Annotated in this window: 57 protein-coding genes (2 of these 57 running past the window's edge); 34 read left to right on the plus strand and 23 right to left on the minus strand. The window is 61.4% G+C overall.

The genetic code is table 11. The annotated features are described in order from the left end of the window. The 3 genes from ACRWA7_RS02850 to ACRWA7_RS02860 form a co-directional block, all read left to right on the plus strand. Positions 1-580: the 3' end of a hypothetical protein gene (locus tag ACRWA7_RS02850; protein ID WP_438390960.1), read on the plus strand. It extends 1688 nt beyond the left edge of the window; 580 of the gene's 2268 nt are visible here — the last part of the coding sequence; its start codon lies off the left edge, out of view; it ends in the stop codon at positions 578-580. 97 nt (positions 581-677) lie between these two features. Beyond that, on the plus strand, positions 678-962 hold the full coding sequence (locus tag ACRWA7_RS02855) for a hypothetical protein (RefSeq protein WP_438390961.1): 285 nt from the start codon (positions 678-680) through the stop codon (positions 960-962). Between the two features lie 204 nt (positions 963-1166). Next, positions 1167-1940: a YkgJ family cysteine cluster protein gene (locus ACRWA7_RS02860; RefSeq protein WP_438390962.1), complete on the plus strand. Its 774-nt coding sequence runs from the start codon at positions 1167-1169 to the stop codon at positions 1938-1940. Positions 1941-1996: 56 nt separating this feature from the next. On the opposite strand, the gene ehuA is transcribed toward ACRWA7_RS02860, so the two are convergent. The 4 genes from ehuA to ehuB form a co-directional block, all read right to left on the minus strand. Beyond that, positions 1997-2821 carry an ectoine/hydroxyectoine ABC transporter ATP-binding protein EhuA gene (gene ehuA / locus ACRWA7_RS02865; RefSeq protein ID WP_438390963.1) on the minus strand — a complete coding sequence of 275 codons (825 nt, stop codon included), beginning with the start codon at positions 2819-2821 and terminating at the stop codon, positions 1997-1999. Between the two features lie 58 nt (positions 2822-2879). Further along, positions 2880-3539 carry an ectoine/hydroxyectoine ABC transporter permease subunit EhuD gene (ehuD, locus tag ACRWA7_RS02870; protein ID WP_438390964.1) on the minus strand — a complete coding sequence of 220 codons (660 nt, stop codon included), beginning with the start codon at positions 3537-3539 and terminating at the stop codon, positions 2880-2882. Continuing rightward, a complete protein-coding gene (ehuC, locus tag ACRWA7_RS02875) occupies positions 3536-4204 on the minus strand; it encodes an ectoine/hydroxyectoine ABC transporter permease subunit EhuC (protein ID WP_438390965.1) in 669 nt (222 codons plus the stop codon). The genes ehuD and ehuC overlap by 4 nt, the downstream gene beginning before the upstream one ends. A 106-nt stretch (positions 4205-4310) precedes the next feature. Continuing rightward, on the minus strand, positions 4311-5165 hold the full coding sequence (ehuB, locus tag ACRWA7_RS02880) for an ectoine/hydroxyectoine ABC transporter substrate-binding protein EhuB (protein ID WP_438390966.1): 855 nt from the start codon (positions 5163-5165) through the stop codon (positions 4311-4313). A gap of 194 nt (positions 5166-5359) precedes the next feature. On the opposite strand from ehuB, the gene ACRWA7_RS02885 reads away from it, so the two are divergent. From ACRWA7_RS02885 to ACRWA7_RS02915, 7 genes are all read left to right on the plus strand, one after another. After that, positions 5360-6757: a PLP-dependent aminotransferase family protein gene (locus ACRWA7_RS02885; protein WP_438390967.1), complete on the plus strand. Its 1398-nt coding sequence runs from the start codon at positions 5360-5362 to the stop codon at positions 6755-6757. A 95-nt stretch (positions 6758-6852) separates the two neighbouring features. Then, positions 6853-7818: a hydroxyectoine utilization dehydratase EutB gene (gene eutB / locus ACRWA7_RS02890; protein WP_438390968.1), complete on the plus strand. Its 966-nt coding sequence runs from the start codon at positions 6853-6855 to the stop codon at positions 7816-7818. Next, positions 7819-8811, plus strand: coding sequence for a cyclodeaminase (locus ACRWA7_RS02895; protein ID WP_438390969.1), 993 nt, complete (start codon positions 7819-7821; stop codon positions 8809-8811). Between the two features lie 14 nt (positions 8812-8825). Beyond that, positions 8826-10046 (plus strand): ectoine hydrolase DoeA, encoded by a 1221-nt coding sequence (doeA, locus tag ACRWA7_RS02900; RefSeq protein WP_438390970.1) that lies wholly within the window; start codon positions 8826-8828, stop codon positions 10044-10046. A gap of 2 nt (positions 10047-10048) precedes the next feature. Next, positions 10049-11071, plus strand: coding sequence for a N(2)-acetyl-L-2,4-diaminobutanoate deacetylase DoeB (gene doeB, locus ACRWA7_RS02905; RefSeq protein WP_438390971.1), 1023 nt, complete (start codon positions 10049-10051; stop codon positions 11069-11071). 153 nt (positions 11072-11224) lie between these two features. Next, positions 11225-12709 carry an NAD-dependent succinate-semialdehyde dehydrogenase gene (locus ACRWA7_RS02910; RefSeq protein WP_438391039.1) on the plus strand — a complete coding sequence of 495 codons (1485 nt, stop codon included), beginning with the start codon at positions 11225-11227 and terminating at the stop codon, positions 12707-12709. Positions 12710-12736: 27 nt separating this feature from the next. Next, positions 12737-14119 carry an aspartate aminotransferase family protein gene (locus ACRWA7_RS02915; RefSeq protein ID WP_438390972.1) on the plus strand — a complete coding sequence of 461 codons (1383 nt, stop codon included), beginning with the start codon at positions 12737-12739 and terminating at the stop codon, positions 14117-14119. Positions 14120-14160: 41 nt separating this feature from the next. Here the strand turns inward: ACRWA7_RS02915 and ACRWA7_RS02920 are convergent, their stop codons facing one another. After that, positions 14161-14448 (minus strand): DUF6723 family protein, encoded by a 288-nt coding sequence (locus ACRWA7_RS02920; RefSeq protein WP_060858108.1) that lies wholly within the window; start codon positions 14446-14448, stop codon positions 14161-14163. 293 nt (positions 14449-14741) lie between these two features. On the opposite strand from ACRWA7_RS02920, the gene ACRWA7_RS02925 reads away from it, so the two are divergent. Both ACRWA7_RS02925 and ACRWA7_RS02930 read left to right on the plus strand, forming a co-directional pair. After that, positions 14742-18011 carry a PAS domain S-box protein gene (locus ACRWA7_RS02925; protein WP_438390973.1) on the plus strand — a complete coding sequence of 1090 codons (3270 nt, stop codon included), beginning with the start codon at positions 14742-14744 and terminating at the stop codon, positions 18009-18011. A 240-nt stretch (positions 18012-18251) separates the two neighbouring features. After that, a complete protein-coding gene (locus ACRWA7_RS02930; protein WP_438390974.1) occupies positions 18252-19178 on the plus strand; it encodes a hypothetical protein in 927 nt (308 codons plus the stop codon). 11 nt (positions 19179-19189) lie between these two features. Here the strand turns inward: ACRWA7_RS02930 and ACRWA7_RS02935 are convergent, their stop codons facing one another. The 3 genes from ACRWA7_RS02935 to ACRWA7_RS02945 form a co-directional block, all read right to left on the minus strand. Further along, the gene (locus tag ACRWA7_RS02935; protein ID WP_438390975.1) at positions 19190-19672 is read right to left on the minus strand and encodes a low affinity iron permease family protein; all 483 of its coding nucleotides are present in this window, start codon (positions 19670-19672) and stop codon (positions 19190-19192) included. Positions 19673-19803: 131 nt separating this feature from the next. Further along, positions 19804-20112 (minus strand): type II toxin-antitoxin system RelE/ParE family toxin, encoded by a 309-nt coding sequence (locus ACRWA7_RS02940; protein ID WP_060858113.1) that lies wholly within the window; start codon positions 20110-20112, stop codon positions 19804-19806. Beyond that, entirely contained in the window at positions 20109-20387 is a 279-nt protein-coding gene (locus ACRWA7_RS02945) for a YlcI/YnfO family protein (protein WP_438390976.1), read from the minus strand. Before ACRWA7_RS02945 ends, ACRWA7_RS02940 begins: the two co-directional genes overlap by 4 nt. Before the next feature lie 229 nt (positions 20388-20616). On the opposite strand from ACRWA7_RS02945, the gene ACRWA7_RS02950 reads away from it, so the two are divergent. The 3 genes from ACRWA7_RS02950 (at position 20617) to ACRWA7_RS02960 (ending at position 23155) form a co-directional block, all read left to right on the plus strand. Next, a complete protein-coding gene (locus ACRWA7_RS02950) occupies positions 20617-21957 on the plus strand; it encodes a TAXI family TRAP transporter solute-binding subunit (protein ID WP_438390977.1) in 1341 nt (446 codons plus the stop codon). A gap of 119 nt (positions 21958-22076) precedes the next feature. Next, a complete protein-coding gene (locus ACRWA7_RS02955; RefSeq protein WP_438390978.1) occupies positions 22077-22559 on the plus strand; it encodes a GNAT family N-acetyltransferase in 483 nt (160 codons plus the stop codon). After that, complete coding sequence (locus ACRWA7_RS02960) at positions 22559-23155, plus strand: FMN-dependent NADH-azoreductase (protein ID WP_438390979.1); 597 nt, start codon at positions 22559-22561, stop codon at positions 23153-23155. Before ACRWA7_RS02955 ends, ACRWA7_RS02960 begins: the two co-directional genes overlap by 1 nt. A 14-nt stretch (positions 23156-23169) precedes the next feature. Here the strand turns inward: ACRWA7_RS02960 and ACRWA7_RS02965 are convergent, their stop codons facing one another. Further along, positions 23170-24618 carry a PLP-dependent aminotransferase family protein gene (locus ACRWA7_RS02965; RefSeq protein WP_438390980.1) on the minus strand — a complete coding sequence of 483 codons (1449 nt, stop codon included), beginning with the start codon at positions 24616-24618 and terminating at the stop codon, positions 23170-23172. Positions 24619-24733: 115 nt separating this feature from the next. Here ACRWA7_RS02965 and ACRWA7_RS02970 point away from each other — a divergent pair, with 115 nt between their 5' ends. Beyond that, positions 24734-25171: a carboxymuconolactone decarboxylase family protein gene (locus tag ACRWA7_RS02970; RefSeq protein ID WP_060858119.1), complete on the plus strand. Its 438-nt coding sequence runs from the start codon at positions 24734-24736 to the stop codon at positions 25169-25171. 36 nt (positions 25172-25207) lie between these two features. On the opposite strand, the gene ACRWA7_RS02975 is transcribed toward ACRWA7_RS02970, so the two are convergent. Further along, positions 25208-25783, minus strand: a complete 576-nt coding sequence (locus tag ACRWA7_RS02975) for a TetR/AcrR family transcriptional regulator (protein WP_060858120.1) — start codon at positions 25781-25783, stop codon at positions 25208-25210. Between the two features lie 141 nt (positions 25784-25924). On the opposite strand from ACRWA7_RS02975, the gene ACRWA7_RS02980 reads away from it, so the two are divergent. Further along, positions 25925-27136 carry an MFS transporter gene (locus ACRWA7_RS02980; RefSeq protein ID WP_438390981.1) on the plus strand — a complete coding sequence of 404 codons (1212 nt, stop codon included), beginning with the start codon at positions 25925-25927 and terminating at the stop codon, positions 27134-27136. Positions 27137-27154: 18 nt separating this feature from the next. Here the strand turns inward: ACRWA7_RS02980 and ACRWA7_RS02985 are convergent, their stop codons facing one another. After that, on the minus strand, positions 27155-28390 hold the full coding sequence (locus ACRWA7_RS02985; protein ID WP_438390982.1) for an MFS transporter: 1236 nt from the start codon (positions 28388-28390) through the stop codon (positions 27155-27157). 10 nt (positions 28391-28400) lie between these two features. Then, positions 28401-29300, minus strand: coding sequence for a helix-turn-helix domain-containing protein (locus tag ACRWA7_RS02990; RefSeq protein WP_438390984.1), 900 nt, complete (start codon positions 29298-29300; stop codon positions 28401-28403). 191 nt (positions 29301-29491) lie between these two features. Between ACRWA7_RS02990 and ACRWA7_RS02995 the strand changes: the two genes are divergently transcribed. Both ACRWA7_RS02995 and ACRWA7_RS03000 read left to right on the plus strand, forming a co-directional pair. After that, positions 29492-30382, plus strand: coding sequence for an NAD(P)H-binding protein (locus ACRWA7_RS02995; protein ID WP_438390985.1), 891 nt, complete (start codon positions 29492-29494; stop codon positions 30380-30382). Next, positions 30383-30517: a hypothetical protein gene (locus tag ACRWA7_RS03000; protein WP_438390986.1), complete on the plus strand. Its 135-nt coding sequence runs from the start codon at positions 30383-30385 to the stop codon at positions 30515-30517. It begins immediately after the preceding gene. A gap of 5 nt (positions 30518-30522) precedes the next feature. Here ACRWA7_RS03000 and ACRWA7_RS03005 read toward each other — a convergent pair whose 3' ends face one another. Beyond that, entirely contained in the window at positions 30523-31440 is a 918-nt protein-coding gene (locus ACRWA7_RS03005; protein WP_438390987.1) for a glycerophosphodiester phosphodiesterase family protein, read from the minus strand. A gap of 195 nt (positions 31441-31635) precedes the next feature. On the opposite strand from ACRWA7_RS03005, the gene ACRWA7_RS03010 reads away from it, so the two are divergent. Both ACRWA7_RS03010 and ACRWA7_RS03015 read left to right on the plus strand, forming a co-directional pair. Next, complete coding sequence (locus ACRWA7_RS03010) at positions 31636-32451, plus strand: TlpA family protein disulfide reductase (protein WP_438390988.1); 816 nt, start codon at positions 31636-31638, stop codon at positions 32449-32451. A 39-nt stretch (positions 32452-32490) separates the two neighbouring features. After that, the gene (locus ACRWA7_RS03015) at positions 32491-32964 is read left to right on the plus strand and encodes an MEKHLA domain-containing protein (RefSeq protein ID WP_438390989.1); all 474 of its coding nucleotides are present in this window, start codon (positions 32491-32493) and stop codon (positions 32962-32964) included. A gap of 17 nt (positions 32965-32981) precedes the next feature. On the opposite strand, the gene ACRWA7_RS03020 is transcribed toward ACRWA7_RS03015, so the two are convergent. After that, a complete protein-coding gene (locus ACRWA7_RS03020; RefSeq protein ID WP_438390990.1) occupies positions 32982-33926 on the minus strand; it encodes a 2-hydroxyacid dehydrogenase in 945 nt (314 codons plus the stop codon). Further along, entirely contained in the window at positions 33923-34336 is a 414-nt protein-coding gene (locus tag ACRWA7_RS03025; RefSeq protein ID WP_438390991.1) for a VOC family protein, read from the minus strand. The genes ACRWA7_RS03020 and ACRWA7_RS03025 overlap by 4 nt, the downstream gene beginning before the upstream one ends. 99 nt (positions 34337-34435) lie before the next feature. Between ACRWA7_RS03025 and ACRWA7_RS03030 the strand changes: the two genes are divergently transcribed. From ACRWA7_RS03030 to ACRWA7_RS03045, 4 genes are all read left to right on the plus strand, one after another. After that, entirely contained in the window at positions 34436-35305 is an 870-nt protein-coding gene (locus ACRWA7_RS03030) for a LysR substrate-binding domain-containing protein (RefSeq protein ID WP_438390992.1), read from the plus strand. Between the two features lie 210 nt (positions 35306-35515). Then, positions 35516-36337, plus strand: coding sequence for an ABC transporter substrate-binding protein (locus tag ACRWA7_RS03035; protein ID WP_438390993.1), 822 nt, complete (start codon positions 35516-35518; stop codon positions 36335-36337). A gap of 148 nt (positions 36338-36485) precedes the next feature. Next, on the plus strand, positions 36486-37640 hold the full coding sequence (locus tag ACRWA7_RS03040) for a porin (RefSeq protein WP_060858132.1): 1155 nt from the start codon (positions 36486-36488) through the stop codon (positions 37638-37640). Positions 37641-37673: 33 nt separating this feature from the next. Beyond that, positions 37674-38669, plus strand: a complete 996-nt coding sequence (locus ACRWA7_RS03045; protein WP_438390994.1) for a threonine ammonia-lyase — start codon at positions 37674-37676, stop codon at positions 38667-38669. Here the strand turns inward: ACRWA7_RS03045 and ACRWA7_RS03050 are convergent, their stop codons facing one another. The 7 genes from ACRWA7_RS03050 to ACRWA7_RS03080 all read right to left on the minus strand — a co-directional run bounded on the left by ACRWA7_RS03050 (position 38670) and on the right by ACRWA7_RS03080 (position 46190). Then, positions 38670-39860, minus strand: coding sequence for a glutamine amidotransferase-related protein (locus ACRWA7_RS03050; protein WP_438390995.1), 1191 nt, complete (start codon positions 39858-39860; stop codon positions 38670-38672). 43 nt (positions 39861-39903) lie between these two features. Then, positions 39904-41136, minus strand: a complete 1233-nt coding sequence (locus ACRWA7_RS03055; RefSeq protein WP_438390996.1) for a pyridoxal phosphate-dependent aminotransferase — start codon at positions 41134-41136, stop codon at positions 39904-39906. Between the two features lie 83 nt (positions 41137-41219). Beyond that, positions 41220-42395, minus strand: coding sequence for a M24 family metallopeptidase (locus ACRWA7_RS03060; protein WP_438390997.1), 1176 nt, complete (start codon positions 42393-42395; stop codon positions 41220-41222). A 27-nt stretch (positions 42396-42422) separates the two neighbouring features. Beyond that, positions 42423-43511 (minus strand): mandelate racemase/muconate lactonizing enzyme family protein, encoded by a 1089-nt coding sequence (locus ACRWA7_RS03065; RefSeq protein ID WP_438390998.1) that lies wholly within the window; start codon positions 43509-43511, stop codon positions 42423-42425. Between the two features lie 7 nt (positions 43512-43518). Continuing rightward, on the minus strand, positions 43519-44682 hold the full coding sequence (locus ACRWA7_RS03070; RefSeq protein WP_438390999.1) for a M20 family metallopeptidase: 1164 nt from the start codon (positions 44680-44682) through the stop codon (positions 43519-43521). A gap of 17 nt (positions 44683-44699) precedes the next feature. Next, positions 44700-45458: an amino acid ABC transporter ATP-binding protein gene (locus tag ACRWA7_RS03075; protein ID WP_438391000.1), complete on the minus strand. Its 759-nt coding sequence runs from the start codon at positions 45456-45458 to the stop codon at positions 44700-44702. 9 nt (positions 45459-45467) lie between these two features. After that, a complete protein-coding gene (locus ACRWA7_RS03080; protein WP_060858140.1) occupies positions 45468-46190 on the minus strand; it encodes an amino acid ABC transporter permease in 723 nt (240 codons plus the stop codon). 182 nt (positions 46191-46372) lie between these two features. On the opposite strand from ACRWA7_RS03080, the gene ACRWA7_RS03085 reads away from it, so the two are divergent. The 3 genes from ACRWA7_RS03085 to ACRWA7_RS03095 all read left to right on the plus strand — a co-directional run bounded on the left by ACRWA7_RS03085 (position 46373) and on the right by ACRWA7_RS03095 (position 49830). Then, complete coding sequence (locus tag ACRWA7_RS03085; protein ID WP_438391001.1) at positions 46373-47287, plus strand: GntR family transcriptional regulator; 915 nt, start codon at positions 46373-46375, stop codon at positions 47285-47287. Between the two features lie 258 nt (positions 47288-47545). Continuing rightward, positions 47546-48940 (plus strand): MFS transporter, encoded by a 1395-nt coding sequence (locus tag ACRWA7_RS03090; protein WP_438391002.1) that lies wholly within the window; start codon positions 47546-47548, stop codon positions 48938-48940. Continuing rightward, complete coding sequence (locus ACRWA7_RS03095) at positions 48937-49830, plus strand: SMP-30/gluconolactonase/LRE family protein (protein ID WP_438391003.1); 894 nt, start codon at positions 48937-48939, stop codon at positions 49828-49830. Before ACRWA7_RS03090 ends, ACRWA7_RS03095 begins: the two co-directional genes overlap by 4 nt. A gap of 14 nt (positions 49831-49844) precedes the next feature. Here the strand turns inward: ACRWA7_RS03095 and ACRWA7_RS03100 are convergent, their stop codons facing one another. Then, positions 49845-50906, minus strand: a complete 1062-nt coding sequence (locus ACRWA7_RS03100; protein WP_438391004.1) for an Ldh family oxidoreductase — start codon at positions 50904-50906, stop codon at positions 49845-49847. 241 nt (positions 50907-51147) lie between these two features. Between ACRWA7_RS03100 and ACRWA7_RS03105 the strand changes: the two genes are divergently transcribed. The 6 genes from ACRWA7_RS03105 to ACRWA7_RS03130 all read left to right on the plus strand — a co-directional run. Beyond that, positions 51148-51672, plus strand: coding sequence for an FAS1-like dehydratase domain-containing protein (locus tag ACRWA7_RS03105; RefSeq protein WP_060858145.1), 525 nt, complete (start codon positions 51148-51150; stop codon positions 51670-51672). A gap of 13 nt (positions 51673-51685) precedes the next feature. Continuing rightward, a complete protein-coding gene (locus tag ACRWA7_RS03110; RefSeq protein WP_438391005.1) occupies positions 51686-52171 on the plus strand; it encodes an acyl dehydratase in 486 nt (161 codons plus the stop codon). Further along, a complete protein-coding gene (locus ACRWA7_RS03115; protein ID WP_438391006.1) occupies positions 52168-53460 on the plus strand; it encodes a CaiB/BaiF CoA transferase family protein in 1293 nt (430 codons plus the stop codon). Before ACRWA7_RS03110 ends, ACRWA7_RS03115 begins: the two co-directional genes overlap by 4 nt. Further along, positions 53460-54629, plus strand: coding sequence for a CaiB/BaiF CoA transferase family protein (locus ACRWA7_RS03120; protein WP_438391007.1), 1170 nt, complete (start codon positions 53460-53462; stop codon positions 54627-54629). Before ACRWA7_RS03115 ends, ACRWA7_RS03120 begins: the two co-directional genes overlap by 1 nt. A 40-nt stretch (positions 54630-54669) precedes the next feature. Next, positions 54670-55590 (plus strand): hydroxymethylglutaryl-CoA lyase, encoded by a 921-nt coding sequence (locus ACRWA7_RS03125; protein ID WP_438391008.1) that lies wholly within the window; start codon positions 54670-54672, stop codon positions 55588-55590. An 82-nt stretch (positions 55591-55672) separates the two neighbouring features. Further along, positions 55673-55846, plus strand: the start of a protein-coding gene (locus ACRWA7_RS03130) for a citrate/2-methylcitrate synthase (RefSeq protein WP_438391009.1). It continues 1230 nt past the right edge of the window; only the first 174 of its 1404 coding nucleotides appear in the window; the start codon lies at positions 55673-55675; the stop codon falls past the right edge of the window.

The following is a 55846-nucleotide window of genomic DNA, read 5'->3' on the forward strand; positions in this document are numbered from 1 at the left end:
TCAGTTGTTCGCTCATGCCGCAGTCGGCGTGCGTGCTCACATCATCACGCTGGGCGGCGGGGCGCAGGTCACCACGCTGTTCTTCGGTCCCGACTATCCGGGCGAAGTGGGATACGGTTCGTTCTTCGACCTGAACAACGCACAGGGTTCATTTGGTGCAACGAACCTGTCGCCGAAGCCTGAAGCAATGGCATTCGCCGCGATGACGCGAGCACTGGACGGCACGAACACGCTAGGCCGCGTCAACGGCACGCCGTCGGGCACTTTTGCCTATGCGTTCCAGCAGCTTGGCAACGGCAAGATCGTGACCGCGGCGTGGGCGCATAGCAACGCGCAATGGCCGGCAAGCGGTGGCCAGTACAGCCAGACCTATTCGACGGGTTATTCGCTGCAAGTCGACAATGCGGGAACGTCGGGCAATGTGACCAAGATAGATGGCTACGGCAACGTGAGCACGGTTCCCTATACCGACGGCAAAGCGACGCTGACATTGACCGAGGTTCCGCAATACATCGTGTCCAGTAATGCGACGGTGGCCAAGGCTAACTCCACGGTGCCAGTGGGATATACGGGGCAATAGGAAGCAAAGCAGTTGTTAGCCGTGGAAGTTGCGCGCGAAAACTTTCGACGCGCCGCCAGCGAGAGTGGCAGCGCGTGAAAAAAGCCTCGAATGCCTCGTGGATAAAACACGAGGCATTTTTTATTTAACCAATGAAGGAACGGCTCGCCATGAAAAGGCCCTGGATCTCTTGGGCAGATCCAGGGCCGACCGCGAAGAGACAAGGAGAGGAGTGATCTCCACGGTAAAAGATGTGAAGGAGTTTGGCGCCACCCGCAGGCATCACCTTAATCAAAACATCGCTGGGGATAAATATGCCTGCCGCGATTTGATTCTTCTGATGCCACGAACAATCGGAGATCTGTTTTCCGAAGCGCCGTGTATGTCGTGTGTCACGCAATGACCGTGTATTCATGCGGCATTGTGCGTCATGAGTCCGTGGTCCGTGCAAACGCTCGCAAAAAGAATAGAATCTGCTCGCGCTGAAATTTCCGTTGCGTTGTAACCGCTTTCCTTGTGCGGCCGAATTAGCGGGAGCGCCCTTTAAATCGGAGACGGGCAGCCTGACATTCTATTTACAGATGCCTTGCGCGAGCGGAAATAAAACATGGATATAAACTTCGAATGCACGATGTGCGGCAAGTGCTGCCACGACCTCAAGCTGCCGCTGAGCGTGGATGAAGCGCTGGTCTGGCTTGAACGCGGAGGCGACGTTCAGTTCCTGTGCGAAGCAGTTCCATGGCCTGATGAACCTGCCGAAGACAATCTGCTCGCGCAACACAAACGCCGCAGGTCGTTTGCCGCATCCAGTGGTGAATTGCCGGCTCGCATTGTGGTTGTGCTCGCCGCTGCGTTTGAGGGAGCATGTCCTCATTTGCAGGCGAATCTGAGTTGCGGCGTGTATGACGAGCGCCCGACCGTCTGCCGTATTTATCCGGCTGAAATGAATCCGTTTATTGAATTGAATCCGCAACAGAAGGCGTGCCCGCCAGAAGCGTGGTCGCCGGACAAGCCGCTTCTGATGAGCGCGCATCGCATAGTGGATGTTCAGACCGCGGCGTTGATAGAGAAATCACGCGCGGCCGACGCAAATGATACCGGCGCGAAGGCGCTTGCCTGCAAGCATCTGGGAATCGATACAGCCGCACTCGCCAATGAAGGCCTCGCAATATATTCGCCGCCGCGCGAACAGTCGATTGCTGCGTTGAGACTGGCCCGTGAAGCGGGCGGCGCGAGTGACCGCGTACCCGAATGGAAGGTGGCGTCGAATCGCCGGGAGACGATCGACACGCTGGTGTCGATCGGGGCGCTTGGCGTGCTGTGCACCGCGCAGGAGACTTCGTCGTTTCAATATCTTGGTTTCTTTTCTGCGTCAGCTTGAGCGTAAGCGGGTGGCATTGAACCGCATGACACGCGTTGCATTCACGCGTCCCCGCGCTAGGTCGCCTCTCGGACCGCGCGCAAGAACTGCTGCGTGCGTTCGTGCTGCGGCGAGGCAAAAAACTGTTGCGGCGGCGCCTGCTCAATGATCTTTCCCTGCGAGAAAAAGCATACCCTGTCGGCGAATTCCTTGGCGAACCCCATCTGATGCGTCACCATCAGCATTGTCAGATCGTGTTCATGCCCAAGCCTGCGAATCACATTCAGCACTTCGCCGCATAACTCGGGATCGAGCGCCGAGGTCACTTCGTCGAACAGCATGACCTTCGGACGCATGGCCAGCGCGCGAGCGATCGCCACGCGCTGCTGCTGGCCGCCGGATAGTTGCGATGGGTAATGATTGCATTTGTCATCGAGGCCGACCATGGAGAGCAACTCCCGTCCGCGCTCGGTGGCATCCCGTCTGGACATGCCAAGCACACTCAACGGCGCTTCAATCGTGTTCTGCAAGGCAGTCATGTGTGGAAACAAATTAAAGCTCTGGAACACCATGCCAATCTTCCGGCGCACTTCACGCACGTGCCGCCCGGATGCGGGAACCAGTGCGCCGTTGCGGCGCATGTGGGTCAGCGGCTCGCCTTCCACTTCTATCAGGCCATCGGTCAGCGGATCGAGCGTCATCAAGACACGCAGCAGCGTGGACTTGCCGGAACCGCTCGGTCCTATGATCGCAACCTTCTCGTTGCGCGCCACCTCCAGGTCGAGCGCGTCCAGCACGGTAAGCGCGCCATAACGCTTCGTGACGCCGGCAAAGCGAACCATCGGCTGGGTGTCTTTTGCAACGGAGCCGGCGCTGAGCGCAGGGTCGAGATCCCGTTTCATCTGCTTCTCCTGAAGTTCCATCAGCGTGCTCCTGCGTGGTGATCGAGTGGCTGGCACGTCATGGCAGTCTCACCCGGCGTTCGAGATGACGCACGCCCGAGGCGAATGTCACGCTGATCAATAAAAAGAACAGGCCGGTCATGGTGATCGGTTCGAGATACCTTAACGTTTCCGAGCCGATGTTCTTCGCCTGCTGCATGAGTTCGACCACTGTGATGGCCGAGAGCACGGGCGTGTCCTTGAACATCGCGACCAGATAATTGCCCAGCGCGGGTATCACAGGACGAATGGCTTGCGGCAGGATCACGCCGCCATACGTGCGCCATGGCGACAACGATAACGCGCACGCCGCTTCCCACTGTCCGCGCGCGACGCCATTCAACCCCGCGCGATACACCTCGGACACATAGCACGCGTAGTGGATCGCTATGCCGATGGTGCCCGCGGTGAGCGCCGACATGGTGAAGCCGTAAAGCGGCGCGACATAGAAGAGGACGTAGACCTGGATCAGGAGCGGCGTGCTGCGAATGAACTCGACAATAAACCCGGTCACGCGCGAGACGGTTGCGACGGGACTGCGCCTCAGTATGGCAAGCACGAGCCCGAGCACCAGTGCAATGGCGAATCCCACGAGTGTGATGCCGATGGTGTACATCGACGCGCGCAGTAGTTCAGGCAGGATATGCAGCGCATAGTTGACGTCGAAGAATGAGTTCATTTCGCCGTCCTTGGCGCAATGCCATGACTGACCCGCCGTTCGAAATGCCGCATGATGGCTACGACCACTTGCGCCATGACGAAATAGATCACGAGCGTCAGCGCGAAGATTTCCGCGGTCTTGAAGGTGGCTTCATCGAGTTGCCGCGCGCGGAAGGTGAGGTCGGAAAGCGTGATCAGCGAAACCAGCGACGTGCCCTTCAACAGCTCGATCATCAGGTTGGTCGCGGGCGGCAGCGCATTGATCATGGCTTGTGGCAGGACAATGCGGCGCATCCGGGTGGCGGCCGTCATGTTCAATGCGATTGCCGCTTCGAATTGACCGCCGGGCACGGAGCGCAGGGCGCCGCGCAGGATCTCGGAGCCGTAGGCGCCGTAATGCAGTCCAAGTCCGACTATGGCCACGGTGAAGGGCGTCAACGCAAGATTGAACGGCGGCAGCGGCAATACGAAGAACAACCAGAAAAGCTGCACGAGCAAGGATGTGCCGCGAAACACTTCCACGTAGGCGTTTCCGCACCAGCGCAAGATCCGCCATGCCGATGTCCGGAAGATGGTGGCGACACCCGCCATCAGGATCGCCAGCAGGATGGCAAAGACGGCAATCCGGATGGTGACGAGCGTGCCTTTCATCAGCAGCGGCAGCAGTTCGTGCAAATCGCCCATGGTGTACCTCGCTAGGCTTGAAAGCGGTGCGAGCCGGCGCGTGCCGGCCCGTCGATCAGAAGCAAACAGTTTCAGTCAGAGGATCCATCCTGCATGGTTCAGGCAATCAGCCGCCGCACAACTGCGCGGTCGTCTTGTCCGGCAGGTTGCTCTTGTCGAAACCGAATGGCTCGACGGTTTTCAAATGATCGGGCGTACCGAGCCATGCGTGCAGCTGCTTGTTGACGGCGTCGCGCAGATCCGTATCGTCGGGGCGAAACGCGAGCGCGCCGTAACCCGTGTGCTTGGGGTCGTCGGTGAATTTGGGAATGGCCTCGACGCTGGGTCCCGCCTTCGCAGCAAGTCCCTTCATGGTCAACGCGGTGCCCGCTGCGGCGTCGGCACGGCCGGCGCGCACAGCCTGCAGTTGCGCGGTTGTGTCGGGTACCTGCAGCAACTGTGTGTCCTTTACGCCCGAGTCACGGGCATAACCGAGTTCCACCGATCCAGCCATCACGGCGAGTTTCGTATCAGGGTTCTTGCCGATGTCCGCATAACTTTGCAGCTTCTTGGGGTTTCCCTTCGTGGTCAGCAGCGTGTCCTGGATCTGATATTGCGGATCGGCGAACGCGACCTGCTTGCAGCGTTCGGGCGTGACGTACATGCCCGCTGCAATCACGTCGAAGCGTCCCGCGCGCAAGCCGGGAATGAGCGAACCCCACTCGGTCAGGACGGCATCGACTTTCTTCACGCCGAGCTTGGCGAAGATCTTCTTCGCGATCTCCGGCGATTCACCCGTGACCGTGCCGTCCGGCGTCGTATAGGCGAATGGTGTTTCGTTGGCATACCCAATGCGCACTTCGCCCGTGCGCTGAATGCGCTGCAACGTTGTTTCGGCGCTGGCGTTGGAGGCGTGCGCGGCCAGACCCGCCGCCACGAGGGACAGCGCTCCCAGCATTGCTGACATTCTTCTGAGTTTCATGTCGATGGTTTCCCGTTGTGCTCGCGTGGTTGAGAGGATGCTCCTAAACCCTTGGTCCCAAATGAAAGACCGGGTCTCGCCGCACCGCCATGAACGCAGCATACAAAGCCATATTTTTGTTCGAATTGCTCTAGGACAATAATTTTCGCGGCCGCTTTTGCGCCACCATGTAGTGCATTGGAGGAGGGCGAAACGTGAATGAGCGATGGCGTGACGCGGTGCGCACGGTGCATGGCGTCGAGTCGAAATACAAACGTCTGGTCAAGGCAATCGCGACGGATATAGAAAGCGCGGTGCTGGTTTCCGGTACGCGGCTGCCGCCGCAGCGAGAGGTGGCGGCGGATCTTGCCATCAGCGTGCAGACCGTGACGAACGCCTACAAGGAACTGGAGCGGCAAGGACTGATCCGCTGCGAGGTCGGACGGGGCAGCTTTGTGGCGGCGCGCGTGACCGAGACCATGTCGAACTACATGCTCGACACCGCCGAGCGCGAGGTGATCGATTTTTCCATCGCGCGGATCGTGCATACGCCCGAGCATGACGCCATGTGGCGCAAGGTATGCGCAACGCTCGCCACGGTCGAGGACCAGCCATGGATTCGCGCGTTCAGGCCGATTGCGGGCTTTGAGCATCACAGGCAGGCCGGTGCCGCGTGGCTCGCGTCGCTTGGCATGCCGGCGAATCCGGAGATACTCCTGGTCACCAATGGCGCCGCGCACGGTATCTTCCTCGCGCTTGCGTCGTTCGTGGGACCCGGCGACACTGTGCTCTGCGAGAGCTTGACGGATCACGGCGTGATCGGCTCGGCGAACGTGCTCGGCTTCACGCTGAAAGGGCTCGAAAACGATGAACACGGCATACGTCCCGAACATTTCGAAGAAATGTGCGACAGCGAGCGCGTGAGCGCGCTGGTCTGCACGCCCACATTGAACAATCCGACGGTCGCCATGATGCCCGACTCGCGGCGTCGCGCGATTGCGCGCATTGCCGAGCGCTACGGCGTGTACGTGATCGAGGACGATGTCTATGGCGCGCTGCCCGCGAAGACGCAGACGCCTATTTCCAGCCTGATTCCTGAGCTGTCGTTCTATTGCACGAGCATGACCAAGTCCGTGCTGACCGGCCTGCGTATCGGATATCTCACCATGCCGCGGCGGCTCGCGCTACGCGCGGAAAGCGTGCTGCGCGTGAGCAGCTGGATGGCGACGTCGCCCATGGCCGAAGTCGCCACGCGCTGGATCATGGACGGCACGGCGCAGCATCTGGTGGCCGTGCAGCGCGAGCGTCTGGGCACGCGCCAGGCCATGGTGCGCGAGGTGCTGGGCGCCTATTTGCTGGGCAGTCATCCGCAGGCATTGTCGGCGTGGCTCAAGGTGCCTGACTACTGGCAGGCCGATCGCGTGACGCGGGAGTTGCGCAAGCGCGAGATAGCGGTGACGTCGCCGGATCCGTTTCTGGTTCGCGGCGCGGACCGGCCGAACGCGGTGCGCCTGTGCGTGGGCGCGGAGGTGAGCGATCACACGTTCCGCACCGCGCTTGAAACCGTCGGCGAGGTCTTCGAGCAGTATCCGCATGTGCATGATTTCAGCTAGACGCGCGGCTTTTCCGTGCATTGAACTAGGACATTAAAAACGCATTTTTAGGACATTAGACTCGGTCGCATCAACTTCCGGATGCGTTCGTTCATATGTCTTCTCTCACGCTTGCCGATGTCTATGCCGCACGCCGCCGCATTGAAGGCCGGGTAACGCGCACGCCGCTCATCGAGTCGGCGGCGCTTTCCCGAATCGCGGGCACCTCCGTTTATTTGAAACTCGAAACCATGCAGCCGACCGGCAGCTTCAAGCTGCGCGGCGCGACCAATGCATTGGTCGGACTTGCCGAGCGCGGTCACGGCCGGGTTGTGACTGCATCGACTGGAAATCACGGCCGCGCCGTGGCGCATGCCGCGCGCGCACTCGGAATGCAGGCGGTGGTGTGCATGTCCGCGCTGGTGCCACGCAACAAGGTCGAGGCGATCGATGCGCTCGGCGCACGCGTTGTCATTGCGGGCAACAGTCAGGACGACGCGCAGGTCGAAGCACTGCGTCTGGTTCGCGAAGAAGGGTTCGTGTTCGTGCCGCCTTTCGATGACATGGACGTCATCGCGGGACAGGCGACCATTGGCGTGGAGATCATGGAATCGCTGCCGGATACCGCGGCTATCGTCGTGCCGTTGTCGGGCGGCGGTCTGTTCAGCGGCGTCGCGTTTGCCGCCAAGCGAATTCGCAATGACATTGCGATGATCGGCGTCACCATGGAACGGGGCGCCGCGATGCATGCAAGTCTTGCAGCGGGCCGCCCGGTTCTCGTCGATGAAGTCGAGACCCTCGCTGACTCGCTGGGTGGCGGTATTGGCCTGGACAACCGGCACACGTTTGCATTGACGCAATCGCTCGCGGACAACGTCGTGCTGCTCGACGAAGCATCCATTGCGCGGGGCATTGTATTTGCATATCGCGAGGAGCGTCTGGTGATGGAAGGCGCGGCGGCGGTTGGCATTGCGGCGATGCTCGACGGACGTATCGATGTTAAACGCGGCCCCGTTGTGCTGGTCATCAGCGGGGCGAACATCGATATGAACCTGCATCGCCGGTTGATCCAGGAGGCTTGAATGTCCGCCATCACGCTGCTTGGCGAAGCGCAGTTGCGCACGCTCGTGCCGCTGGATCTTGCTGCTGTCGACCAGATCGAAGCCGCGTTTCTTTCGCTTGCAACCGAAGCTGTGGCAATGCCGCCGGTGCTGCGTCTCGACCTGCCCGCGCACGCCGGCGAAGTGGACGTGAAGACTGCCTGGCTGCCACGCTTCGACAGTTTCGCGATCAAGGTCAGTCCCGGCTTTTTCAACAATCCGTCGCTTGGTTTGCCGAGTCTTAACGGCCTGATGCTGGTGTTGTCGGCGCGTACCGGATTGACCGAGGCTGTGCTGCTCGACAACGGTTATCTCACCGCTGTGCGAACGGCGGCGGCAGGGGCGGTCGCTGCGCGCTGGCTTGCCCGCAAGGACGCACGGCGCGTCGCCATCATCGGGGCAGGCGAACAGGCGCGCCTTCAGTTACAGGCGCTGCGGATGGTGCGCGACATCAATCATGTGAATGTCTGGGCAAGAGATCCGTCGCGTGCACGAAGCCTTGCTGAAGCGGTTCGAGACGTTCCTTGCGAGGTCTCGGCGACTGTGCACGAAGCACTCGCGCAAGCCGATATCGCGATCACCACCACGCCGAGCCGCACGCCGCTCATTGGCGTCGAGGCCCTGCATCCAGGTCTGCACATCACCGCGATGGGATCGGACGCCGAGCACAAGAACGAGCTCACGCCCGGCGTCATTGCGGCGGCTACCTACGTTTGCGACCGGCTGCGGCAAACGCGTGTGCTTGGCGAACTGCATCACGCGATCGAGACGGGCGTTGTTAGCGGCGACGCGGTTTTTGCCGAGCTAGGACAAGTCATCGCGGGTACGCATGAAGGACGTACGCACGATGCGCAGATCACCGTCTGCGACCTTACCGGCACGGGCGCGCAGGACACCGCCATCGCGGTCCTGGCGCTGCAACGCGCCCGTGCGTTGAATGCAGGAACCATCTTTGGCAACGATTTGGCGCTCTGAGAAGGAAGAGGACGATGTCAACAACGACGAACGTGCAAGAACCGACACGAGAGGTTACCCCTCGCCTGTCGTTCGAGCGAAGCGAATATGACGCACGCATTGCCAAGACGCGGCACGCAATGCAAAAGGCCGGGGTCGATCTTCTGATCGTTTCCGACCCGACCAACATGGGCTGGCTCACGGGTTACGACGGCTGGTCGTTCTACGTGCACCAATGTGTGCTGCTTGCAATGGAAGGCGAGCCTGTGTGGTTCGGGCGCGGACAGGACGCGAATGGAGCGAAGCGCACCACGTTCATGCAGCACGACCACATAGTTGGATATCCTGATCATTACGTTCAGTCGCAAGTCCGTCATCCAATGGACTTTCTTGCGAGCGAAGTGATCAGGGCGCGCGGTTGGGAGAACCGCCGTATTGGCGTGGAACTGGACAACTACTATTTCAGCGCGGCCGCTTATGCATCGCTCGTGCGGCACTTGCCTCACGCGAACTGGGTCGATGCAACGGGACTCGTGAACTGGCAGCGCGCGGTCAAGTCGTCGCGGGAAATCGAGTACATGCGCGTGGCCGCGCGGATTGTCGAGAAAATGCATGCGCGTATTCTGGACAAGGTCGAGCCAGGCATGCGCAAGAGCGATCTGGTTGCGGAGATCTATTCGGCGGGCATTACGGGAATAGAAGGACATGGCGGTGATTATCCCGCCATCGTGCCCTTGCTGCCGACCGGTTCGGACGCCGCCGCGCCGCATCTTACGTGGGACGATTCGAAGTTCACCACGAACGCAGGCACGTTCTTCGAGATTGCCGGCTGCTTCAGGCGCTATCACTGTCCCCAGTCGCGCACGGTCTATCTCGGACGGCCGCCACGGCATTTCATTGAAGCCGAGAAGGCCGTGGTCGAAGGCATTGAAGCGGGCCTTGCGGCGGCGAAGCCCGGCAACCTTTGTGAAGACATCGCCCATGCGTTTTTTGCGGTGTTGCGTAAATCGGGAATCGAGAAGGACAGCCGCTGCGGTTATCCCATCGGCGCAAGTTATCCGCCGGACTGGGGCGAGCGCACCATGAGCCTGCGTCCCGGGGACAAGACAGTCCTCGAACCGGGCATGACATTTCACTTCATGCCCGGGTTGTGGCTCGCCGACTGGGGGCTGGAAATCACGGAAAGCATCCTGATTACGCACTCGGGCGTCGAGACCTTCTGCAACACGCCTCGTCAATTGTTCGTGAAGGAGTAGCAATGCGTGCGTCACCCATTACGCCGACCGTGGATCTTTCCGCCGACGGCGAGCAGCACGGTTTTCTCAAGCTGCCGTATTCCCGCGATGACTCCGCGTGGGGCGCGATCATGATTCCAATTACGGTCGTCAAGCGCGGCGAGGGACCGACCGTACTGCTGACCGGCGGCAATCATGGCGACGAATACGAAGGCCCGATTGCGCTGTCCAAGCTTGCATCCACGCTCAAGGATAGCGATGTGACAGGACGCGTGATCATTGTGCCCTTCATGAACTATCCAGCGTTTGCGGCAGGCAAGCGCACGTCATCGGTGGATTCCGGGAACCTGAACCGGAGCTTCCCCGGCAAACCCGATGGCACTGTGACAGAGAAGATCGCCGACTATTTTCAGCGTCACTTGCTGCCGCTCGCCGACTACGTGCTCGATATTCACGCCGGTGGCCGCACGCTCGATTTCCTGCCGTTCGCCGCCATTCACGTCTTGCCCAACGCCCAGCAGCAGTCGCGTTGCGAAGCCGCCATGCGTGCATTCGGCGCACCGTATTCCATGCACATGCTCGAACTGGACAGCGTTGGCTTGTTCGACTCGGCGGTGGAAGAAGCGGGCAAGGTATTTGTTTCGACCGAACTCGGCGGCGGCGGTACGGCGACGGCGGCGAGTATCGCGATTGCCGAGCGCGGCGTGCATGGCTTTCTCGCGCATGCCGGGGTGATCGCTCATGGTGATTCCGGGAACATTCGCCGCACGACGACACTGCTCGATATGCCCGACGGCACGTGCTACACCACCAGCGAACACAGCGGTTTGCTCGAAATGTGCCATGAATTAGGGGACTTTGTGAAAGAAGGCGACGTGCTCGCGCGTGTCTACGATGCCACGCGTACCGGCGCGGCGCCCGTCGAATACATCGCGCGCCGTTGTGGCTTGCTGGCCGCAAGGCATTTTCCCGGACTCGTGCAAATTGGCGATACGGTGGCCGTGGTGGCGGATGTCATCGAAGAGAATATTCCTGCAGGTGTCTAGCGTCTCGAAAGCGGTCAAAAAACAGCGACAGGAAAATCTCGCGGCAACGCATTGAAGAACAGAAAAAACACCAACCAGAAGTCGCGCACTCAAAAAAATACTACGGCGGCGGGAGTGACAATGAAGGCAGTTCAGTGCAATCGGGAGCTTTTCATGATGCTGGGTCATCCGGTACTTTTCAAATCGCTGTGCTATGTCGATGGCCGCTGGGTCCACAGCGACAGCGCGTCGACCGTGGCCGTGCAAAATCCCGCGGATCAGGAAGTGATCGGCCATGTGCCCATGCTTGATCGCCCGCAAATAGAAGCCGCTGTGGCCGCTGCGCAGCGCGCGTTCGAATCCTGGCGATGGGTGCCGCAAGAGCGGCGCAGTGCAATTTTGCTGCGCTGGCATGAGCTGATCCTGCGCCACCAGAACGACCTTGCAGGCATCTTGTCGCTGGAGCAGGGCAAGCCGCTGGCGGAATCGAAGGGTGAAATCGCGTATGCGGCGAGTTTTGTGGAATGGTATGCGAACGATGCCAAACGGCTCGCCGGCCGCACGATTCCATCGCATATCAACGGCGCGTTCCTCGGCACCGTCATGGAACCTGTCGGTGTCGCGGCGCTGATCACGCCGTGGAATTTCCCGGTCGCGATGATCACGCGCAAGGCCGCCGCCGCCCTTGCCGCGGGATGCACGGCGATCGTCAAGCCTGCGCACGAGACGCCTTACTCGGCACTTGCGCTCGCACAACTCGCGGAAGAAGCGGGCTTCCCCGCAGGCGTTTTCAACGTTGTGCTGGGCGAACCGCAAATGGCGATGGAAACCCTGGTACGCGATGTCCGCGTGCGCGCCGTGAGTTTCACCGGATCGACACGCGTTGGTGGGCTGGTCGCGCGGGCGGCCACCGAGGCCGGCATCAAGAAACTTGCGCTGGAACTGGGCGGCAACGCGCCGTTGATCGTGACGGAAGATGCCGATCTGGACCAGGCTGTTCGGGTGGCGACCGGTGCGAAGTTCCAGACCTCGGGGCAGGACTGCTGCGCGGCGAACCGTATTTTCGTGGCCGCGCCGCTGTATGAACGCTTTATCGATCAGTACAGCAACGCCGTGCGCGCGCTGAAAGTCGGTGCGGCTTTTGACGTGGACGTACAGGTCGGTCCGCTCATGCATCAGGCTGCCTTCAATGCCACTGCCGAGCGCGTATCCGACGCCGTATCCAAAGGCGCGCGCGTAACGGCGGGTGGTTACGCTCATGCGCGGGGCGGCTGGTTTTATGAACCCACGGTCATTGCGGACGCGGCGCCGGGCATGCGCATTTACGACGAAGAAAACTTCGCGCCCATATCGGCGGTCTGCTCCTTCGACACGCTTGATGAAGTAGTCGCGAAAGCCAACGATACCGAGCATGGCCTTGCCGCCTACATCTGCGCGACGCGTATGGACACCATCTTTCAACTGGTGCGCCGGCTTGACTTTGCAATGGTCTCGGTGAACGGCGTGAAATTCACCGGCGCGCCCGTTCCCTTCGGCGGGATGAAGGCGTCAGGGCTCGGCCGTGAAGGTGGCGCGGAAGGTTTCGAGCCTTTTGTGGAAACCAAATATTTTTGCCTGGGCAATCTCGGGCTGCCGGTTACAGCCGCGGCAACGGCTTGATTGAATCAACAGAAAAGGAGCATTCCCATGCAGCAACTAGAACAACTTTTCACCGAAGACCGCGCGCACTTCATGCACCCTTCGACCCACGCGCACGATCATGCAAGCGGTGCGCTTCCAGGGAAGATCATCAAGGGTGCTAACGGTATTCGCATCGAGGACCACGAGGGCAAAAGCTACATCGACGCCTTCGCCGGTCTCTACTGCGTGAACATTGGCTACGGGCGCACGGAGGTGGCGGACGCCATCTACGAACAGGCGAAAAAGCTCGCCTATTACCATACCTACGTAGGTCATTCGACCGACACGATCATCGAGTTGTCGTCGCGGATTATCGACTGGTCGCCGGCGGGCATGAAGAAGGTCTACTACGGCATGTCCGGTTCGGACGCGAACGAAACGCAGATCAAGATTGTCTGGTATTACAACAACGTACTCGGGCGTCCGAACAAGAAGAAGATCATCTCGCGCGAGCGTGGCTATCATGGTTCGGGCATCGTCACGGGCAGCCTTACCGGCTTGCCGAGCTTCCACCAGCATTTCGACCTCCCCATCGACCGCGTGAAACATACCGTGTGTCCGCATTGGTATCGTCAAGCGCCTGCGGGCATGAGCGAAACGCAGTTCGTTGCGTATTGCGTCGATGAACTCGAAAAGCTGATCGCGCTTGAAGGCGCGGACACCATTGCGGCGTTTATCGGTGAGCCGGTCATGGGAACAGGCGGGATCATTGCACCGCCAGAAGGGTATTGGGCCGCGATCCAGCAGGTGCTGAAGAAGCATGACATCCTGCTGATCTCCGACGAAGTGGTATGCGGCTTCGGCCGGCTGGGCTCGAAGATGGGCGCGCAGCACTACGGCATGGAGCCGGATCTGATTACCATCGCCAAGGGTTTGACGAGCGCGTATGCACCGCTCTCGGGTGTGATCGTGGGCGAGCGCGTATGGGATGTGATCGACAAGGGCTCACAGGAACATGGTCCGATGGGACACGGTTGGACTTATTCGGGCCACCCCATCTGCGCGGCGGCGGCAATTGCGAACCTGAACATCCTGGAGCGCGAAAACCTGACGAAGAATGCGGCGGACGTCGGCGCGTATCTCGGTGCTCAGTTGCATGCGGCGTTCGACCAGCATCCGCTGGTTGGCGAGGTGCGCAATACCGGCATGCTGGCGGCGCTGGAATTCATGGCGGACAAGGAAGGCCGCAAGCCTTTCGATGCAGCGCTGAAAATCGGCCCGAAAGTATCCGCAGCCGCATTGAAGCGTGGCGTGATTGCACGCGCGATGCCGCACGGCGACATTCTCGGCTTTGCGCCGCCGCTGGTCACCACGCGGGCGGATGTCGATGAAATCGTGGGGATCGTAAGACAGGCGGTAGACGAAGTCGCGACGCAGGCCATCGCCTGATCAAACTTGCCGGGTTCGCCCGGCTTTTTTATTACCTGTGCTCAGGACTCCGGATTGGCAATATCGCTCCTCACAATAAGTTCGCCATGACGAACCGCTGCCTCCCGCGCTTCCTGCCGGGAAGGATAAGGCCCAAGAACAGGCGCGCCCTGAAACGGAAACAGCATGCGGCCGTCGGTCTTCCGGATGACCTTCAGCGTGCCGACGAACAAGCCCCCCGCATTGATCTGATACGACGCATAGATGGCAAAATCCTCGGCGCTCATGGCAGCGCCCGGAGGTCTGCTCCTGAGCTGGTTCACTGATAAAACGAGTTTCGGTTTCTTCATCGTGGTAGCTTCGTTTCCAGCAGTTTTTGTCTGACATTACAATGTGGGATCCAGTCGCGCGGCAGTTTTGCTATAGCAATCGTCAGGCCGCTCCCGGCACAATTCATGGACTCGCTGGCGTTGCTGATTTAGTCCCTGCATTACGGCGAGTCGGGCATTTTTACAGCCGCGCGACAATAGGAACGCTGAGATTGGCGCAGGTAGAATGAGGCGCGATAACGGTCCTCCAGACCTTTCGAATTCAGTAACTTGCTCCGTGATCAACACTGCTCCGTTACTAAACACGCCGCCTCATGAACGACAGACAATCCACCGACAGCCCCCTTCACACCTTCCTCGCCGGAGGCGGCGAAGTTGCAAGAATCATTGCATCGAAGGATTGGACGTATTCCCCGCTGGGCCCTATCTCCGGTTGGTCGAAGACGCTCACGAGCACCGTCTCGCTGATTCTGCAATCGCCTGTGCCTATCGTGACCTTGTGGGGCGAAGAAGGCGTCATGCTCTATAACGACGCGTATTCCGTGTTCGCCGGCGGCCGTCATCCGCAACTGCTTGGGTCGAACGTGCGTGAAGGCTGGTCGGAGATCGCTGATTTCAACGACAACGTCATGAAAGTCGGACTGTCCGGCCGGACGCTGCGCTACGAGGACCAGGAACTTACGCTGCACCGGCATGGCCGTGGCGAACAGGTGTGGATGAACCTGGACTACTCGCCCATACTTGGCGAAGACGGTGTTCCGGCCGGCGTGATCGCGATCGTGGTGGAGACAACCGCGAAGGTGCGCGCGGAGCGCTGGCTTAGCGGCGAGCGTGAACGCCTGCGCCGGATGTTCGAGCAGGCACCCGGTTTCATGGCCATGTTGACGGGGCCGGCTCACGTTTTCGAGCTGACGAACGCCGCCTTCACGCAACTGGTGGGCGATCGGACTATTCTCGGGAAAACCGTCCAGGAAGGATTGCCGGAACTCGAGAAGCAGGGTTTCGTCGAGATACTGGATCGGGTCTATGCCTCCGGCAGTCCGATCTCGGGTACGGCGCAAGCCATCATGCTGAACCGGCTGCCCCAGGCACCTGCTGAACAGCGTTACGTCGACTTTGTTTATCAGCCGGTACGCAACGAAGCGGGCGAGGTGATCGGTATCTTCATTCAGGGAACCGATGTCACGGACCGGCTGATCGCGGAACGCGCGGTCCATGAAAGCGAAGAGAAATTCCGCACCTTTGCACAAGCAATGCCCAACCAGGTCTGGGCGGCTCGCAGCAATGGCGAATTCGAGTGGTTCAACGACCGCGTCTACGAATACAGCGGCGTGGCGCGCAACAGCCTGGACGGGGAGGCGTGGACGGCGATCATCCATCCCGACGACCTGCGGGCCGCCGCGGGCCAGTGGCGCGAGGCGGTGGCGTCGGGCACGACCTACGAGTGCGAGTTCCGCATCCGTCAGGCTGACGGCGTGTACCGGTGGCATCTCGCCCGAGCGCTGCCCATTCACGACAACGCCGGCTATATTGCGCGCTGGGTCGGGACAAACACGGATATCGAAGACCAGAAATCCGCGGCCCGCGCGCTCGAACGCCTGAACAAGGCGCTCGAGCAGCAAGTGGCGGAAAGCATTGCAGATCGCGACCGCATGTGGCGGCTCTCGACCGACATCATGCTCGTCGCGGATTTCGAGGCGAACATTGTCTCCGTGAATCCCGCATGGACGCAGCTTCTCGGCTGGGACGAAAAGGCCATGCTTGGCCGTTCGTTTCTCGACTTCGTGCATCCCGAGGACCGGGCCGGCACGCTCAGGGAAGTGGCCGAGTTGAGCGAGGGAGTGCGCACATTCAAGTTCGTCAACCGATACCAGCGGCACGATGGCTCGTACGTCACGCTTTCGTGGACGGCCGTGCCGGACGAGCGTTTCATTCATGCGGTCGGCCGCGATATCACCGCGGATCGCGAGGCGGCAGAAGCGCTGCGACGCACCGAACTCGCGCTCCAGCAATCGCAGAAAATGGAGACCATCGGCAAGCTGACGGGTGGCGTGGCGCACGACTTCAACAACTTGCTGCAGGTCATTTCCGGCAATCTCCAGTTGCTTGCAGCGGATGTCGCGGGCAGCGAAAGGGCCGAACGGCGCTTGTCCAACGCGATCGCGGGCGTGAATCGCGGAGCGAAGCTTGCAAGCCATCTGCTGGCGTTCGGACGGCGCCAGGCGCTTGAACCCAGGACGATCAAGATCGGGCGGCTGATCGCGGGAATGGAGGACATGCTGCGGCGCAGCCTTGGCGAAGCGATCGAAATAGAAACGGTGGTTTCGGCAGGGCTATGGAATACGTTCGTCGATCCTGCGCAAGTCGAAAACGCGCTTCTCAATCTTGCGATCAACGCGCGCGACGCCATGGACAATTCGGGCAAGCTGACGCTTGAAGTCGGCAACGCGCTGCTCGACGACGCCTACGCCCGGGATCACGCCGAAGTGACGCCGGGCCAGTATGTGATGCTCGCCGTCACCGATACCGGTTGTGGCATGACGCCCGAAGTCCTGTCGCAAGCCTACGAACCTTTCTTCTCGACGAAACCTGAAGGCAAGGGATCGGGACTCGGACTTTCGATGGTCTATGGCTTCGTCAAGCAGTCCGGCGGCCATGTGAAGATCTACAGCGAACCCGGCCATGGCACGACAGTGAAGCTCTATTTGCCGCGCACGCACGACAAGGTGGACGTAGGCATCACCGCGGAGATGGCGCCGGTGCTTGGAGGCGAAGAGACCATCCTCGTCGCCGAGGACGACGAACAGGTCCGCGCGACGGTCGTGGAGATGCTTTCGGAGCTTGGGTATCGCGTGCTCAAGGCCAACGACGCCAGCAGCGCCCTCGCCATCATCGATAGCGGCATGCCTATCGACCTGTTGTTCACCGACGTAGTCATGCCCGGCCCGCTGCGCAGTCCGGAACTCGCACGCAAAGCGCGTGAGCGCGTGCCCGGTATCGCCGTGCTGTTTACCTCCGGCTACACGGAGAATGCCATCGTGCATGGCGGCCGGCTGGATGCGGGTGTCGAATTGCTGAGCAAGCCTTATACGCGCGAGGCACTGGCGAGAAAGCTCCGGCATGTGTTGTCGAATCAACGGCAGCGTGTATCCAGCGCTGCGGCGCATGCGCCGGGATTGCCCCGGGCGCTGTCGACGACGGGTCTGACGGCTGACGCAAGTTCGCAGCCCGTGCGCGTGCGCCATATCCTGTTCGTTGAAGACGACGAACTCGTTCGCTCGATCACCGGCGAACTGTTCGAGGCGCTCGGACACGTCGTTCACCAAGCGGGTGACGGGACGGCCGCTCTCGCGTTGCTGCAGAAGGAACATGTCGACTTGCTGATCACGGATGTAGGACTTCCGGGTATGTCCGGCGAGGAACTTGCGTTGCGCGTGCGTGCGATGCGAAGTGAACTGGATGTGATTTTCGCGACCGGCGACCATAATCATGTGTCCAGCGTGCCAGGCGCCATGTTCCTGACCAAGCCCTACGATACGGTCAGCATTGAAGCAATCTTGCGGCGGCTCAGGAAGTCTGATTAGAGGGATCGATTCCGGGAACTCGCCGCTGAACTATGAGGCTGACCTCGGCCATTGCCGCAGCGCTTTCGGCGGTCTTTCATGTTCAGTACACCCTCCTTAGAGAAGGTTTGCCATTTGTGAGCCTATCCTGCCAAAGCCGCCAGATTTTGGCGGATAAAGCTGATACTTAGGCGCGTCGACGCTATCGTTCTCCACGTAGCCTCTCGGAACATCGTCCGGGAAGGTGCCATGAATGCAAGCATGAATATAAGCCCGATGTGCCGCCGCTGCGGCGAGCCGGTCGATCCGGATGCCGGAATCTGCCCGTCTTGCGGGTCGATTTCCTCGCCCACGGCAATTCGAAAGTCTGCGTATTCGACCATGTCCGGCACCACCAAGGGGCTGATCGCAATAGCGTTTGTTTGCGTGCTGGGGCTGGCAGGTTACACGTTGACGCCGGGCTCAATGCACAGCGCTCCCGCCGATACGAATGCCAGCGACGTTGCCCGCGCAGTGGAGGCCGAGCGCAGCCGGCCTCGCGAAGTGGTATCGGACAGCCGTAGCGATGCAAGCACGTCCGCTGCGCTCGACGCGGTACGCGAAAGCATCCAGCGTCACGACATGCAGTCCGCGAAAGTGCTGCTTGCGGCCATCCTTGCATTGCATCGGGACAATCCTGATGCACTCGCATTGCGCGACGAAGTGAAGGCGAACGAGCGTCAAGACAAGGTGGTCACGCCTGCTTCGACGGATACGCCGGATACGCCGGTTACGCCCACGCGTGCGGCTGACACGCGGCGAACATCGGCCGTCATGGTTGCAACCCCGCGCAAGCAGACAGGCAAGCAGGGCGCGCATGGACATGCGGGGCGAACTTCGGCAAAGGCGGCGGTTGTCGCGAACACGAAGGTATCGAAGGGGAAAGTGACGGCGTCAAAGGCCGGCGCGCGAAAATCAGCGGCGAGCAAAAGAGCGCATGTTGCGACGCGTGAGCCGCGTGTCAAACAAAGACCCAAGACAAGCGTTGTCGCTCAGGCGTCGAAAGAGGGCACTCCGCGCGCGGTGCAGACGGCGAGTGGAGCGCCACCTGTTTCAAACATCCATCAAGAGTCATCGCCGGGTCAGGGCGCAACGCCGAACAGCGCTTCCAAATCCGAGCGATGGCGTGATCGCGGCGGCGTGCGTTGAATGACCGAACCCTAAGCTGCCTCGGACGACGTACCTGCCACGGCCTCACCGTTTTTTTCGGCGGTCATTTTCAGGTAGACCGCCGCGAGACGTCTGAGCTCGTCTTCCGATGCATCCTCGATCCCGATCAGATGATTGTCGGCCGGCCGATGAGAAGCCAGCAACTCATTGAGCTTGAGATGCAGCGCCACGCTGTCCTTGTTTTGACTTTGCTGAATCAGGAACACCATGACGAACGTCACGATGGTCGTTCCCGTATTGATGACTAGTTGCCAGTCCTCCGAATAGTGAAAGACGGGACCGGTCACGGCCCACACAACAATGCTGATGACAGCCAGGCCAAAGGCTACGGGCGAACCCGCCCATCGGGTGACCGCGCTTGCAAAGATATCGAAAGTACGGGTGATGGGGTTGCTTGCCGCATAGGCAGGACTCGATGTGTCAGGCACCGTGTCGAGTGTATCCGTCGACGAGGATAACGTTTCCTTACGCATCGCTTTCTCCTTTGATTCGATGTTTCCCGGAAGCAGAAGAGCAATAAGCGTTCCGAGGTCGACGATTTCTGGACAATGGTAAGGGCAGCGTAAGCGCTATCGGATTACGTACTTTCTGCCGTTCGCTTTGGTCAGTGGTAGTCGTCTTCACGTTGATGACGCACCGCCAGGATTGTCACGGTATCGGCGTCGTCGATTTCGAAAAGCGCCACATATCCTGAACTGCCAAAAGGAATGATCAGCTCACGCAAGAATGGGAGATGCGATTGCGCCTTGCGGCAGGTGAAGGGAGAGGTGCGCAGGGTTGCGATACCAGCGCGCACTGCGCGAAGTGCGCGCTCGGCTAATGCAAGGTCCTGGGGATCGCGAGTGAGGAGAAAATCGTAAAGTCGGTCAAGATCGTCTGCGGCGCTACCGGTAAAGCGTATTTCGAACGTCATCGGCGCGTCTTGCCTCGCGCCTTTGCGGCGTCGAGCCGCTTGCTTAACCGGGCCAGCACTTCTTCAGCCGGAACATAGTCGCCGCTTTGTTTTGCCTCGGCACGCGAAACGAGTCCGCGCGCCACGAATTCACTGTGATTCTGGCGGCGCACGATATTTTCACGGATCGCCTGTTCCACGAAGCCGGACAGGCTTTCGCCTTCCTGCAAGACGCTTTCCGCTGCTTCACGTAATTCGGGTTCAACTCGCACCGACGGAAAAGTCGCTGTTTTCATGATCTGCTCCATGCATCGCAATTGCAATGCATTGTGCCGGGATTTTGAACATACGGCAAGAGCATGCGCCGAACTCTCTTCCCAGACCGATGCCCATCCGGTTGCACTGGAAAGCACGATTGCTTTCCGCGAACGAATTCAGTGAGAATCGTGCGTAGCTGCCATCAGGCGGTCACAAACGAAAGTCCCGGCGAACACAGTAAAGCAGAAGCATCCCTGATGGGTTCTCATGAAAAAATATCGCCCGCGTCTTCCGCAAGACCATTCTCATGTGGCATGGCGTGAGCTTTCGCTGACGTCGTTACCCATTGCGCTCGTGTTTGTCGCGTTGGTCGGCTTGGTCGTCTGGCTGGCCGATCCCGCGCCGCCGAAGATCATCACCATCAGCGCCGGGCCGCAGGATAGTTCGCTGCTCAACACCGCCAACGCTTATAAAAAGATCCTGGCGCGCAACGGCATCACGCTCAAGGTGCTGGAATCCGATGGGTCCGTGCAGAACCTGCAGCGCTTGATGGATCCCAAGCAGCATGTCGATATCGCGCTGGTTCAGGGCGGTGTGTCGAACGAAGCGGCAAGGGCTTCGCTGATGTCGCTCGGGAGCATCTTTTATATTCCCATCGTGGTGTTTTATCGCGGCCAGGGATTGACGCAGCTTTCGCAACTCGAGGGCAAGCGCATTGCGATAGGACGCGAAGGCAGCGGAACGCGCAGGTTGTCACTCAACCTGCTGGAGGCGAACGGCATTTCCACGGGCGGCGACACGCAACTCATGCCCTTCGACGGCATGCAGGCGGCGGAGCAACTGGTGGCGGGCAATATCGATGCCGCCATGCTCAGCGGCGACTCGACCACGCGTTCGCTGATGCTGCGGCTTCTCGGCATACCGGGAATCTCCGTCATGGATTTCGCGGAAGCGAGCGCCTATACGCGCCTGTTTCCCTACCTTGATGAAATCGACTTGCCACCCGGCGTTCTCGATCTTCGAAGAAAGGTGCCGCGCGAAACCTTGCACATGATTGGTCCGACAGTTGAAATAGTGGCGCGGCCGAATTTGCATCCGGCCATATCGGACCTGCTGATCGAGGCGGCGCAGGAGATGCATGGCGCGGCCGGTCTGTTGCAGCGCGCGGGGGATTTTCCGAACACCACGGCCCGCGAATACCGGATCAGTGAAGACGCCACGCGCTACTACAAGTCAGGGAAGAGCTTTCTTTATCGCGTGTTGCCGTTCTGGGTCGCGAGCATCACGGACCGGATTCTCGTGCTGTTGCTGCCCGTGGCCGTGCTGCTGTTTCCGGCGTTGCGATTAATCCCGGCGCTTTACGGCTGGCGCGTGCGCTCGCGGATCTATCGATATTACGGCGCGTTGATTGCGATCGAACGGGGCGCGCTGGCTGCATCGACCGAGGAGCAGCGCCATACGCTGCTGGCGGAACTCGATGAGATCGAAGCGTCGCTCAACACGCTGCGAATGCCGCTCGCTTATGCCGATGCGTTCTATGTGCTGCGAGAGCACGTCGGTTTTGTGCGGATGCATTTGGGCGGCACGGCGCACGAACCGGCGCATTAGTGCGCTGGGCGAGCCGAGCTTGAACCGTTCGCTGATGGCCTAGTGCCTTTGCGGCTTCTTGGCTCTGTAAGGCTTCGTCGCGACGCGCTATCGTGGCTCCTTCTTCAGGAAGGAATCACATGAACCCAAGCACTGTCTTCAGGCACCTCGAAGATCCCGCCGAGATTGCGACGGCCTTCGGCGTGATGCGCGAATTGCGTCCGCATCTCACCACAGCCGACACTTTCGCCCGGCAGGTTCATCGTCAGTTTGCGCAAGGGTATCGGCTCCTGGCGGCTTGCGAAGGAAATGTCCCCGGTGATGCGCCAATCGGGTTGGGCGGTTATCGCTTCCTGGAAAACCTGATCTATGGCCGCTTTGTGTACGTCGATGACCTCGTTGTGACCGCGCGTCTGCAGCGCTCGGGCGTTGGCGGCGAACTGCTCGCGCAGGTTCGCCGGATCGCCCAGGAAGCGGGTTGCGATCATTTCGTGCTCGACACCGGCCTGCACATGGCGCTCGCGCAGCGCTTTTATTATCGACAAGGCTTGTTGGCGAAAGGCATGCATTTCGTCGAGTCGTTGTCGCCGGCATTGTCATCATCGAACGCAAGGAAAACCTGATGCGCGCTCTCTTGTTGAACAGCAGCCCACATGGCGAAGCGAGCCAGGCGTACCGGTTGGCGCGGAACATGACCGGGGCGCTCGATGCAGAAGTCATCGAGCGGGATCTGGCCGCCGATCCGCTGCCGCCGATCAGCCGCGACTATGCGGCGGCGGTGACCTCGGGAAACCCGCAAGCCGATGCCTTTGGCTGGTCAGAACGGTTGATTCGGGAAGTCGAGGACACGGATCTGCTGATCATCGCCACGCCGATGCACAACTTCACGGTCCCTGCCGCGCTGAAACTCTGGATAGATCACGTCCTGCGGATCGATCGAACCTTCAGGTCCACGCCGGGCGGCAAGGTCGGCATGATGCAGGACCGGCCAACCTTCGTGCTGGTTGGATCGGGTGGTTTTCACAGCGGCGAGCGCGCGCGGCAGCCCGATTTCCTGACGCCGTATCTTCGCTACGCACTCGAATCCATAGGCATACTGAACGTGCATTTCGTGCTGATGCAAGGGCTGGTCGGCGGCGATGCCGCAGTGTCCGCTGCGTTGCTGGAGGCACGCAACGCGCTGTCGATGCATGCTCCTTTCACCACGGTTTCCGCGTAGTCCTATGGGTCGCCCTATGCATCGGCCGCACGCCTGAGTTCGAGCGCGCGGCGCATTGCCTGATCTTCGCTGGCTACGTTTGCAAAGCCCAGCACCAGGCCGCTTTGCGGCGGCGCGTTCATATACCAGCGCGATAACGCCTGCTCGCCAAAGCCGCTCGCGCGGGCGTGGTCCGCAACGGCAGTGTCATCCGTGCCATCGACAAATCGCGCCGCCATCTGCAAGCCGCCGGGCGGAAGGTCGATCGCGAGGCGCTCGCCAAATACCTCGGCGAGCGCACGCGCGGTCACGTCGCGCCGTTGTGCATAAAGCAAACGCATCTTCTTGAGATGCCGCGCGAAGTGGCCTTCCGCCATGAAGTCCGTCACGCTTGCCTGCAGCAAATAGGGCGACCCCGCGTTCATGCTGGCGCAGACCTCGTGAAAGCGCTGCGTTGCGTTGACCGGCGCGACCACGTAAGCAAGCCGCAATCCCGGAAACATCACCTTGCTGAATGTGCCGCTGTAGATCACGCGGTCGTGCCGGTCCAGGCTTTTGAGCGCGGGAAGAGGACGCCCTGCATAGCGGAACTCGCTGTCGTAGTCGTCTTCAATAACCCAACTGCCGTTCGCCGCCGACCAGTCGAGCAGGGCCATCCGGCGTTCAAGCGACAAGGTCACGCCCATCGGACTCTGATGCGATGGCGTAACGACCGCGAAGCGTGCGTCCGGCTTCAGCGCGAGTCCGTGTTCGACGCAGATGCCATGTTTATCGATGGGAACGGGCACCAGCCGCGCGTTCACTTCGAGCAGGAAACGCCGGGCGAGGATGTAGCCGGGGTCCTCGAACCAGAAGGCATCGTCGGGCGTGGCGAGGCTGCGCAGCACGAGCTCGAGCGTCGCGCGATAACCTGTCGTGACAAATACCTGCTCGGGCACGCACTCCACGCCGCGGGACAAGCCAAGGTAGGTCGCGATCCGCTCGCGCAATGGCCAGTAGCCAGCGGGATCCGGATAGGCGAATGCGCTGGCGTCGCCGCTGCGCAACCGGTGCGCGACCAGCCGGTTCCAGACCTTGCGCGGGAATGCATCGATTGCGGGCAGGCCCAATTGAAACGGCTTCGGCGTGCCGCCGCCGTGCTGCGGCGAAGTGGGCGCGCCCGGTGCGCCCGGTGTTCCCGGCCGGGCTTGTCCCGCCCGCGTGACTCCGCTTACCGAGACCGGAAGCGCGGGCGACACGATTGTTCCCGCCGCGCCACGAACCTGCAGATACCCTTCGTCGGTGAGGATGCGATAAGCCATCTCAACCGTTCCACGCGCCACGCTCAGTTCCATGGCAAGGCCGCGCACCGCCGGCACGCGATCGCCTGAGCGCAAATGCCCTTGCGCAATCGCCGTCTTGAAGCGCTGGCATATCTGCAGATAAACCGGCACGGAAAGCGCACGGTCGATACCCAGATCGATTTTCGGCAAGGCAGGCTTCATGGACCAGTCATTGTGATGATTCTTGGCTCTTCTGGGCAGGCCATGATTTTCGCATACTGCTTGCGTGGCTCGAAACCCGACGCCAACTCACCACCGACCCTGTAAGGAGCTTTTCATGAAAAAACGCCTTGATTTTCTCAAAGCCAATCCCGCTGTCGTGAAGGCCATGATGGGCGTTGAGGAGCAGATCAGCAAAAGCCCGCTCGATCAGATCCTCAAGGAACTCGTCAGGCTGCGCGCTTCGCAGATCAACGGCTGCGCGTTTTGCCTCGACATGCACGTGGCCGACGCACGCAAGGCCGGCGACACGGAACGGCGTCTCGCGACAGTGTCCGCATGGCGCGAAACGCCTTTTTTCAGCGAGCGCGAACGCGCTGCGCTGGAATGGACCGAAGCGCTGACGCTGGTCTCGCAAGGGCACGTGCCGGATTCGGTCTGGGAAGCTGTCCGCCCACATTTCGACGACAAGGAATTGACCGATCTGACACTGCTGGTGACGTCGATCAATAGCTGGAACCGTTTTGCAATCGCGTTTCGCAAGATGCCGGAATAAGCCCGGACGTCCTCCAAAGTCCCTTGTTTTAAGGACTCAAGCCTCGGCGCGCGCGTCCAGCAGCAATGAAACCCGCGTGCGGGCGAAGGCGGGATCGATGGGTTCGTCGTCAAAAAGCAGGCGATACATGATCGGCGCAACCACGCAGTCCATCACATCGTGCAGATCCGGCGGCGATTCACCGCGCTCCGCGGCGCGTTCCAGGATCATGCGCACCTGCGAACGCGTAATCGCCGCGCACTGGCAGGCGGGTCCGCTGCCGTCGGCATTCATGCCCGCGAGCACGTCGCGTGTCAGCGCGCGGCCGGGCGCCGACGACATTTCATCCTGGTAACCCTGCGCCCAGGTCGCCAGATCGCCTTGCAGCGATCCGGTGTCGGCGGGGCCGTTATCCGGATAAAACCGCTGCACGGCGACATCGGCGAGAAGGGTCTGCAGATCGCCCCAACGCCGGTAAATCGTCGATGGCGTCACGCCTGCCCGCGCCGCGACCTGCGGCACGGTGATCGCGTCGCGCGGCATTTCGGCCAGCAAGCCATTGACCGCCTGATGGACCGACTCCTGAACCCGCGCGCTTCTGCCGCCGGGCCGCAAACCTTCTCGTGCTGCCATACGTTTCACTCCTGCCCGTTTTCCCTGCCGTACTGCGCCATACCGAATCCAAACCACTAAAGCTAAAAAGTTGCGTTAACGCTAAATAACGCGCACAATCCGCTAAAGCAATTATTTTGCGTTTAATCGCCGGAGTGTGCAATGGCTATCGATACCAATACCAGTCCGTCCCGCCCGTGTTCTTCGCAGGCGCTCTGGCTTTATGCGCTCGCCGCGTCGACGTTCTTCGCGGCGTCCAGCGCGCCTACGCCGCTTTATCGCGTGTATCAGGATGCGTGGGGATTTTCGTCGGCCATGGTGACGCTCGTGTTCGCGAGCTACGCGTTCAGTTTGCTGGTGGCGCTGCTGACGACCGGCTCGCTTTCCGATCACATTGGGCGGCGTCCGGCGATTGTGGGCGCAATCGTGCTGGAGGTCGTCGCAATGCTCGTTTTCGCCGATGCAAACAGCGTCGGCGTCCTGATCGCGGCGCGCGTGCTGCAGGGTTTTGCGACCGGCGCGGCGACCAGTGCATTGGGCGCCGCGATCCTCGATACAAGCCGCACACGGGGTTCCCTGGTCAATACGCTTTCGCCGCTATTCGGCATGGGCGTGGGCGCGCTTGGATCGAGCATGCTGGTGGAATATGCGCCCGCGCCCATGCGTCTCGTGTATCTCGTGCTGATTGCCTTGTTCGTGCTGCAGGCCGTCTGGGTCATGGCGCTGCCCGAAACCGTGAGCCGGCTTCCCGGTACGCTCGCCTCGCTGGTTCCGCGCGTACGCGTTCCCGTGGCGGCGCGCGGCGCGTTGTTGCGCATCGCGCCGGTCAACGTCGCGGTGTGGGCGTTGGGCGGTTTCTATCTGTCGCTCGGGCCTTCGCTTGCGCGCGCCGTCACTGGCACCAACAACGCCACCATGGGCGGCTGGGTCGTTTTCGCGCTTACGACCGGCGGTCTCGTCGCCGTTCTGCTGTTGCGTGCGTTGAGCACACTGCGCCTGCTTCTGACCGGCGCAAGCGTACTCGCGGCCGGCTTGCTGATTACGCTTGCCGGCGTGCATGCGGGCAGCGCGGAAATTTTTTTCGCCGGGACGGTTATCGCGGGGATGGGTTTTGGCTCGGCGTTCCAGGGCGCACTGCGCTCGGTCCTGCCGCTCGCACAAGCGCATGAACGGGCAGGGCTGATGGCGGCGCTGTACGTGCTGAGCTATCTCGCATTCAGCATCCCGGCGATCCTCGCGGGAACGATGGCGCATGCGGTCGGCCTGCGGTTGACCACTGACGTGTACGGCATTTCGCTCGTCGTGCTGGCCGCGATGACCGTGGTCGCGAGCGGCCTGGGCCGGAACGCTGCGATGGCGCGCCAGGGGAGTTAGCAAAGCTGCGCCGCAGGGTCACTTTTGCGTCACGCCCGCAGGGCTGAAACAGTAGGCAACCGCGCCGATCATGAGCGGCGCTGCGGTCACGAGGAACAAGCGCGAATAAAGCTCCGCATTCGGGACACCCGCATAACGGGCATGCTCTGCGATCAAGCCGAAGACGCTGCTTGCGAGCGCGATACCAAGAAACACGAGGCTATTGAGCAGCCCGAGTCCAAGTCCGAGCTTCGCAGGCGCGATGATGGCGCGCGCCTGTGACATCACGAGCGGGTGAATCGCGCCGACCGACAGCAGCAGGCAAATCGCGCCGATGCTCACAACCGGGCTCCCCGCCGGGCTCAGCGCGAGCACGAATGCGGCGAGGATGCCGGTGGCGAGCCAGCCGAGCGCCAGGGCTTTCGGCGCCCAGCGCCGCACGAGCAACGGAATGACGAATGACGCTGCGATCCCCGCGATGCTCGTGACGGTCATTGCATTGCCGCGCGCGATGACATCGAAGCCGAATACATCGGCGAGATAAGGGCCGCCCCACGACGTGCGAAACGTTCCGCCCACCGACATGGCGAGGCAGACGGGCATCAAGGTCCACATGCCACGCCGCCCCGGCGACGCTTCCACTGCCGCGTGATGCGCCTTGTGGGAAGGGTTATCGTTGCGACGGCGCACGAAAAACACAATGCCGAGCGTCGCGATCAGCATGAACGCGCCCGATAGCCCAAGCACCGGCCGCCAGCCGAAAAGGGATGTCGCCCGGCTAAGCGGGAACGCCGCCAGCAAGCCGCCGATCATGCCAATAGCGCTCGCCGTAGTGATGGACCGGACACTGCGCGGGCTGCCGCCATCGCTCTCGCGCAGCACATGGTTGAGCAGGCCCATGAACACCGGCGCGCATCCCAGTCCGATTCCCGCCTGCGCGATGATTGCCAATGCGGGGACTGTCGTCATCGATAACAGTCCCGCGCTCACCGTGCCAATGCTCATGAGCACGGCTGTGGGATAACGCACGCCGAAGCGGTCAAAGAGCACGCCGACCGGGATTTGCGCAGCGGCGAAGACGAGAAAGAATGCGCCCGAAAACCAGCCGAACATCTGCGGCGTGAAATGGAAATCGCCAATGAGCTGGGTCGATATCACTGCCACGTAGCTGCGAAAGAACTGGCTTAGCACATAGCTGAAAGTGAGCGCCCACAAGCCGAAGTCCGCGCTGCGCGGGCGAGCCGATGCGGGCGATGTCTCCAGGATATCGGTCACTGAAAAAACGTCAGACGCCGATGCGCATTGCATCGTCTCCACGCGCTTTCGCAATCTCGCGTGGCGTGAGTCCAAGCAGCCGGTTCATCCAGTGCGCCATGTGGCTTTGATGCGAGAAACCTGTTTCGAGCGCGACTTGGCTCGTGCTGAGCTTGCCCTGCAGGAGCAGCGCCTTCGCACGTTCCACGCGCCGCTGCACCACGTATCGATGCACCGGCATGCCGAGCGTTTCGCGAAACAGCACCTTGAAGTGCGGCACGCTGAGTTGTGCGAGCGCCGCGAGTTCATCGAGCGTCAGGCGCTGATCCAGATTGCCCTCGATGAACTCGACAAGCCTCGCTGTCGTTCTCGGTGCCAGTTTGCGGCGACGGCTTTCCAGCGCGGCGCTGGTCGCGCCGCCATCGATAAGCCGCACGACCATCGCGGTGCAAAGGCTTTCGGCGTACAACGGGTCCGAGATATCGTCGGATTCGAGTTCCGCGCGCAACGCCCAGGCGAGATGCTGGAAGCGGGGATCGCGCATCTGAAGCTGTGGACGGATCCGTGCATGACCCGGCCGAACGTCGAGTTGCTCGAGCGTCTTGCTCGCGAACGGTTCGCTTATCCAGATGCTCAGGATCGTGCAGTCGGATTCATCGGTCCACTGGCCTTCGAGCCCTGCCGGTATGACATCGGCGTCGCCATGCGCCTGGATGCGCGAGAGCCGGTACTCGCTCGTCACGCAGCGCGCCATGACTGGCGGCCCGACGTGCACGCCGACCACGTGATGCGGCATTGCGGGAATCCGGTGCACGCCCGCGGATACGTCAAGCAGCGCTACTCCGAAGCCATTCCAGCCACGGCCCTTGCTCGAGCGCAGGTTGACGCGTGATCCGGAGGCGGGCGGCGGTAAAGGCGTAACGGCGTTCATGGCGGTTCCTCGCAAAGTCGGCAGCAGCGTGCATTGTGCGGGGTTTTTCGCGGGCTTGCTTGATGGATCGGAACCGTGACGCAAGGCACAAAACCATCATCCGGATCTGCGCATTGTTATCCACGCCTGCGCGCCGTGAGCCGCGTTCTTTCCTACGATGTCGACATCCAATCGATACAAAGGAGCGGAACATGATCGTGATATTCGGCGCTTCAGGAAAAGTGGGAAGGGCAACGGCGGCTGCCTTGCGCAGCAGCGGCCACGCTGTCCGTGCGGTGGTCAGGAACGCGCAACAGGGTTCCGGTTTGATGCAACTGGGATGCGAAATGGCCATCGCCGATTTGCTGGACGAAGCTTCGGTGGCGAGCGCCATGCGCGGTGCCGACGCGGTTCAAATCCTCTGCCCGGTGCCCATAGCCGACGCACATCCGGCGAACACGATGCATCGCATGATCGACGTGACTGTCGCGGCCTTGCGCGCCAATCTGCCTGCGCGGGTCCTCACGTTGTCCGACTATGGCGCGGAGCTGGAAAGCGGCACCGGCATCACCATGCTTTTTCATGCGCTCGAAATGCAACTGAAGCCGGCGGTGCAAAACCTGACGCTGTTGCGTGCCGCCGAGCATATGCAGAACTGGGCGCGGGTGTTACCGGCGGCGTTATCGACCGGGATTTTGCCTAGCCTGCATCATCCGCTGAGCAAACGCTTTCCTACCGTCGCCGCGCAAGATGTCGGCCGGGTTGCAGCCGAACTGCTGCTCGACAGCGGTCACGCCAATGCGCTGCGCACGGTCAGCGTGGAAGGTCCACAACGCGTGAGCGCGCTCGATGTCGCCCGCACCTTGAGCGAACTCAGCGGCCGCGAGATCGCGGCGCATGCGCTGCCGCGTGATGCATGGGCGCCCACGCTGTTGCGCGCGGGCCTGAGCGCGGAGCATGCGAAGCTCATCACGGATCTTTACGACACGCACAATGCAGGTCTCATCGACGCTCAGGCGTTTGGCGAACGGCGCTTCGGCACGACGCAGTTGTCCGAGGTGCTGGCGTCGATGCTGCCATCGAATGCAACGGCGGAGCGTTGAATGGGTACGCAATCCGTGCCTGCGCGCATATCCCTCACCATTGTCTTGTTGCTTGCTGGATGGATCGGAGGCCGTGCGCTGCAACGCACGATCGACACCATTCCCGACAGCAACGACGACTTCATCTTCTTTTGACGTTGTTATGGCGATGGCGTCTTTTCCATACGCATCGCGCGCGGCGAGTCGGTCATGACAGCATCGATTCCGAGCCTTGCCGCGCTTGCGTAGGCTTCGGCGGAATCCACGCCGAACGCGACGATCTTCACGTCCCCGTTTGTCTTGAAGCATTCCACGGCGGCGGGCGTCCACCATCGTGCATCCACTTTTGATACGCCTGTCCCGAGCGTGAAGCGTTCAATAACCTCGACCTGACGATGCAACTCGATGCCGACCCAGCTTCCAGCGGGGGGCGGGTTTTCGCATGCGCCTCCAAGCGATAAATCCACCAGGCGGTCGCGCGTGGCGTCGCGGGTCTCAAACACTTGCGCCTTCGGGTAGGACGCTATCAAGTGGATGGCTTCGGCATCGGTGGAATACAGGCGCACCCGCGACCATGCATTTGAGTAGTCTAGAACGCGAGCAACGGCAGCCACGAGCGGTGCTGCCGGCGTTTGTTTCATATCCAGCATGATGGGCACATTGGCGGGCACGGCTCGCAACGCTTCGCTCAGCGTGGGAATGCGCAGCGGCTTGCCGCGATACGGGAACGTGACTTGTCCCGATGCGTCCTTCACTTCGAATGAATATCCCGCATTGAGCTTCTTAATGTCGCTTAGCGTGATGTCGTCGATACGGCCATGCCCTTCAGTCAGCGCATCAAGATCACCCGGGCGATAAAGCACTGGAACACCATCCTTGGTCACTTGAACCGTCATCCAGAGCGCGTCGGCGCCGTTATCGAGCGCCGTGCGGAATGCCTGCAACGTGTTTTCCGGCGTGTCGCCCGTGCCGCCGCGATGAGCGACTATCAAAGGCGCTGCGTTCAAGGACGTCGCGGGCAACGCCATGAGCACGCATAGCGCGGCTACATTGAAAAATCTGCAAGCGCCTGATGTCATTGTTTTGTCATCCATAACAAATATGAAAATTGAACCGGCAATACTATATCTCGCCTGCGTCGCGGTGAATGATCGAGCGCAAGGGATTAGCCGGTAATAAGCTCGCGTAGACTGCCGCCTTGCACATGCGAGCCGGTCCGGTCTCCCCGCACCGTTTCATTGAGTCGATTTTCCAGAACAGCAGGCAGCATTCAGATGAACGTCGGTCTTTTCACCTTGCCCATTGCACCGCTTGTTTTCCTTGTCAGCGTGGTTGTTGCACTTCTCGCCGGATGGATTTTTCGCAAAGGCCACACGGATGTGGATGGCGCGATTTTCACGAGCGTTTTCATTGGACTGATCGTGGCGCGATTGTCATTCGCGTGGCGCTATTTGCCCGCGTACAAAGACGACTTGTGGAAAATTCTCGACTACCGCGACCAGGGATTCGATTCTGTTCCGGGGCTGATGGCCGGAGCGTGCCTGGTGATTTTTTTCGCGGCGCGTCGACGCGCGATGCGCGTGCCTTTGTTGGCGGCGGTCATTTCGGGCTCGCTCGTGTGGGGTGGCGCTACTGTTGCGATGGGCGTTGTCCGTTCATCGGGAACGATCCCGGTTGTTTCATTGCTAAACATGGAAGGCGTGCGACAGCCGCTTTCGAAAGGCAATGGCCACCCGGTCGTGCTGAATCTTTGGGCGACATGGTGCCCGCCGTGCCAGGCCGAAATGCCGGTTCTGGAAGAGGCGCAGAGGAATATTCGAGGTATCGAAATCGTTTTCGTGAATCAAGGCGAAACGCGCGAGGTGGTCGCTGCTTATCTACACTCGCATGGCATCGGGATTAAGAACGCGTTCCTTGATCCGCAACTTACGGTGGCGAAAGCCGTCGCCGCGAGGGCATATCCAACGACGCTTTTCTACGATGCGCAAGGCCATTTGTTATCGGCGCATCTGGGCCAGTTTTCACGCGCCACGTTCATGCAGGCCATGGAACAGTTCTATCCGGACATTGCAGCGAGCGTTGCGCAATAATGCCGGCGTGAAAAACGATCTTTAACCGGACTTTGACTTATGACGACATCGCCAGACCGTTCCTTAGCGCTTGACCCTGACTTCTGCAAGCTGCTTGTAAATAGCCATTTACGCGTTGTCGGCGAGCCGTTGATCGATCCGGAAGAATTGCGGCAAGATGCCGCCCGATGGCTTTATGAAAACGCGCCATTTTGCGTCGTCGCGCACAACACCGACGCGGACCCGCGCTTTGTCTACGCAAACCGTGCGGCGCAAGAATGCTTTGAATATTCATGGAGCGAAATGACGGCGTTGCGTTCGCGTCTGTCGGCTGAGCATCCAAATCGCGACGAGCGCGACGCGCTGCTGGAGTCGGTGCGAACCAAGGGATATGCGAGCGGCTATCGCGGACTTCGTATAGCGAAATCGGGAAGGCGTTTCTGGATAGAGAACGTCACGGTCTGGAACCTGATCGACGATGACGGTGTGTATCGCGGGCAGGCAGCGACGTATCGCCAGTGGAAGGATGTTTGAGTTCAGGTCAGGTCAGGTCAATAACCCCGTGCACGATCGACCGATTCGGGGATCTGGCCCGTTTCGCGGTATCGGTTGATGTTTTGCGCAATGATTGCCGATGCTGTTCTGCGATCTGTCGGCGCGGAGATATGCGGCAATACGGTGACGCCTGGATGCGCCCATTGCCAGGCATCTGGCGGCAACGGTTCCACGCTGAAGACGTCGAGGACCGCATGCTTGATATGGCCATTGTCAAGGCATGCGCGAAGGGCGTGATCGGAAATGATAGGTCCGCGCGCGAAGTTGATCAGCGACGCGCCAGATGGAACATGACCGAGCGTTTCTGCATTCAATAGATCGTTCGTGCCCGCAGTGAGCGGCAGCAGGCAGATCAGAATGTCGGCTTTCGCGAGCATTGCGGGCAATTCTGATTCACCTGCAAAACATTCCACGCCCGCAAGCGTTTTGCGCGTCCTGCTCCAGCCGCAGACATTGAAACCCGCATCAAGCAGTCGACGCGCGGCGGCCTCGCCAAGCGCGCCCAAACCAAGCAAGGCAACTGTCTTCGCTTGTGCTCGCGTGTAATCCAGCGGAATCCAGATGCGCTCGCGCTGCTGCGCGGCATAGAGCGGCATGTCGCGATGCAGGAACATGGTCCACGCGAGCACGGCTTCCGCCATGGTGTCGGCAAGCTGCGGATCGACCAGCCTGACGATCTTCAGGTCCGTATCCGCGAGATCGGTCACCAGCCGCTCGACACCGGCCCATACGCTGTGCACCCACGCAAGACGCGGCAGTTGCCGGATGTCCTCGGGCAGCGGGTTGATGACAATCGCAAACGTGCTTTCGGCTTTTGCCGCCGTGTCGAGTTCATTCAGCGGGACAATCCGTTCTCCCGGCATTTCGCGTCGCAACGCGGCGAGCCACTCGCGGGCAAACCGGTAATCCGGATTGACGACAAAAGGAATGGGCGCGTTCACTTCGCGTAGACCTTGTCGAGTTGCGCGAAGCCCTTTATTTCGATGGGATTGCCGCTTGGATCGCGAAAAAACATGGTGGCTTGTTCGCCCGGTTCGCCTGCAAAACGCAAACTCGGTGGAATTACGAAATCGATATTTGCATCGACAAGACGATCCGCCAGCGAGCGCCAGTCGACCATGTCCATTACCAGGCCGAGATGAGGCATGGGCACCCAGTGTTCTCCGACCTTGCCCGTGTTGGTCACCGGGAAAGGCTCGCCAAGATGCAGCGAAATCTGATGGCCGAAAAAGTCGAAATCTACCCAGGTGTCGGTGCTGCGTCCTTCTTCACAGCCGAGGAGGGCGCCATAGAACGCGCGCGCTTCATCGAGATTCGTTACGTGATAGGCGAGATGGAAAGCGGTTTGCATGGGCGCTGTTTACATGACGGAACGAGAACGATGGAAAGCCTAGCATCGCTATTTCGAAAGAGATAGCATGGATTATTTTCATCCACCAAAGGATTTCTTTTGGAGACGCGATATCTGAAGAGCCTGATTGCGGTCGTGGACTGCGGCTCTATAGCCGACGCTGCACGCACCGAGCACCTTACGGCCGCGGCAATCGGGCAGCGAATCCAGGCGCTTGAACGGGAGCTTGGAATCCTATTGCTGTCGCGCGATGGCTACACGGCGCGGCCCACGCAGGCATGCGTTGCGCTGATGCCGCGCGCGCGCCGCCTGGTGCGGGAAGCCACGCTGCTTCCCGGCGACGCCGACCTCGACGGCCTGAGCGGGCTCCTGCGCGTGGGCGCCATCTCGACGGCGCTGACAGGCATGCTTCCCGGCCCGTTGCGCGCGTTGACCCAGCGCGCGCCGAAAGCCCGGCCCGTGATCGTGCCGGGCACCTCGCGTGGCTTGTTTCAGGCGTTGCAGGGGGGCGATCTGGACGCGGCCATTGTTGTCATGCCGCCGTTCGCGCTCCCAAAAACGATTCATTGCGTCCTTCTGCGGCGCGAGCCGCTGGTGTTCATCGCCGATGCAAAAGCCCGTGCAAGCGTGGCTTCGCTGCTGCGGCGCCGCCCATATATTCGCTACGATCCCGACGCATGGGGCGGCCGCTACGCCGCAAAATATCTCGCGGATAGCGCCCTCGAACCCACGGTCATGTGCGATCTGGACGCGCTCGAAGCAATCGCGCTGCTTGTGTCGGACGGCGTGGGCGTGAGCCTCGTGCCGCGCTGGGCGGGCATCGAGCGTTTTGCCGGCGATTGCAGGGTGACGCAGATTCCGGGCGGCGCGTACGAGCGCGAGATCGTATTGCTGGCTAGCGCGGAACCTGACCGGCCGAACCTGCTATCGATTCTCGCGGAGGCGCTTCAGCCGCCCTTGAAGCGATAGCACGAGCGATTGTCTTCATCGGCATGGTCCAGTCATGTACCTGATGCCATAAAAATACAATCGGTGTAGGCAGGCGGATAATAAAAAACGCCTGAATCATGTTGTTCTACGAATGAATGCGAAGTTGGCGCTTGACGCGTACTTTTTGCTTTTGTATAAATTTGTACAAATAGAGCAAAACGTTATTTTCCCTTCTCATCTGGAACTGCCATGAAATCAAGCACTGCACTACGCGCGCTGTTCGCCACGGCGGCTGTCTCGTTTGCCCTTGTCTCGCCGGCGCGCGCGGCGGCGCCCGTGAAAACCATTGAAAGTGGACATCTCACCTACGGTGTCGCGGCGACGTTCGCACCGTTCGAGTTCACCGAGAACGGCACGCTGACGGGCTTCGACATTGACCTGATCAACGCCGTCGCCAAGCAGATGCAACTCGCGCCCGCACCGCAGAACATGCAGTTCAGCGGGCTGATCCCGGCGCTGCAGGGCGGCCGTATCGACATCATCAATTCCGCGATGTACATCACGCCCGCGCGCAGTGGACAGGTGGATTTCGTGCCGTATATGCGGCTTGGCGACCGGATCATCGTCCAGGCGTCGAACCCGGCGAAGATCACCGGCCGTGACAACTCGATCTGCGGAAAGAACATTGCCGTGACGCTCGGCGGTATCGAGGAAACCTATGCGCGCGCCGACGTTCAACGTTGTGTTGCCGCCGGCAAGCCCGCACCCAACGTCATGACGCTGCCCACCGCGCAGAACTCGGTGTTGAGCCTGAATCAGGGGCGCGCGGACGCCATCTACAACTCCACACCGGGTACGGTGAAGCTGCTCGCCGAGGTGCCGAACACGTATCTGGCAGTTGGTCCCGAATTCGAGCAGACAACCACAATTGGGTTTGCCGTGCCAAAGGGCAGCGCCGGCATGGCCGCCGCGCTCAAGGATGCGTTGGCAAAGGTCGTCGCCGACGGAACCTACAAGCAACTGATCGATAAGTGGAAGTTGCCGCCGTCGGTCTCGATTTTCAACAACTAGCGCATCACTTCAAACGGCCCATGTGAACAGGGCGCGCCGCGCCTGACAGGCGGCGTGCGGGTGAACGCACGCCTGCCGCGTCATCGCAAAGGCATCCTAATTATAAAGCCGTACCACACGCAGATTAAAAATCCATAAAAGGCAAACGATGAAACGAGCTGCATCAATCAGCATGGCGGCTGCACTGGTCAGCCTCTCGGCCAGCGCGCAGGCGCAAAGCAGTGTGACGTTGTACGGCATCGTGGACGCCGGCCTCAGTTATATAAAGACCAGCACAGGAAACCGATACAGCCTGTTGAGCGGCGGACTATCGGGAAACCGCTGGGGATTGAAAGGCAGCGAGGATCTCGGCGGCGGGCTTCGCGCGATTTTCCAGCTTGAGTCAGGCTTTGCAATCGGTACAGGGAAACTGGCGCAAGGTGGCCGTGAATTTGGCCGGCAAGCTTTCGTCGGGCTCGCGAGTGACCGCTGGGGAACGGTCGAACTGGGGCGCATGTACGATCCCGTCGTGGATCTCGTGCAGCCGCTGACAGCCGACGGCACGCTCGGCAGCGTGCCGTTCGCCACGCCGGGCGACGTGGACAACAATGACTTCAGCGCGCGCGTATCGAATGCAGTGAAATATTTGAGTCCAATCTATTCAGGACTGCAATTCGAAGCATTGTATGCATTCGGCGGCGTTGCTGGATCGACGGGACAGGGATATACCTATAGCGGCGCGGTTTCCTATAGCAACGGGCCGTTGAAACTCGCCGCGGGTTATATGCAAGCTACCAATGCCAACGCGGCCACCGGCAAGCGAACCGCATGGACCAGCGGTTCCACCGACGCGCTGTTCGAAGGCGGCTCCATCAACGCCGCTTACCAGAGCGCGCATGTGCTCGGCATTGCTCAGGCCGCTGCGCAATATCAACTCGGCGCGTTCACGCTCGGCGCGGGCTACAGCAATGCACGCTACACCAGCGACGGAGAGTCCACTTTCGGCACCACGGAACGCTTCAACACCGGCCGCGTGTATGGATTTTATCGGGCCACGCCAAGCTTGCGTTTCGGTCTCGGCTATATCCTGACAGCGGCCAGCGGCGACACCTCCGCGCGCTACAACGTGGTGAGCGCGGGCAGCTTCTACCAGTTGTCCAAGCGCACGGACGTCTATCTGACCGGCGCGTTCCAGCACGCGTCCGGCACCCAGCGCACCACGTCTGGCGGCACGCAACGGGCGCTGGCAACCATTTCGTCGTATGGCATCGACGGCACCGGCACGCAGGAAATCGTCACCGTTGGCCTGCGGCACCGGTTTTGAATCGGCCTGAATCGATATAACGAGGTAACCAGCATGTTGTCCTATCAAACTCCTGTCACGCAGGATGTGTTCGACGCCGCCGCGCGTTTGCGCGACGTCGCCATAGAGACGCCGATCGTGCGCTCCGATCTGCTCGATGAAATCACCGGTGCGCGGGTTTTCGTCAAGCTAGAAAGTCTTCAGCATACCGGAGCATTCAAGTTTCGTGGCGCATACAATTGCCTCTCGCGGCTCGATCGCGCCGCTTGCCCGGACGGCGTCGTGGCTTATTCGACCGGCAACCACGGTCAGGCGATTGCGACCGTCGGCCGGATGCTGGGCATTCCAACGACGGTCGTCATGCCGTCGAATGCGCCTGAGAACAAGGTCGAGAAGGCACGGCTGGCGGGCGCCCGCATTGTCCGATACGACCGCGAGCGCCAAAGCCGCGAAGAGGTCGCGGCGGAACTGGCGACGCAAGGCCGCTTCGCCGTGGTGCCGCCGGGAGACCATCATCATGTGATCGCGGGGCAGGCGACGGTCGCGCTCGAAGCGTTGGCGCGGCTCGGCCACGACGCGCTCGACGCCATTGTCGTGCCGTGTGGCGGCGGCGGGTTATCGGCGGGGACGTGCCTTGCCGTGGAAGCGGCGGAGTCGGACGCGCAGGTCTGGGCCGCCGAACCCGCGGCCTTCGACGATACCCGCCGTTCTCTCGCGTCGGGCATGCGCGAAAGCAATCCCTCCGGCGCTGTGTCGATGTGCGACGCGCTGCTCGCACCCATCCCGGCCGAGCTGCCGTTTTCCATCAACAGCCAGCGGCTGGCGGGCGTGCTCGTGGCCGACGATCAGGCAGTCGCGCGCGCGATGGCTTTCTGTTTCGAGGCGTTCCGTGTAGTGGTCGAACCGGGCGGCGCGGTTGCACTGGCCGCGATGATGGCGGACCCCGCCGCGAGCGCCCTGCGCGGCAAGCGCGTGCTGGTGATTGCTTCGGGCGGCAATGTGGACGCCGCGCTGTTTGCATCGGCGATTACGGGCGGTTCTGTGAATTGATCAGCCGCGCTGCGCCGCACGCACGAACGCGCTCAACAGCGGATGCGGCGCACCGCTTGCCGACGACAGTTCCGGATGCCCCTGCATGCCGATAAAAAACGGATGGACGCGTGCTTCAATGGCGTCTGCGATCTCGCCGCTGGCATCGCGTGCGGCTATCTCGACGCCCGCCCGCGAGAGCGGGGCGATCAGCGCCGGATTCAGCTTATAGCGGTGATTGCAACGAATCCGCGGATCGTCGCTGAGAATCTTGCTTAGTCGGCTTACGCCTGCCAGGGCTATAGGCTGAAGTCCCAGCCGGTGAAACAGTACGTTATCCTCATTTGTACCTATGGGCACGAAGCTCGGCAGGCTTGCGCCCGATGCCGTTTCCGCGAGATCGATATCGTCGGTGCCAAGGGCGAGCCGCGCAAGGGCAGTCGTCATGGACTGCATGCCGAGGCATAGGCCGACCGCCGGAACCGCCGATAACCACGCATATTTCGCCGCCGCAATTTGCCCCGGCACGCGCCGCATGTCGGCGCCACCGGGCAAGACGATTCCATCGATAGCCGAAAGCGCTTCGGGGACGGTCGAGTCGTCAAGGCCAAGCGTGGAGACAAAGCGCACGTTCAATGTCAGCGCGTGCGCGTCGGCTGCGTCGGCGAGTGCGGCGAGCGTGGCCGGGTAGACGTCGCGCTGGTCGCTTTCGTCGCCGATCAACGCGATCCGGATTTCACCGTGGGCGCTGACTTGCGAAACGCGCGTCAATGCGCTCCATCGGCCGAACGCGTCCTGCCGGGCGCGCGTGATGGCTGTTCCATCGGCGGACACGAGACTCGATACCCCGCGCTCACGGATCACGCGGTAGCGGCGCACTGGAACATTATTGCTTTCAGCAAGTGCCGTGAACGTGTTCGCCATGCGCGGATCAACGGGCACGGCCACATTGCCGGCAGCAGCGGACATCAGGATGTTTTCAACGCTGTCCGGCGCATGGACTGGCTGGCCGCCGAGCCGTTCGCTCCAGAGCAGACCGCTTGTGACGAGCGTCCCGTCCACGGTGACATGCTGGCGGGCATCGGCGTAACGGGTTTCATCGAACTGAACAGGCAAATGCGTGAACACCGCGCCCGTTTCGGCGGCGAAGATCGCCGCTTGCGCGCCATAGTGGGCGGGCGTTCCGGCTTCGTCTTCAATGAGATGCAGCATTGCGGTCTCCCCGAATTTTCATCGCGATCCTGTCCGCGAACGCTCAAAGCCCGCTTGTTTCCACCGTCGATAAAACCAGCGCCGCACACGCCTTTTCGATTCGCTCGCAAGCATCGCGCAACGTCGATTCCGGCACCGCGTAGGCAATGCGAACGTGGTTCTCAATGCCAAACGCGCCGCCATGCACCACGCCAACATGCGCGGCATCCAGCAGGTAGTTGGCAAAATCCAGGTCGCTGCCAATGCGCTCGCCATCGGGCGTTGTTGCACCCATCAATCCCGAGCAGTCTACAAACGCATAGAACGCACCTTCGGACGCGGCGCAATGCAAGCCGGGACAGCGCTCGATCATTTCCAGCACCACGCTGCGATTCGATGCGAGCTCGCTCAGCCAGTCCGCCATGAAATCCGTACCGCCGCGCAGCGCGGCGACCGCCGCGGCCTGTGAGATCGTGCTCGGATTGGAGGTGCTCTGCGATTGCAGCGTCTGCATGGCGCGAATCAGCCACGACGGGCCGCCCGCGTAGCCGATGCGCCAGCCGGTCATCGAATAGCCCTTCGATACACCGTTGACCGTCAGCGTGCGTTCGCGAAGGCGCGGCTCGACTTGTACCGGCGTGTAGAAACGGCCGCCGTAGCGCACGTGCTCGTAGATGTCGTCGGCCATCAGTAATACGTGCTCGAAGTCCAGAAGCACGTCGGTGAGCGCCTTGAGTTCGTCGTGCGAATACACCGCGCCCGATGGATTGTTCGGCGAGTTCAGAATCAGCCAGCGGGTCTTGGGTGTAATGGCTGCACGCAGTGTGCTGGCGCGCAGCTTCCAGCCATCGGCGGCGGTGGTCGGCAACACGCGCACGCGGCCATCGGCAATCGCGACCATGTCGGGATAAGAGACCCAGTACGGCGCGCAGATCAGGACCTCGTCTTCCGGCGCAATGGTCGCGAGCAGCGCGTTGAAGATAAGCTGCTTCGCCCCGGTCCCGGCGATCACTTCCTGCGATGAATACCGGATGCTGTTCTCGTGCGCGAATTTATCGGCGATGGCCGCAAGCAGTTCCGCTGTTCCGGAGACTGCCGTGTACTTGGTGTCACCGCGCTCGATCGCGGCAATGCCTGCCTGCTTGATATGCGCGGGTGTATCGAAGTGGAGTTCGCCTTCGCCCAGGTTGATGACCGGCTTGCCCTTCGCGAGCAGGAGGCGGACCTTGTCCGAGATGACGGCGGTGGGCGAGGGCTGCACGCGCTGCATGCGCGGTGCGAGCTGTTTGAAAGACATGATGACCTCGTGCTGTGGTGTCGTGTTTGTGGTCGTACTTGTTGACTTCGTGTCCGTGGCTGTTTTGCGCTGGACCCCGCGCTTTACGCTGCGACCCGCAGCAACGGACGCTCGACCGTGCCCAGCACGCGATATCCGTTTTCCGTGACCACGACCGTCTCGCTGACGCCGACCGTAAACTCGCCATAGATGCGCAATGCCGGCGGAATATGGAACGTCATGCCTGGCTGCAGCGGCGTCATGACGCCGGTGTAGAGGCTCAGGATCGCGCCTTCGCCCCAGTCTGGCGCGAACGAGATGCCGACTGAATAGCCGGTGCGCTTCTTGAAGTTATCGGTATAACCCGCACGGTCGATGACCCGCTGGCAGGCCAGATGCGGCGCCTCGCATGGCGCACCCGGCTTGATGGCATCGAGCGAAGCCTGCAATGCTTCCTGGCAGACCTTTTCCATCTCGAGCGCTTCCTGGCGCACTTCGCCAATCCACGCCGAGCGCATGAGCGCGGCGTGATAGCGGTCATGGCAGGCCGCCATCTCGAGGAACGCGGGCGCATTGTTCTCGAGCGCGCGACGCCGCCACGTGCCATGCGGCACGCCGGTGCGTGGTCCCGCCGAGACGAGCGGTTCCATGCCCACGTATTCCGATCCTGCCGCGATGGCCGATGACATCATGGCCGCGACCAGCGTGTTTTCCGTTGCGCCCGGTTTGACGGCAGCGAGTCCCGCGCGCATGCCCGCATCCACGTAGCCTGCTGCAATCGCAATCTTCTCGATCTCCGCCGCCGACTTCACCGCGCGCAGTTGCTCGACCACGCCCGCTGCATCGGCAATGCTGCCGAGCTTTTCGGTGAGCGTTTCGTATACCGTGATCGGCAGGAACCAGCCGCGCTTGTCGATGGCAATGTGCTTGCCCGCAAGCCCTTTCTGCTGGATCACGCGCACGAGCACGTCGATAGGATTCTCGCCATCGCTATAAATCTGGGCGTCGGGAATATACGTATTGGCGATGAAGTTGAAGTATTCGAGCTGACGGATGACGAACACCGGTTCGCCCGCGACCGGCAGGATCAGCGCCTGAAACGTGTAATAACCGGGCGTCTGCTGCCCCGTCAGATAGAAGATGTTCTCCGGACCCGTGACGATCATTGCATCGATGTTCGACCGCGCGAGCGATTCGCGGGCGCGGGCGACGCGCTCTGCATATTCGGCGGCCGGGAACGCTGATTCGCAACCCTGCGCGGGACCTTGACTTGCCTGCATGATGAGTTCCTTTTTGGGAAGTGATGCCTAGATAAGTTGAGCAAGATTTGCATTGAAGGCGATGCCGAGGCCGGTACGGCCCGTCACGCCAACATTGCCTTGCTGATATGAGAGTCCGCTCACGGGGTCGTCGAGCAGGCCGTCCGCGCCGTACAGTTCGGCCCAACGTGGCGCGGTCGCAATCGAGACGTGCAGCGCCGCTGCGGTGGCCGCCGCGCCTTCGTTCATCTGGCCGATCATCAGCGGAATGCCAGCCGCCGTGAGCTTGCGCGCGGCGTCGATTGTGGCCGTCATGCCGCCGAGCTTGACGAGTTTCAGATGCGCCGCCACCGGCAACCCGGACAGTGCGATCAATGCATCGATATCGGCTGGAGACTGCAGGCTTTCATCGAGCATCAGCGTGAGCGGGCTGGATTGCGCGAGCGCGCGCAGCGTGGTCCAGTCGCCTGCCGCAATAGGCTGCTCCACGTACTCGATCCCGCGCTCGGCCAATGCGTCGAAGCGCGCGGGACAATCGGCCGGCTGCCACTGACCGTTCGCATCGATGGAAAGCGTCACGCGCTGTCCAAAACGCTCGCGTAACAAGTCGATGCGGCGCAGGTCGTCTTCGAACGCGCCAATGCCCACACGCAGTTTGAGTTCGCTGAACCCGCGCACCAGATATCCGGCGGCGCGTGCAAGCATGGTTTCGTCCGATGACCAGAAGAGTGTCTGGTTCGAGCGCCATGTCTGCGTTCCGGCGGCGTGCGCGTTGAACAACGCCGCCACGCTCACGCCGAGTTGCTGCGCGCGCAGATCGCACAACGCGCTGTCGATCATCATGCGCACCGGCGCGCAGTGATTGATGCGCCAGTCTCTGGCGTCTTCGAGCAACGCCCGCGCGCCGAGCGTCCAGTCGGTACGCGCCAGCGCCGAGCGTGCATCGTCCAGAACGTTCGCGGCTTCGAGGCCATTGAGGTACGCAATATTGATCCGCGTTTCGCCCACGCCGGTCTTGTCATCATCGACCACGCGCAGATAAAGCGCATCCAGATAACCGACGCTGCCCGATGAGGCCGTATGCAGCACGAGTCCATCGCCATAATGAAGCGATGCGCGGTGAAGAGTGGCTTTCACGTTTTGCTCAGCCGCCCGTTTGCATCATTTGAATCGCGACATCGCGATAAATCAGGCTGGAAGCAAGAAATTCGTCGATAGGCACGAACTCGTCCGGCTTGTGCGCCACTTCCAGCGTACCCGGGCCGATCACCACGCCAGCCGCGCCTACGCTACGGAAATGCACGAGATCACAACCGCCCTGGAAGCCGAACGGACCCGGCTCAAGCGTGCCATGTGCGCGGCATGCCGCGAGGCTTGCCTGCACGATTTTCGAGTCGAGCGCGGTCTCGGTAGCGCCGCCCGTGGTCGCGCGGTATTCGATGACTTCCGCGCGCACGCCGAACTGTTCGCGCGCCAGTTCCAGCAACTGGTCGATCTCGCGCTTCACGTCCGATTCCAGTTCGCCCGGCACCATGCGGCGATCGAGCAGCAAGTCGCATGCGCCCGGCACGACGTTGTCCGCGTGGCCGCCAAGCGCGCGCGTGACCGTCAGGCTCGCGGCGCCGACCAATGGATGGCAGCGGCAGCGCACTTCGTTTTCGTGATGCCCTTCGATCAGCTTGAGCAGTTGCGCCGCGCGGTAGATCGCGTTGTCGCCGAGATGCGGCGTGCCCGAATGCGCGGTCACGCCATGCACGCGGACCAACGGACGCAAGCTGCCCTTGTGCGCTGAAAACGTCGCGTTCGATGTCGGTTCGCCGACCACGACGAAATCCACTTCCGGCCGGCTGGCCGCATAGAACTTGGCGCCTTCGCTGGCGATTTCCTCATCGGCGGTAAATACGCCGAGCAACGTGCCGGACCAGCTTGAGCGGTTCGCCGCCAGCATGCGCATGGCTTCGATCATTGCGGCAAGCGGGCCTTTTGCGTCGCATGAGCCGCGTGCATACAGGCGGTTATCGGCTTCGCGCAGCACGAAGGGATCGGACACCCAGCCGTCGCCAGCGGGCACCACGTCCAGGTGCGTGTTGAACGCGAAGGTCGGGCCGGGACCGTTTGCGAGGCGCGCCATCACGTTCGCGCGGCCAGGCTTGTATTCGCTCAGCGATAAATCTAAGCCCTCGCTCGCGAGCATCCTGTGCACGAGTTGCGCGGCTTCGAGTTCACGGCCAGGCGGATTTTCAGTATTGATGCCGACAAGGGCGGCGAGATCCCGCTTCATGCGGGACAGGTCGGGTTGCGAAAGCATGCGGTAAAGGCTCCGGGTCAATGCACGATCTGGTCGAGGAAGCGGCGCGCACGTTCATGCGTGGTGCCGCCGAAGAATTGTTCGCTGGTTTCGGTGAGGATGACTTCGCCGGCGTCCATGAAAACGATCTTGTCGGCGGCGCGGCGGGCAAAGCCCATCTCGTGCGTGACCACGACGCTTGTCATGCCTTCCGCGCTCAGTTCGGCCATCACGTCCAGCACTTCGCTGACCATTTCAGGATCGAGCGCGGACGTAGGTTCGTCGTAGAGCATGACCTTTGGCTTCATCGCAAGCGCGCGGGCAATGGCGACGCGCTGCTGCTGGCCGCCCGACAACTGGTCCGGAAAGTGATCGGCGCGCTCGCCGAGGCGGACCTTGCGCAACAAGCCGAGTGCGAGGACATAAGCGTCGTCGCGCGAAAGTCCCGACACGGTCATGGGCGCGAGCATGATGTTTTCTATCGCGGAAAGATGCGAGAACAGCTCGAAGTTCTGGAACACCATGCCGATCTGCTGGCGCACGAGATGCTCGCTCTTGCGTTCGCGAGTGAGATCGCGGCCTTCGAAGAAGATGTTGCCGGCATCCACCGTTTCGAGCAGGTTGATACAGCGCAGCAATGTGGACTTGCCCGATCCGGAAGGACCGATGATCACGATCGTTTCCTTCGATGCAACGTCGATGGAACAGTGCTTGAGGACTTGTGTGTTGCCGTAGCTCTTGTCAATACGGCTGAGCTTCAGCAGCGGCAGAGAAGCTCCGGGCGGTTTGGACGACATCGGCGGCCTTTAGCGAACGAGAGGTTGTGAGGTGCCGAGAAGGCGCTCGGTCAACGAAATGCGGCGAGCGGCGGAATTGCGCCTTTTGTCGAGCGCGCGTTCCATCCAGCCTTGCAGCACCATGAACAAGGTGGTGAGCGCGAGGTAATAGATGCCCGCGGCGGTGAGCGCCTCGAGATACCGGAAGTTCGCGCTGGCGGCCTGGTCCGCGACGAGCAGCAGTTCCTGAACGGCAATGACAGAGACAAGCGCACTGAGCTTGAGCATGCCGATCATCTGGTTGCCGATGGGCGGCAGGACCACTCGCAGCGCCTGCGGCAGCACGATATGGCGAAACACTTTTGCCCGGGTCATGCCGAGCGCGAAGCCAGCGGTGCGCTGACCGCGTTTCACCGCGTCCAGGCCGGAGCGGAAAATCTCCGACATGAACGCGCCTTCGTTGAGCGAGAGCGCCAGCACGGCGCAAACAAAGGCGCTGAAACGGATGCCGAACGAGGGCAGCACGTTGTAGATGAAGATGATCTGGAACAGCACGGGGGTGCCGCGAAACAGCCACAAATAAAAGAACACGAACGTCTTGACGATACGGCTCGGCACGCCGTTGAGCAGCGCCAGCAGTAGGCCAATCAACATGCCGAAGCCAAGCGAGACTACGGTCAGCACGAGGGTCAGCCCCGCTCCGCGGAGAAAAGCGCTTGAGCTCAGGTACTCAAGGAGGAGGTGAAATGACATCTGTGCAACTCCGTTTGTCTGGATTGTGTCAATTTATACAAAGTCAAAATCATCTGGTCAAGGGCAAAAATGCCGGGATCGGAGAGTACGGTGTGTTCACCGACTGGTATTTCGTACGGGTGAGTGGGGGAAAGTTGTATTTTTTGATATTCTTCTACAGTGCAATCAGAGGAAACGGCGAGATGGCAAAACGGGCGGGCAAAGGGGCTCATGTGCTGGCGAAGCAGATTCTTGAATTGATTCAGGAAGCGCGCTTCGACGTGGGTCACCATTTACGCGAGCAGCAGCTTGCGGATCTGCTCGGCGTGTCGCGCACGCCGGTTCGCGCAGCCATGACGCTGCTCGAACCGCTGGGCGTGATCGAAGCGCGGAAGAACCAGGGATTTTTTTTGGCGCGTCCCGCTGACGGTTTGCATCGGGTCGAACTCGCGCAGCCGACGTCCGGCGACGAAGATCTTTACGATCGGCTTGTCACTGACAGGCTGGCGGGCGTCATTCCCGCGTCGCTTACGCAGACGGACATTGCCCAGCGTTACGAGGTGGATCGCGTGACCATGACGCGGGCGCTGTCCAGGCTGTCGGAAGATGGCCTGATCGTGCGCAACAAGGGGCACGGCTGGAGTTTCCAGCCGTCGCTGGATTCGTCGCTGACCTTGAAAAGCAGCTACGACTTCCGCCTGACGCTCGAGCCGGCGGGCTTGCTGTTGCCTACGTTTTCGCCGGATCGTTCAGCGCTCGAACGATGCAGGCGGGAACATATCTTCCTGACGTCGCAACTGGGCCTGAACGGCGTGACGCCCACGCAGGTTTTTGAAACCGATGCGAACTTCCACGAAATGCTGGCCGAATACAGCGGCAACGTATTCATGCATCAGTCAATGCAGCAGCAGAACCGGCTGCGCCGGCTGTTGGAGTTCCAGGGCTACGTGAACCGCAAGCGGATCAAGGAGTGGTGCGGCGAGCACCTCGAGATCATCGATGCTGTCCTTGCCAACGACATGCCGGCCGCCGCCGAGCGCATGCGCCAGCACCTGTCGCACGCCTACCATACAACGGGCGCGGCTACCGCGGCCGCGCGAAGCGGCAAGGCCGCATGAAGCCCTAGTCATTCACGCTTTCTCTTCTGGTTGCATGGCGCGCATCCTTGCGCTGGCCAGGCCCCCTTACGCGCCTTGATCGGCGGCCTCCGGAGTTGACGGCGGGATGTTGATTCGACGATCAAGTATTGTGGGCTCGAAGAAGCTCGCATTAGAGTAAGCCGCAACCTCCAGCGGCGGACCGGTCGTGACCGGGACTCGCACGCGGCGGCTATAAAAAAAACAAACATAACCAACGATTGAAAAACGGAGGAGACAATGGAATCCGCGGATTCGGACGTCATATCCAGCACGATCAACTCGCGTCTCGACAGATTGCCGATGACGCGGCACATGTGGACGCTGCTCTGCCTGATCGCACTGGGCGGACTCTTCGAACAATACGATATCTACTTCACTGGCTACATCGCTCCGGGACTCGTCCAGAGCAAACTCATCACCTCCACCACCGCATCGTTCTTCGACTTGTCAGGCCTCGCGGCCTTCCTCGCATCGCTGTTTATTGGATTGTTCATTGGCACGATCCTGTTCAGCTTCATTGCTGACCACTTTGGCCGGCGCGCCGTCTTCCTCGGTTCAATGATCTGGTACAGCGTCACGACCTTCATCCTGGCGTTCCAGGGAACGGTGACCGGGCTGGAAATCTGGCGGCTGATAGGCGGGATCGGGATAGGGGTCGAACTCATTACCATCGACACCTATCTCTCGGAACTTGCACCTCGCGGTGCCCGCGGTAAGGCATTCGCGTTGTTCTACGGCCTCGCGCAGATCAGTGCTCCGCTGGTTGCATTCATGGCCTGGATGCTCGTGCCGACCGCGCCCTTCGGCTTTGCGGGATGGCGATGGGTCATCCTGTTCGGATCGGTAGGCGCTGTGCTTGTGCTGTTTCTGCGGCGTCGCTTGCCTGAATCGCCGAGATGGCTCGCGCAGCGGGGCCGGCTTGTCGAGGCCGACCGCATCCTCAGCGCAATAGAAAAGAAGGTGCAGACGGAATACGGCAAGCCGCTGCCGCCGCCTCTCGAGTCGGTGCTCACGCTGCACGCACCTGGGCGCATCGGCGAGATGTTCGGCCCAGTCTACAGGACCCGGACAATCATGCTGATGGTCGTGAACTTCTGTCAGACCATCGGCTATTACGGGTTCGTAAGCTGGATTCCAACCTTGTTGATCGCCAAGGGAATTCTCGTCACGCGCAGCTTGGAATACACGTTCCTTATTGTGCTGACCTATCCGATCGCGCCGCTTTTGGTCATGCTGATCGTCGACAGGTACGAGCGGAAGTGGCAACTGGTGCACAGCGTGATCCTGGTCGCAATTGTCGGCAGCCTGTTTGCGATGCTTCGCGTGCCGGCGTGGCTCGTTGTCGTGGGTTGCCTGCAGACGCTTCTCGTCAACTGGATGTCGACGATTGTCCATGCTTACCAGTCCGAACTGTTCCCGACATGGATGCGCGCCCGCGCGGTCGGCTTCGTGTTTTCATGGAGCCGCCTGAGTTCGATCTTCGTCGGCTTCTTCATCGCATTCTTTCTTCGCGAGTTCGGCCAGCCCGGCGTATTCGCGTTCATTGGGGGCGCCATGTGCATCATTGCGGTGACCGTCGCCCGCTTCGGTCCGCGTACCACGGGGCGGGCGCTGGAGGAGATCGCACGATGACGGCCCACGGAGAAACGAGCGGCACGTGGGAGCGTGTCGGCGATACTCGCGACATCCTGGGTGAGTCCGCGTTTTGGTCGGTGGCGGAGCAGGCGCTTTATTGGGTCGATATTCGCGGCCAGTTTATCCGGCGGCGCGGGTGGCGAGACGGCAACGTGCAGAGCTGGACGATGCCCGAACTGGTTGGCTGCATTGCGCCGCGTTCGCGCAAGCCCGGCCTTATCGTCGCGCTGCGTTCGGCCATTGCCTTCTTCGACCCGGCGACCGGCACGCTCGAACGTATCGATGCGCCGCACGCAGCCGCGCCCGAAATGCGCTTTAACGACGGCCGTTGCGACCGGCAGGGCCGCTTCTGGGTCGGATCGATGGACGACGTCGGGCGAGGCCCGGTCGGTGCGCTATACCGTTTCGATGGCGCACGCCTTACCCGCGTGATCGAAGGCGTAGCCGTGCCGAACAGTCTGTGCTGGTCGCCGGATGGCGGGACCCTGTATTTTGCCGACGGCAACGAGCCCGTCATCTGGTCGTTCCCCTTCGACAAGGCCACCGGCGAGCCGGGTGATCGGCGACTCTTTGCACGTCTGCCTGATGGCGCCGGTATTCCCGACGGAGCGACGGTAGACAAGCATGGATTCCTGTGGAGCGCACAATACGGCGGCAGTGTCGTCACGCGCTATGCGCCGGACGGCAGCATTGAGCGCGTCCTTCCCGTACCGGTGACGCAACCGGCCTGTTGCTGCTTTGGCGGACCAGACATGCGCACGCTCTTCGTCACCACGGCGACCCGGCGTCTCTCAGCCGAAGCACTCGAACGGCAACCCTTGGCAGGTGCGCTGCTTTCGCTTCACACCGACATCGAGGGTTATCCCGATTCACCGTTCGACGGTTGATGTCAGCGAACGCGCTACGCGTGGCATACCTCGGGAAAGGGGATTCCGTAACGTGATCCGCACGCTTCCAACGGGGCGTGGATCGCATTCTGCAAATGCACGCCGTCGGCGAGTTGCGCAAGACGCCGCGCGATGGCCCGGTCGCCGGGCATCCTCACCGGCTGCCCCGGCACGCGTGGCGGGTTTGCACGGCAGGCGTCGGCGAGCCAGTCCATCTGCCGTTGAAACGCCGCCATGCCGCCAAACGCCTCCGGGTCGTAAAGCGTGATGGATACAGTCGCGCCCCAGCCTTCGCCCGGATCGGCACGCCCAAACCCTGCCAGTCCTCCCGTCAGCGCCTCGACCATAACGGACAGGCCGAATCCCTTGTGGCCCGCGCCGCGACCGCCTAGCGGCATGATCGTGCCGGGAGGGTCCGTGAACAATACGCCAGGGTCATTCGTTGCATGTCCTGCCGCGTCCAGCATCCACGGTTCGTCGAAACGTTCGCCCTGGTCGTGCAGCCGTTTTGTCATTGCGTTGGTTGTCACCGACGCGGAGATATCGATCATGATCGGCGTGGACGATGTCGGTATGCCGAGTGCGATCGGGTTCGGCGTGAAAAGCGCGCGCGTGCCGCCGAACGGCGCGACGCTTCTTACGCTCGGGTCGGAACTCGTCAACAGGATGACGAGGCCCGCATCGGTGGCGTGCCTCAGATATGCAGCGAGACATGCTATGTGGTGGCTGCGGCGAATCACGAGCGTTGCATTGCCGTAATCGCGCGCGCGTGGCGCAAGCGTTTCGATACCCTGCATGACGAGCGACGGCCCTGGCAGCCGCCGGCCATCCCACAGCAGCGCTGCCGGACGATCCGAGACGACGTCCGGTGCACCGGTCTTTTCCATCGTGCCGGCTTCGAGCGCCGCCATGTAACCCGGCAACAGGGCAAGCCCGTGTGTATCGTGACCCATCAGGTCGCCCTCTACGAGCACGCCTGCCACCACGATTGCGTGGCGCTCTTCGAGTCCTGCGGCGCGAAGCAGTTGCCCCGCATAGGCGGCGAGCGCGGACGCGCTGTATCCGGCTTTCGACATGGAGGAGGCTCCCTGGAAAATGGGTTGGAGTGCTGATTTCAGTATCGCGTGCAGGCTTGCAAACATGGCATGCAGGAACGATAGATCAACGCGATCCGCATGAGAAGACGTTGATTCAACGATCAAGTATTGTGCGCGGCACATGCGCTTACTAGACTGGCTTCGCTGGTGCTTCAATGGCAGGGTCAAGCGGCACTGTGCATACCGGGAGCACGGCTGGGTTTATCGAGGAGACGAACGAGTGAGCGACGAATACATCACCGAAAAGGTCAGGAACATCATCGGCGCACAGACCGAATGGGTTGAGTCGACGCATCCGGTGGAGGCGAGCGAAGTGCGGCGTTTCCATCAAGCAACGATGGACGACGCCCCGCGCTACTGGGACGAGCAGTGGGCCGCAACCAGCCGCTATCAGGGACTTGTCGCACCGCCTGGATTCCCGGTGCACGCATTCCGGCGGGCGGCGCATACGCCCGATCCGCTGGACGAAATGAACAAGCCTGATTTCGACGGACTGAGCCGCAGTTTCAGCGGCTTGCCCGCCGTGGAAGTGCCCTTGCCACGCGACCTGAACGGCGGCTACGAATACGAGCTTTACCGCTACGCGCGAGTAGGCGAAAAGGTGCTGCGCCAGGCGCGCTACAAGGACATCGTGCAGCGTGACGGACGCAGCGGGCCAATGGTGTTCGTGGTCATCGAGGAAATGTATGTGAACGAGGCGGGCGAGAAGCTCCTGAAGGTCACGAATACGCAGATCATGCGTTGAACAGGGGAACATGATGGCGGCGTTGCACTTCGAGGATGTAGAGCCGGGCGCGGAAATCCCGCATGTCGTGAAAGGGCCGATGAGCACCGCGCACATCGTGCGCTGGTCCGCATCAATGGAGAACTGGCATCGTATCCATTACGACTGGCGCTATGCGACCGGCCACGACAAGTTGCCCGATGTGATGGTCAACGGCTCGTGGAAGCAGCATGTGATGCTGCAGTTGCTCACTGACTGGGTTGGAGAAAGCGGCTGGCCCTGGCGGCTGTCGTTCCAGTTCCGCGGCATGAATGTGCCCGGCGATACCCTGACGGCCTGGGGACGCGTGACCGGCCGCGAAAAACGCGGACAGTACGGCGTCGTGCATCTCGAGATCGGCTTGCGCAATCAGGACGGTGTTGAAAGCACGCCGGGCGCGGCTTCGGTGGTGCTGCCGCTGCGCGGTGGACCGGCCGTGCCGTATCCGTTCGATCCCGCCGTGCTCGAGCAGCCCGCATGAAGCCCGCGATTGACGACCGTGCCGGAGGCCAGGCAAAGGCGAACCTTCTAGCTGGCGTTCGCGTGCTCGAATGGACCCGTTCAATGTCGGCGGCGTTTTGCGTGCGCGTGCTTGCCGATCTCGGCGCGGAGGTTTTGAAACTCGAACAGCCGGGAGCAGGAGATCCCTTGCGTGCATCCGGTCCGTTCGCGCCGGACGCACGCTATGGCGATGACGGCGCGCTGTTCGCCTACCTGAATCATGGCAAGGAAAGCGTGACGCTTGATCCGGCCCGCCCAGCAGGATTGAAACTGTTGCGGCGTCTCATGGAGTCGACGGATCTTTTCGTCGTTTCGCAGTCCGAGCCACGGTTGCGCGCGCTTGGCCTAGACATCGACACGTTGCAGCGGATCAATCCGGCGCTCGTGGTGGTGTCGGTGACGCCGTTCGGCGCCGTGAGCGCGGCGCAGGACAATGCGCCCAGTACGACTGATTTCACGTTGACCCATCACGCTGGCTACGCGTTTCATCAAGCGCGTCCCGTGCATGCGCCCGGCGAGCAGGCGCCCGTTGCGTGCGCCGACCGGGAAGTGGCGCTCGCAACCGGCGTCGCTGCGGCAAACGGCGCGTTGTGGGGTTTGCTCGACGCGCAGATGAACGGGACGGGACGCATGATCGACTGTGCGCAAGCCGATGTGATCGCGCATCTGCTGATCGAGCCGGTCGCCGATTATGGACGGGGAGAGCGCACGTTCAGCCGCGTGCGCGAGGAACTGCAGGGGACCGAAGTAGCCGGCGGGCTGATCTGGCTGTTGCCGTGCAATGACGGCTTCGTGATGGTGTCGCCGCGTGAACAGCATCAATGGGAACGCTGGGTCGAACTGCTTGGCAACCCGGCGTGGTCGCGTGACGTGTCGCTGTGCGGCGGGCGTGAAGCGCGCAACCTGAACTGGCTGATCCTGCAGGAGGAGATGTCCGCGTGGACGCGCCGGCACAGCCGGGCCGACGTGTTCGAACGCGCGCAGGCGGCGCGGGTTGCGTGCTTTCCGGTGAGCGGCGCGCGAGACCTGCTGGACAACGCGCAATTGCATGCGCGCGCATTTTTCGACCGATGGAGCGACGGATCGCCCGAGGCGCTTTGCATGCCGGGGCTGCCGTTCGCGCTGCGCACGTCAGGCGGCGCTGAGCTGCCCCGGGCGCGGCGGGTCAATGCCCCCACGCTAGGACAAGCCAACCATCATGTATTCGAGGAGCGCCTCGGGCTCACTCGCGGTGAAGTGGAAACCCTTCGGCAGGATGGAGTTATTTAATGCGACGAGAAGCATTGTCCGGCATCCGCGTGATCGATTTCAGCTGGGTCCTGGCGGGCCCGATGACAACCAAGATGCTCGCCGCAATGGGCGCCGAGGTCATCAAGATCGAGTCCGCCACGCGGCCTGAGCATGTGCATCGGCCGCCTTGGTGGGCAGTCGTGAATGCGGGAAAGCTAAGTTGTACGATCAATCTCAGCAGGCCCGAGGGCACGGCGCTGGTCAGGCGGCTGGTGGCATCGAGCGACATGGTCGTCGAAAATTTCTCGAACGGCGTGCTGGCGAAATTCGGCCTCGACTACGACACGCTGCGCGCGATTCGCGAGGACCTTGTCTTCGTCTCCGCGTCCGGCACCGGGCGCGAGGGACCGCAGCGCAACGCGGTTGCCTATGGCTCGCTGCTGCAGGCCTACAGCGGCCGGGCGAGCGTTGTCGGCACACCGAACACGCGCGTCGAGGCAATGGGTATCTTGCCCGCCTGGACCGATCCGATCACGGCCCTTTGGGAAAGCGCCGCGGTGCTCGCGGCTGTGCGGCACCGGCGGCGCACGGGCGAAGGCGCGCATATCGATCTCTCGATGCTGGAAAGCACGGTTGCGCTTCTGCCGGAACTGCTCTTTCGAGAAGCGCTGCACAGTGACGAGCCCGCGTCGAACGGCGCCTGCGAGTCGAGCGCCGCGCCGTCCGGCTGTTTCCGCTGCAAGGGCGCCGACGCGTGGCTCGCGCTCTCCGTGCGCAACGACACGGAATGGCGCGCGCTGTGCGACGCGATGGAGCAACCCGGCCTTGCGGCGGACGCGCGATTTTCCGAGCATGTGGATCGTGCAGCGCACCGTGCTGAGACAGATGCGATCGTGGCGGCGTGGGCGCGCGAACAGGACGTCTCGCGAGCACTCGAAATGCTACAGTCCCGGGGTATCCCGGCGGCGCGTTCGAGGCACATCGGCGAGGTGGTCGAGGACCCGCATTTTGTTGAACGGGGGCTTTTCCCCACGCTCTCCGACGGCTCGCGCAGTATCGCGCTGCCCTGGCAGGATGCAGCGGGCTGGCGTGGAAAACTCAGCCCGCCGCCACGGCTTGGAGAGCATAACGACTATGTATTTCGCACGCTGCTCGGCCTTTCTTCCGATGAGATCAATACGTTGTCGGAAGCGGGCGTGCTGCGTTGAAAGAGCCAACCGAATCGAATGAACCGCCAGGGAGTGGAAGATGAAAGAGAAGGTGAAAGTATGCGAGGTGGGGCCGCGCGACGGTCTGCAAATGGCGCACGACATCATGCCGACGGAACTCAAATCCCGTTGGATCGCCGCCATGGCGCAAGCGGGCGTCACCGAAATTGAGGTCGGCAGTTTCGTGCCGGCGAAGCTCGTGCCGCAAATGGCCGATACCGACGCAATCGTGCGCAGCGCGCTCGAACAGCCGGGGCTGCGTGTCATGGCGCTCGTGCCCAATCTGCGCGGCGCGCAGGCGGCTTATGCAGCGGGGGCGCATGGCGTTGGCGTGCCTGTTTCGGTGAGCGAGGGACATAGCCGTTCCAACACGCGAAAGGGAACGGCGGAGCAGGTGGAGGAAGTGGCGCGGATCGTCGAGTGGGTTCGGGCCCAGGAGCGCCCCATGGCGATCGAACCGGGCTGTGCGACCGCGTTCGGATGTGCGATCGATGGAGAGATTGCGCTCGACAAGGTGGTGCGTACCGCTGTCGCGCTCGCGGAAGCGGGCGTCGATGCAGTGGCGCTTGCCGACACAGTTGGCTATGGGAACCCGGCGCAGGTGCGCGCGCTCGTTCGCGCGGTGCGCTCGGAGATTGGCGACAAGCTCACGAAACTGCACTTGCACGACACAATGGGCCTTGGTCTTGCCAACGCGCTCGCCGGCCTGGAAGAGGGCATCCGCTCGTTCGATTCCGCGCTTGCGGGTCTGGGCGGTTGTCCATTTGCGCCGGGTGCGTCGGGCAACATTGTGACCGATGACCTGGTGTTCATGCTGGAAAGCATGGGGTTCGATACCGGCATCGATCTGGACCGGCTGATCGCATCGCGCGAATTGCTGCATGAGGGCGTGCCGAACGAGCCGATGTTCGGACAGGTCTCGCGGGCAGGCATTCCTAAAACATACCGCGTACAGGCATAACCGGATTGTTCGGCGGCGCGGCTTTGGGTAGGGTGTGCCTGATACCGTTCCACGGCGCAAGGGCGCCGGCGAGGAGACACGGGTGCACAAGAAAATGCAGGACAGCGCGGAGTGCCCACCCGCGCACGCAGGCGATTATCTGACCCGCGGGGAGACGCTGGAGCTTCTGCAGGTGAAACTGCAGACTCTTTACGCTTATGTCAGCCGTGGCCTGATCCGCAGCGTGCCGCAAGGCTCCAATGGACGACGGCTCTAT

Origin of the sequence: Caballeronia sp. DA-9 (assembly GCF_051615025.1) — a bacterium.
Lineage (GTDB): Bacteria > Pseudomonadota > Gammaproteobacteria > Burkholderiales > Burkholderiaceae > Caballeronia > Caballeronia sordidicola.

Coding starts and splice junctions, on each gene's coding strand:
- ACRWA7_RS02860 (WP_438390962.1), top strand. CDS start 1,167: ATGGATATAAACTTCGAATGCACGATGTGCGGCAAGTGCTGCCACGAC.
- ehuA (WP_438390963.1), bottom strand. CDS start 2,821: ATGAAACGGGATCTCGACCCTGCGCTCAGCGCCGGCTCCGTTGCAAAA.
- ehuD (WP_438390964.1), bottom strand. CDS start 3,539: ATGAACTCATTCTTCGACGTCAACTATGCGCTGCATATCCTGCCTGAA.
- ehuC (WP_438390965.1), bottom strand. CDS start 4,204: ATGGGCGATTTGCACGAACTGCTGCCGCTGCTGATGAAAGGCACGCTC.
- ehuB (WP_438390966.1), bottom strand. CDS start 5,165: ATGAAACTCAGAAGAATGTCAGCAATGCTGGGAGCGCTGTCCCTCGTG.
- eutB (WP_438390968.1), top strand. CDS start 6,853: ATGTCTTCTCTCACGCTTGCCGATGTCTATGCCGCACGCCGCCGCATT.
- ACRWA7_RS02895 (WP_438390969.1), top strand. CDS start 7,819: ATGTCCGCCATCACGCTGCTTGGCGAAGCGCAGTTGCGCACGCTCGTG.
- doeA (WP_438390970.1), top strand. CDS start 8,826: ATGTCAACAACGACGAACGTGCAAGAACCGACACGAGAGGTTACCCCT.
- doeB (WP_438390971.1), top strand. CDS start 10,049: ATGCGTGCGTCACCCATTACGCCGACCGTGGATCTTTCCGCCGACGGC.
- ACRWA7_RS02910 (WP_438391039.1), top strand. CDS start 11,225: ATGATGCTGGGTCATCCGGTACTTTTCAAATCGCTGTGCTATGTCGAT.
- ACRWA7_RS02915 (WP_438390972.1), top strand. CDS start 12,737: ATGCAGCAACTAGAACAACTTTTCACCGAAGACCGCGCGCACTTCATG.
- ACRWA7_RS02920 (WP_060858108.1), bottom strand. CDS start 14,448: ATGAAGAAACCGAAACTCGTTTTATCAGTGAACCAGCTCAGGAGCAGA.
- ACRWA7_RS02925 (WP_438390973.1), top strand. CDS start 14,742: ATGAACGACAGACAATCCACCGACAGCCCCCTTCACACCTTCCTCGCC.
- ACRWA7_RS02930 (WP_438390974.1), top strand. CDS start 18,252: ATGAATATAAGCCCGATGTGCCGCCGCTGCGGCGAGCCGGTCGATCCG.
- ACRWA7_RS02935 (WP_438390975.1), bottom strand. CDS start 19,672: ATGCGTAAGGAAACGTTATCCTCGTCGACGGATACACTCGACACGGTG.
- ACRWA7_RS02940 (WP_060858113.1), bottom strand. CDS start 20,112: ATGACGTTCGAAATACGCTTTACCGGTAGCGCCGCAGACGATCTTGAC.
- ACRWA7_RS02945 (WP_438390976.1), bottom strand. CDS start 20,387: ATGAAAACAGCGACTTTTCCGTCGGTGCGAGTTGAACCCGAATTACGT.
- ACRWA7_RS02950 (WP_438390977.1), top strand. CDS start 20,617: ATGAAAAAATATCGCCCGCGTCTTCCGCAAGACCATTCTCATGTGGCA.
- ACRWA7_RS02955 (WP_438390978.1), top strand. CDS start 22,077: ATGAACCCAAGCACTGTCTTCAGGCACCTCGAAGATCCCGCCGAGATT.
- ACRWA7_RS02960 (WP_438390979.1), top strand. CDS start 22,559: ATGCGCGCTCTCTTGTTGAACAGCAGCCCACATGGCGAAGCGAGCCAG.
- ACRWA7_RS02965 (WP_438390980.1), bottom strand. CDS start 24,618: ATGAAGCCTGCCTTGCCGAAAATCGATCTGGGTATCGACCGTGCGCTT.
- ACRWA7_RS02970 (WP_060858119.1), top strand. CDS start 24,734: ATGAAAAAACGCCTTGATTTTCTCAAAGCCAATCCCGCTGTCGTGAAG.
- ACRWA7_RS02975 (WP_060858120.1), bottom strand. CDS start 25,783: ATGGCAGCACGAGAAGGTTTGCGGCCCGGCGGCAGAAGCGCGCGGGTT.
- ACRWA7_RS02980 (WP_438390981.1), top strand. CDS start 25,925: ATGGCTATCGATACCAATACCAGTCCGTCCCGCCCGTGTTCTTCGCAG.
- ACRWA7_RS02990 (WP_438390984.1), bottom strand. CDS start 29,300: ATGAACGCCGTTACGCCTTTACCGCCGCCCGCCTCCGGATCACGCGTC.
- ACRWA7_RS02995 (WP_438390985.1), top strand. CDS start 29,492: ATGATCGTGATATTCGGCGCTTCAGGAAAAGTGGGAAGGGCAACGGCG.
- ACRWA7_RS03000 (WP_438390986.1), top strand. CDS start 30,383: ATGGGTACGCAATCCGTGCCTGCGCGCATATCCCTCACCATTGTCTTG.
- ACRWA7_RS03005 (WP_438390987.1), bottom strand. CDS start 31,440: ATGACATCAGGCGCTTGCAGATTTTTCAATGTAGCCGCGCTATGCGTG.
- ACRWA7_RS03010 (WP_438390988.1), top strand. CDS start 31,636: ATGAACGTCGGTCTTTTCACCTTGCCCATTGCACCGCTTGTTTTCCTT.
- ACRWA7_RS03015 (WP_438390989.1), top strand. CDS start 32,491: ATGACGACATCGCCAGACCGTTCCTTAGCGCTTGACCCTGACTTCTGC.
- ACRWA7_RS03025 (WP_438390991.1), bottom strand. CDS start 34,336: ATGCAAACCGCTTTCCATCTCGCCTATCACGTAACGAATCTCGATGAA.
- ACRWA7_RS03035 (WP_438390993.1), top strand. CDS start 35,516: ATGAAATCAAGCACTGCACTACGCGCGCTGTTCGCCACGGCGGCTGTC.
- ACRWA7_RS03040 (WP_060858132.1), top strand. CDS start 36,486: ATGAAACGAGCTGCATCAATCAGCATGGCGGCTGCACTGGTCAGCCTC.
- ACRWA7_RS03045 (WP_438390994.1), top strand. CDS start 37,674: ATGTTGTCCTATCAAACTCCTGTCACGCAGGATGTGTTCGACGCCGCC.
- ACRWA7_RS03050 (WP_438390995.1), bottom strand. CDS start 39,860: ATGCTGCATCTCATTGAAGACGAAGCCGGAACGCCCGCCCACTATGGC.
- ACRWA7_RS03055 (WP_438390996.1), bottom strand. CDS start 41,136: ATGTCTTTCAAACAGCTCGCACCGCGCATGCAGCGCGTGCAGCCCTCG.
- ACRWA7_RS03060 (WP_438390997.1), bottom strand. CDS start 42,395: ATGCAGGCAAGTCAAGGTCCCGCGCAGGGTTGCGAATCAGCGTTCCCG.
- ACRWA7_RS03070 (WP_438390999.1), bottom strand. CDS start 44,682: ATGCTTTCGCAACCCGACCTGTCCCGCATGAAGCGGGATCTCGCCGCC.
- ACRWA7_RS03075 (WP_438391000.1), bottom strand. CDS start 45,458: ATGTCGTCCAAACCGCCCGGAGCTTCTCTGCCGCTGCTGAAGCTCAGC.
- ACRWA7_RS03080 (WP_060858140.1), bottom strand. CDS start 46,190: ATGTCATTTCACCTCCTCCTTGAGTACCTGAGCTCAAGCGCTTTTCTC.
- ACRWA7_RS03085 (WP_438391001.1), top strand. CDS start 46,373: ATGGCAAAACGGGCGGGCAAAGGGGCTCATGTGCTGGCGAAGCAGATT.
- ACRWA7_RS03090 (WP_438391002.1), top strand. CDS start 47,546: ATGGAATCCGCGGATTCGGACGTCATATCCAGCACGATCAACTCGCGT.
- ACRWA7_RS03095 (WP_438391003.1), top strand. CDS start 48,937: ATGACGGCCCACGGAGAAACGAGCGGCACGTGGGAGCGTGTCGGCGAT.
- ACRWA7_RS03100 (WP_438391004.1), bottom strand. CDS start 50,906: ATGTCGAAAGCCGGATACAGCGCGTCCGCGCTCGCCGCCTATGCGGGG.
- ACRWA7_RS03110 (WP_438391005.1), top strand. CDS start 51,686: ATGGCGGCGTTGCACTTCGAGGATGTAGAGCCGGGCGCGGAAATCCCG.
- ACRWA7_RS03115 (WP_438391006.1), top strand. CDS start 52,168: ATGAAGCCCGCGATTGACGACCGTGCCGGAGGCCAGGCAAAGGCGAAC.
- ACRWA7_RS03120 (WP_438391007.1), top strand. CDS start 53,460: ATGCGACGAGAAGCATTGTCCGGCATCCGCGTGATCGATTTCAGCTGG.
- ACRWA7_RS03125 (WP_438391008.1), top strand. CDS start 54,670: ATGAAAGAGAAGGTGAAAGTATGCGAGGTGGGGCCGCGCGACGGTCTG.